Consider the following 48,242-nt stretch of genomic DNA (forward strand, 5'->3'; position numbering starts at 1 on the left):
GCGAGTTGGTCCCACCCCTTCCCATCCCGAACAGGACCGTGAAACGACATCGCGCCGATGATAGTGCTGCAACCAGTGTGAAAGTAGGTAATCGTCAGGCTAGTTCTACCGCATCAGCCCTGCCTCCATCCGGACGCAGGGCTGTTTGCTTTGTGCCGACGGAAAGCGCGGCACATGCCCGAAGAAACTCGGGATTATCCATGGCAGCATCGGGCTGTCGCTATTTCAAGCGGACCGGTCCAGGCAAATATGCGATACTTACCGATTGGAAAAAATTTGAGCTGGGTTGTCCTGCTCGAATCTGAACGGTAGACATTCATATCAGCCTGGCACCCCAGTCGCATGGAATTGACTTCGACAATTGAACGCAGAAGATCCGTGCGGATACCCTTCGTTGTGCCCGCAAAGATATTGCTTCCCGAGCTGCCGGTGATTCCAGTGCGGACGGTGGAAATTTCCCTTGGAGGTATTGGCATCGTCAGCGATAAGTCGATCGCTCCAGATAGCGCATGCGCAGTTGCGTTTGAACTTCAGACTTTGCAGGAGCAAAGACGAATCAATATTTGGGGCATGGTCACCCATACCTCCAAACTGGATTCAAATCTGTATCGCAGCGGGATCGCAATAGTCGACACCGATCCGGTCAGCCGGCATTTTCTTCGCATGTTCATCGAGGAACTGGTCGCATTCGACTAGTCGCCTTCCTTTCATTCATGCAAGGGAAGGCGGCGCAAAAGTGAATGGCAGATCGCGGCGGCAGACATCGGCAGGCAGCCCTGGCTTGTCACCGGCGCTTGAGCATCAAAGCAGTCCCAAGCCGCCCAGCAGCGCGCCGAAGCCCAATAGAACCAGCAGATGTATCCTGGTCCTCCAGATGAGAACGGCGGACAGGATCGAAATCAGCCACAATTTCCATTCCCCCCCGACGGCGCCATGCGCGTTGGTATTGGCAAGCACCCAACTCGTCGCAAGCAGCAGGGCAATCACGATAGGACCCATGCCAACCTTGAAAGCGCGTACGGCGCGCAGTTCCCGATTGCGGTGTCCCCATTGTGCGGCGAGATAGGTGAGCGTCGTGCTCGGGAGCAGGATTCCTACCATGGTGACCAGCATGCCCAGGAACGCGAGCGGCATGCCGCCGGCGTTCATGCCCACATTCCATCCCATCAGCGCAACGAAGAGCACATTCGGACCGGGTGCCGCCTGTGCAATTGCGATCGACGCATTGAACTGACTGGCAGTGAGCCAATGGTGTTCCTCGACGAGGTAGCGATGCATTTCACTGGTCGTCGAAATGGCTCCGCCGATGGACAGCATCGAAAGCAGGAGATAGTGTCCGAACAGGCTGAGCCAGTCGGTCCATTGAAGGTTGAGTACGAGTCCGCCGCTCATGATTTGATCTTGTGATAGGTCAGGAAGCAGGACAGGCCTCCGAATACTGGCAGCACCACATAGAGCGGCCAGCGAAAAGCGGCGATCACGATCAGGGTCAAAACGCAAAACACGATGGCGAGGACGTGGCCCAGAGGATGGGTTTTGAGGGTGCTGGCCAGCCTCAGGCCGCTTGCTCCTATCAGTCCGGCGGCCACGGCGCCCATGCCGCGCAGTGCACCTGCGATTCCGGGGTGATCCGCCACGTGGGCATAGATGATTGCCAGCAGGAGGAGGAGCATCAACGGCACGATCAGCATTCCCGCAAGCGCGGCAAGCGCACCCCGCAGGCCGAAATAGCGGCCGCCGATTACAAGCGCCAGGTTGACGACATTCGGGCCCGGCATGATCTGGGCGACCGCCCACTCCTCCACAAATTCCTCCCTGGTCAGCCACTTCTTTTTTTCCACCAGGTTCTGCTGAACGACTGCAAGAACACCTCCGAATCCCTGCAGCGCAAGAAGCGTGAACGAGATAAAGAGATCCGCCAACGAACGTGGCTGGGGGCGCGGTTGCGCGGTGCTGGTATTCATGGATGACGCATGTGGCTTGCGGTGGCAGACCGGCTATTTTACTCAATCGCCGGCGAGCAGGTTGCCCGACAAGTCCACAGGCGTTTCCAATTGCTTGACGGCGGCACCGTCAGCCTGTGCGGTGAATCCACCGGACCGAGCTAATCAAGACATGCGTCCCGGGTTCATCGCCTTGCTTGCGTAATGCGGCGAAGGCGCTCTCGGCGCGGCAGGTGCTGCAGGAGTAATGGATGATAGTTGGGATATGGCTGCGGCATCAGAATCTTGCGTCGAATACAGCCAGCCGAAGAAGCAAGTGGAAGCGAGGCCTCCGCAAAATTGAGCAAATACAAAGCCCGGTACGTCGCTTAGCCGAATGCCAACGGCAGACGCGGTAGCGGCTTTGGCAAGAGTAATGGCAGGGTTGGTAAATGCCGAGGAAGGCGTGAACCAGAAAGCTGCAATGACATAGCACGCCACCGCAAACGGGCCGATGCCGGTTCTTTGCCGGGTGCTTCCGATGCAGACGCCGATCAAACCAAATGTCGCAATGAACTCGCTTGCCCACTGCGTGGTATCGGAGCGTGCAATCGCCGCCGCTTCAAAAAGCGCCGCACCGAACATCACATGGGCTGCCGCCACGCCCGCAAAGGCGCCAATGCACTGGACGCCGACATAAGCCGCTGCCAGCGAAGGAGAAATGTTCCCTTGGCATGATTCAGACAAGGTGAGTACAGGGTTGAAGTGAGCGCCCGAAACCTTTCCGAAACAGGAGATCAGTGCGAACAGCCCGAAGCCGCAGGCAAGCGCGCTGGATAAAAGCGCCGCAGAGGGGCTGCTGCCCAGGCGCTGGGACATCATGCATGAACCGATCGACATTGCCGCCAATAGCGCGGTTCCCACTCCCTCGGCTGCAAGTTGCCTTTGTATCGTCATTTCCGTCCTGATCCGATGCGATGCACTTGCGCATCTCCATCCCGTGAAAATGCGCTGCGGCACAGATGCTAATCGCTAAGGCAGGTCTTGATAAGTTGAACGGCGATCTTTTCAGCCGGTACTTCAGGTATCGAAGCCAACGGCAGGGCATCATCTCGGCAGGCGGTTCAGGGCGATTGTTCCGGCGCTGATGCATGGCAGCAGGAGCCGGAAGCAGCCGCTGGCTTGCGCAGCGGGTCGGCATCGTAACGGTCGTGATGGCGGAACCAGTCCATCGCATGGACCGGATTATGTTCGTCGCGGCCTTTGGGCGTCAGGTCCAGCAGCTGGTACGTACCCATCATCACTTCCACACTGCGTCCATAGGTCGAATAGGTATGAAAGACTGTACCTGCCTCGTCCTTGACAAACAGGCTGATCCCGGGAGCTTCCTCGCTGGGGAAAGGCTGCATGCGGTAGTTGTAGGGCAACTGACCCCTCGCTCGCTCCTCGTCTGTAAAGCTGACGCCGAAGTCGTAGTTGAAGTCGCTGCCATGCGATGACACCCATTGGAAACGCCAGCCCATGCGATGGCGAAAGCGTTCGATTCCGGGTAACGTCGCTCTCGATACAACGACCAGCGTGACATCGCGCTGCGGCAGGTGCATGTTCATGCCATCGATATGGTCGGCCATGTAGGAGCAGCTGGGGCAGCCCTGTTCCCATCCCGGCCCGAACATGAAGTGCTGCATCAGCAGCTGGCTGCGCCCGTCAAACAAACCGGGGAGCATGCGCCGGCCTTCGGGGCCCTCGAAGGCATAGCGCTTGTCGATGCGCACCCAGGGCAGGGCGCGGCGCTCCCTGGCGATCTCGTCATGCAGGCGCGTCAGCTCCTTCTCGCGCGCCAGCAGCCTCTTGCGTTCGGCCAGCCACCTGTCCGGCGATACGACTTCGTGGCCGATCCCGGTAATATCAGTCATCGTGGAATGCATGGAAAGCTCCCTGATTCGAAAGGCCGTGCGTGCGCCATGCGCCGCCCCCTGCGTATCGGATGCGGACGAGCGGTTTTCAGGTCGGTTGGACGGCGGTGGACGTCAGGTGGGCAAATTTTGTGCTTCGGGTGAAGGACCCAAGTCACCTTTGGGACGCCGCACCGCGCGAACTCTTCCGCTTGCACCGCCGCCGCATTAGAAGAGATCGCCGCCGTCCGACTCGAGGCCGCTGACGCCGGTATCGCGCGGCATTTCAAGCCGTTCGAGCACGGTCCCGTTCTGCGGATCGATTCGGCGTATATCGCTTTCCTCGCCTTCCCAGGTTCCGTGCCAAAGCTCGCCATCGACCCATGTTACCCCGGTGACAAAGCGGCTGGATTCGATGGTTCGCCGGATGGCGCCTGTATCGGGATCGATCTGGTGGATCTTGCGGTCGCGATATTGGCCCACCCACAGGCTTCCCTCCGCCCAGGTCAGTCCGGAATCGTTTCCCTGGCCGGGAGCCGGAATCGATGCCACCACGGCACCCGTACGGGGATCAATCTTGTCGATGCGTGTTTCAGCGATCTGATAGAGGTAGGTGCCGTCGAACGCGGTGCCGGCGTCGCAGGCACAGTCGAGGGTACGCGCGGGTTCGCCGCTTGCGGGATCGAAGGCAACCAGCCTGGTCCCGGTTGCGGCCCACACACGGCGGCCATCGTGAGTGACGCCGTGTATGCTGGCGGCGCCGTCGAAGGGACCGTACTCGCGCACGATTTCGGCTTGTTTCGTCGTTGCCTGCTGATGGTTTCTTCCGGTCTTGCTGATGATCGTTCCTCCTTGGAGCGCGCCTCAAATTGGCGTCGCAAGGCAACTTTAACCAATCGGCAGACCAGGAGGGAGTAACAATATCGTCGTGAATCCAGCCAGCGGCGGCGCCAGCCACCGGCGCGCTCTCGCCTGTCCCACCGCGCGAACCCGGCCGTCGGCCTCCAGCGCCGCAAGTGCGCGCTGGACGGTACGCTGGCTTTCGCCCAAGGCCAGCGCCAGGGCGGATGTCGACCAGGCGGTGCCATCGGCCAGCAGCGCCAGCAAAGAGGCCTGGTCGTCATCGACGGGCGGAGCCAGCAGGACGATCGTGCGGTCGTCCTGGGCTTTCAGCGCGAATCCCCGAGGCGTCGCTTCGATGCTTGCGAGACCGGTGACGAGCGAGCGCAGGCGGCCGATCTCGACTCGCAGGCGCGCACGGTGAGATTCGTCGGGATGCTGCGTACGGAAGGCGGATGCAATCAACGCGTCGCGGCCGGCATCGCCTGGCCATGCTTGGGCAAGCGCCCGTGCCAGCGAGAACAGGACCGGGCGGCGTGCCAGCGCCAGCCACGCGGCGCCGGTGCCCAGCCTGTGGCGGCAGGCATCGACTACCAGTGCGCCGGAGCCGAGAAGCGCCGAGACTTCGTCCAGGCGAAGCACCTGTTCCTCGCCGGCCTTGATGCGCCGCGCCGCAGGACGTTCGAGAGCCGCTTCGACCTCTGCAACTTCGGCCAGAAGCGCTGGTATGCCGGCACGGACGGCCGCTTCGCGCGCGCGTGCAAGGGAATTGCGTGCCTGATCGATGTACAGCGAACGCAGCGACAGTTCCGCCCAAAGAAGTTCGGCCACTGCCGCAAACAACGGCCGCAGCTTCCGTGTTTCCAGGCGCGCCAGCATGGTCGCTGCATCGCCAAGACGTCCGAACAGCAGGAGGCGGCGTACCGCAATGAGATGCGCATGCAGCGCGTTGGACTGGTCGGCATGCGCTTCAAGCGTGGCAGCCGCCGCCGACAGCGCACGCGGCGAACCGCCGAAGTCGCGCATGGCCAGCGCCACCTCGGCATCCGCAACGACGCATCGCGCACGCGCCAGCTCCTCATGGCTGCCGAAGCCGCGGGCGGCACGCCGGAGAAGTTCGCGGGCACGCGCATGTTCGCCCAGCTGAGCCATGGCGATGCCGCGCAGGGCGATCCGCTTGAGCGCGCCGAGCGGATCGCCGACAGTGAGTGCCCGCGCGGAGGCGGTAATCAGGGAATCCATGGCGACAGCTTACACCGCCGGCCCGGTCAGGTCAGGTCAGGTCAGGTCAGGGTCGGGTTTGCGGCCTCGAGCTTTGCAACGTCGCGTGCCAGCATGGAATGCGCAGCTGCATGCGTTATTGCTCGCAATCGAAATCAGACTTTCATGCCCGGCAGATTGAGCGATGCGGTGTTGCCGCCGTCGACCGGCAAGGCTTGGCCGGTGACATAGCTGGCGTCATCGCTGGCAAGAAAGGCGATCACGGCGGCGACTTCTTCCGGCCGGCCGTAGCGCCGCAGTTCGCAGCGCGATCCCAGCTTGTCTTCCTTCTGCGCGGCGCGGGCGCGTTCGAATACCGGCGCCGTCATGCCGGTCTCGATCAGGCCGGGACAGACGGCATTGACGCGTACGTTCGCCGCGCCGAGATCACAGGCGCTGGTCATGGTGAGATTGATGATGGCTGCCTTGGATGCGCTGTAAGCGTTGCCGCCGGCACCGGAACGGATGCCTGCCACCGAAGCGGTATTGACAACGGCGCCGCTGCCCTGATCGCGCATGATGCGCGCCGCATGCTTCGTGAAATGCACGGCGCCCATGATATTGACCGCAATGATCTGCTGCCAGACGGCGGTGTTGGTCTCCGTGATCGGAGAGTAGTCGCCGCCGGAGATGCCCGCGTTGTTGCACAGGGCATCGATGCGGCCGAAGCGCTTGAACACCTCGCCAACGCAGTGCTCGACCTGCGCCTCGTCCGCGATGTCAAGAGCGCTGAACCAGACCCTGGAAGCATCGCCGAGCTGTTCCGCCACTTGGGCGAGGGCTTCCTGATTGCGATCCACCAGGGCCACGGCCGCCCCTTCGCTGAAAAGCCGCTGCGCCGTCGCCCTGCCGATGCCGCTTGCGGCGCCGGTGATGATCGCTACCTTGCTGTCGAATCGCATGCTGTCTCCACCTTCTGCTGTTGTTGTTCGGATCTGCGCCCGTTGATCGGCAATGCCCGCCTTGCCATTGCAGGCTTTCCAGGCACGCTAAGCGGCGTTTTCCTTTTCCTGCAGTTCCCGCCACTGGATTTTTCCGGTCGGGGACTTCGGCAGGCTGTCGACGAACTGCACGATGCGCGGGCTCTTGTAGGCAGCCATGTTCTGGTGCGCCCAGTCGATGATTTCCTGCTCGGTCACCTTGCCGCGCGAAGCTTCCTTCAACACCACCATGGCCTTGACCGTTTCGCCGCGCTTGGCGTCTTTTGAAGCAATGATGCAGGCTTCCTGGATGGCGGGATGCTGATACATGAGCGCCTCCACCTCCGCCGGCCAGACCTTGAAGCCGGAGGCATTGATCATGCGCTTGAGCCGGTCGACCATGAAGAAGTAGCCGTCTTCATCGGTGGTGGCGAGGTCGCCGGTGCGCAGGAAGCGCTTGCCGTCGAGTTCGATGAAGGCCTCGCGCGTGGCCTCGGGATGATTCCAGTAGCCCTGCATGACGTTCGGCGCATGCACCACGATCTCGCCGACTTCGCCGGGCGGCAGCTCATGGAAGTCCGAAGGATCGACGACGCGCGCATCGACGTCATAGATGGGAACACCCAGGCATTGCCGCTTGGGGCGGTGGGGCGGATTGATATGCGTGGCCGCGATGGTTTCCGACATGCCGTAGCCTTCGACATAGGGAAGTCCGACCAGGTCGTCGAGTTTCTTCGCCACCGCGGCGGGCATGGCGGCACCGCCGCCGCGTATGCCGCGCAGGCTGGAAAGATCGTAGTCGCCGATGCGCGGATTGGCCAGCATGTCAACTACCATGGTGGAGATGACTTGAAGCGACGTGACGCGGTAGCGCTGTATGCATTCGCTCGCCACCTCCCTGTCCCAGCGCGAGAGGATGACGATGGTGCTGCCGAGATAAAGCGGACCGCTCATGCTGCCCTGCATGCCGGTCACATGGAAGAAGGGGAGCACCGACAGCATCACCGCATCCTGATGCGACGCGAACCACTGCATGCTGGCCACCAGGCTGTACATCACGCTTCGGTGCGTATGCATGCAGCCCTTGGGATGGCCGGTGGTGCCCGAGGTATAGGGCATCACGCAAAGGTCGTCCGGACCCGCGGTCATCGGGCCGGGGCGCAGATTGCGTGCAAGCATGTCGGTCCAGAGCGTGACGCCCTTGCCGCTGATGCTTTCACGCGGCGCGCTGACGAAATCGGGCATGCGCAGGTCCGTCGGCTGGTTCAGATAATCGGAATAGGCCGCAACCAGAATATGCTCGAGTCCGTCGCCGAGCAGGGGTTCCATCTGCTGGTACAGGTCCTGCGGCACGATGGCCGTTTTTGCGCCCGTATCCTGCACATAGTGGCGCAATTCGGTGGTTCGGTTCATCGGGTTGACCGGAACGACGACGGCATCGGCACGAAGGATTCCGTAGTACGCAAGAATGAACTGCGGGCTGTTCTGCAGATAGAGCAGAACGCGGTCGCCTTTCCTGACGCCGCATTCCTGCTGCAGATAGCCGGCAATGCGCTCGGCTTCGTCGCGAAACTGCGCATAGCTGAGCGGCGTGCCGTAATAGATGAGGTAAGGCTTGTCGGGGAAACGGGTCGCCGACACCTCGACGTTATAAAACAGGTGGGTATGCGGCACGGTGAGATGCCGCGGTTGGGATGCCGGCCAGAAGGCCAGATGGCGATCAGACATGTTTTCCTTCTCAAGCATTAATGCCATGCACCGGAAAATCGGTTTGCTCCGATCCGGCTGCCGTTGGACCAAGGTTTTGCTATCGCGGCTCTTCGTTCTGCATAGCGAAACATCATTCCAGAAAAAACGATTTATCCTAACAGCCGCAGCAGTCTGATGTAAAGATGAAAATTTTTTGGTCTTTGGATATATAAAGAATGGACGAGAGGAAGTCTTCTCAATAACGGGTTGTTTGCGCTCTTGATCCTATATGAGCCAAACTAGTCGGCTCTGCGTTCCAAAATATATAATATTGTTTTGCATGGTGGAACTAAGGCTGAAAACCAATCCAAATGCGAATGGTTAGGCTTGCTCCGCCAAAAAGAAGAGCGCCTGCATCGCAGGCGCTCGTTGCACACGCTCGGAAAGACAAGGGCGCCGAATCAGGCGACAGCCGGCTCAGAGTATGCGGTTGAACCAGAGCATCGACAGCAAGGCGGACAGGAGCGCAAGCAGTGCTGCACCTGCCGCGAAGAAAGCGGTGATTTCCGTTTCCTTGCGTTCGAGCGTCAGCTTGGAGTTGAGCATCTTGTACACCTGCGTCAATTCGGTAGCGGTGCCGGCATAGAAATACTGAGCACCCGTCACGCCTGCAATCTTTTTCAGCGATTCTTCATCCAGCCGCACATGCATCGACCAGCCTTCGCCGGCTACGACCTCGCCTTCCGGTGTGCCGATGCCGACGGTAAAGACCCGCACTCCACGTTCCGCTGCCATCTGCGACGATTCAACCGGATCGGGCCCGGTGGTGGTCTGGCCGTCGGTCAGCAGGATGATGGCGGCCGATGTATAAGAGCCTGGCGGAACCGGCTTGAGTTCGGGTTTCTTTTCCGCAGTCGGCTCGTTGATCGAGCGCCCGCCCGATCCGCTGCGCGAGTCCTTCGGACGGGGATCGCTTGAATTCAGGTCGAACTCCACCTCCGGGAAAATGGCTTTCAGGGATACCAGAATGCCGCTGCCCACCGCCGTTGCGCGCTGCAGCTGGATGCGGTTGATGGCGGCAAGAATATCCTCACGGTTTTCGGTCGGTGCCTGGGTTACAGCAGCCGTGCCGGCAAACGTGACGACGCCGATGCGGGTATGGCGCGGCTGCTTTTCAACAAAGCCGCGCACCGCTTCCTGGGCGGCGGCGATCCGTGTCGGCTGCACATCGCTGGCCCGCATGCTGCCGGACACGTCGATCGCAAGAATCACAGTCTCATACTGCGAGGGCAGGGTAACCAGCGCTGCCGGCCTTGCCATGGCCAGCAGCATGGCGGTGAATGCCAGCAGGAACAGGACCGGGGGAATATGGCGACGCCAGTGCTGGGACGGGCCCATCGCTTCCTTGACGATGGACAGCGCGGCATAGCGCACGGCAAACTTCTTCCTGCGGCGCAGCAGGAAGATGTAAAGACCGATCAGCAAGGGTACGCAGATCAGTGCCCAGAGCAATTCAGGCCAGAGGAAAGTCATCGTCTCTCCAGATGCGGTGGCAGGGTCCCGCCCGCGTGCAGCCGGCTGCGTCCTTTGCGCAAGTCCGAAAATCGGAGCAATGCATCGAGGACGCTGTCTTCGGTCGACAATTCGAGAACGTCCACGCCGGCGTAATTGAATGCGGCATGCAGTTCATCCTCGCGCCGGGTCACGGCGGCTGCAAAGCGGCTGCGGAAACCGCGATCGGTCGTATCGACCAGCAGCTGTTCGGCGGTTTCCGCGTCCTGCATCGTCAGCAGGCCGAGATCGGGCAACTCCAGCTCCAGCGGATCATAGAGGCGCAGGGCAACGATGTCGTGACGCTGGCCGAGCAGGGCAAGGGGTTTTTCCCAGCCGGGTTGGGTAATGAAATCGGATACGACGAACACGAGCGAACGGCGCTTCATGACCTGCGCCGCAGTCTGCAGCAGATCGTGCAGCCGGGTGGCATCGGATTGCTGGCTTTTCTGCCGCGCCATCATCCGGTGCAGGATCTGCAGCACATGCCGCCGCCCGTTGCCGGCCGGAATGACGGTATCGACATTCGAGCCGTAAAACAGCGCACCGACGCGATTGGCATGGCGGCTCAGTACGCTGGCCAGTACGGCGACCGCTTCCGCCGCCTGCGAGCGCTTGGTGACTTCTCCCGAGCCGAAATCCTCGGAGGAACTGAGGTCGAGAAGGAACCATGCAGTCAGGTCGCGTTCTTCGTAGAACTCGCGTATGTAGGGTGTCTGCAGCCGTGCGGTCACGTTCCAGTCGATGTGCCGGACATCGTCGTGATACTGGTATTCGCGCAGGTCGGCCAGATCCAGACCGTGGCCGCGGAAGAGCGAGTGATAGTCGCCGTGCAGCAGGCCGTCGAGCTGGCGGATGAGCGTCAGCTCGATGCGTCGGAGCAGGGATTCAGGCGTTCGCGTTAAGTCGGACATGGGTTTCAAGCAGCCTTTCCGGTGCAGGGATGTGCTTCATGATGCGATGGACGATCTGGTCGGGCGTGATGGCGTCGGCCAGCGCTTCATAGGTCAGCGACAGGCGGTGCCGCAGCACGTCTGGAACGAGGTCCGTGACGTCCTCCGGGCGCACATGATGGCGTCCGCGCAGCAGAGCCAGTGCGCGCGCGCCTTCGATCAGGTGAATGGAGGCGCGCGGGCTGGCGCCGCAATTGAGGTAATGCGCGAGATTGGGAACGTTGTAGCGGTCCGGATTGCGGGTGGCAGCCACCAGGCGCACCGCGTAGTGCACCAGCGACGGATCGACATAGCATTCCCGGCACTGCTGCTGCAATTGCGCAAGCTGCATCGTCGAGGTCACCGCGCCGAGATCGGGCGTTTCGCCGGTGACCCGGTTGACGATGACGAATTCCTCTTCCTCGGTTGGATAGTCGACCAGGACCTTCATCATGAAACGGTCGACCTGCGCTTCCGGCAGCGGATAGGTGCCTTCGGTTTCGATCGGATTCTGCGTGGCCATCACGAGAAACGGCTTGGGCACCAGGTGAGTTTCGCCGGCAATGGTCACCTGGCATTCCTGCATGACTTCGAGCAATGCGCTCTGCACCTTGGCCGGGGCGCGGTTGATCTCGTCGGCGAGAATCAGATTGGCAAAGACCGGGCCGAGGGTGGTGGTGAATTCGCCGGTTTTCTGATTGTAGATGCGGGTGCCGACCAGATCGGCCGGCACAAGATCCGGCGTAAACTGGATGCGCCGGAAACTCCCCTGTATGGTCTTTGCAAGCGTCTTGACGGTCAGCGTCTTGGCCAGGCCCGGTACGCCTTCCACCAGCAGATGGCCACGGGCAAGAATGGCTACCAGCACGCGTTCCAGAAAGTGGTCCTGTCCCACGACCACACGCTTGACTTCGTACAGCACCTGTTCCATCTGGCGCGATACTTCATTGCTTTTCTCTCTGTCTTCCATGGACCTCTGCCTGGTTGATGCTGCGTTTTAGAAGGGTGCCTCTCCCGCAGCTGCGGCTGCGGTCTCGATCGGCACGGCAAAGCCGATTCCGATAAAAGAACCTTGCGGATTGGGACTGAGGATGGCGGTCACGATGCCGACCACCTCGCCGCTCATGGTGATCAGCGGCCCGCCGGAGTTGCCGGGGTTGGCGGCCGCATCGAACTGGATCAGGTTGGCCAGCACGCGCTTCTCGTCCTCCGACTGGTAATTGCGCTTGAGGCCGGACACGATGCCCGATGAGGCCGACGGCCCGATGTTGAAAGGAAAGCCTACAGCCATCACCTTTTCCCCGATGGCAAGCCCGTTGGTCGAACGCAGCGTCGCCGGAATCAAATCGTCAGGCACTTTGCTTGCCTGCAATACCGCAAGATCGTTCTCGGGCTGCTGGCCGATGACGACCGCCTCGGATTTCGTTCCGTCGGCAAAGTCGATCTGCAGTTTTTCCGCGCCGGCCACCACGTGCAGATTGGTAAGAATGACGCCCTTGTCCACCACGACCACGCCGGTACCCACGCCGAGGGTCTTGCCTTCCGACGGTGTCTTGTCGCCGCCGATCTGCGTGATGCGTACGACGGACGGCCTGATCCGCTCGAAGGCCTTGACTTCAGGTGACGGGAGCGTCTTGTTCTCCAGGGTATGCAGGACGGCGGCATCAATATCCTTCTGGGTCAGCTTGCGCTCCTTGGGGATGGTGCCGAGATAGACGAAGGCCAGCAGCAGGCTCAGCGCAACGGAAGAAATGACGAGAAAGAACTTTTCATGACGTGAGGCAAAGGCACGGGCCCTTGCAAACCGTTTTCGCTTCGCGGAAGGCGTCGATGCATTGCCTGGTGCTGCCGCTCCCGTCGTTGCTACGGCTGCAGATCCTGCCGCTGTTGCGGGTGCCTCTGAGGAAGAGGACGATTGCGGCGGCTGCGAATGATGCTGGAACTGATCCGGGGAACGTGCGTTGTCGTCGGTGGCGGAGGACTCCCTGCGACGCGGGCGCACCGATTTGCTGTAGAGGGATTGCTTTTTCATCTGGCGCCCATCGCGTTAGGCTACCTTCTCCTGAGCTGGCATGTCCTCCGCAAGGTCGACGGAAAACGCGGGCATGTCAGTAGCCGTTTCTGCGTAGACGCGCGCAGGACAGTATTTGTTTCCGGCGTTCGTCCTTATGAAGAACTTTATATCGAGCCATTCGAATTTATTTGTGGCAGCGCAAACACGCGGCCGCAAAGAATGACGGTACGCAATTGTGGCGTCTGCTGAAGGCCGCAGGCCCTGTGCAGATTCTCATGTTCTTACATGCTTGCGATATTTTTCTGAATATGTCCAGAGTTTTGGCAGGGGCGATAGAGATGAATCAAGTCATTGGCATGTAAATCGGATAGAAAGCCCGCAACGCTGGCACGGCATGGCAATTCATAGTTCAGCGACAGGAGGAATCGTCGGGCAAGCCGTCATAATCCCTATCGCGTATCAAGCAACGCAATGCATGCTTGTGCAATAGATGCCCGCTGCGCCGATGCGTCCGATTGACATCGAATGGAGGGCTCCTTACATTGTTCCGGTCTCCGCATTATTGTCTGCGCAAGGTATGAGTATGGCGAAACTGTTTTCCTTTCCGCGTCGGCACTCAGGTTTATCGATGTCATGCCGCGCCGCTGATACGGTCCCGATCAAAACGCTGGAATATGCATGGCCAGGCTCGGGTTCGGAACCGCCGCCGTTTCCTGCGGGAGGGTATCGATGACGCGAAGCGATGCCGTCAATATTCTCATCGTGGATGACGAGCCGGCCAACCTGCTGGCGCTGGAAGCCGTGCTCGATCGTCTTGGCGAACATATCGTGCGCGCCCGCTCGGGCGAAGAAGCGTTGAGCATGGTCGAGCAGATGGATTTCGCAGTGATTCTGCTGGATGTGAGGATGCCGACCATCAGCGGCTTTGAAACCGCAAGGCGGATACGCCAGCGCCCGGCATCGAGCCGTACTCCGATTCTGTTCCAGACTGCCGCCATGGATGTGCATTTTCCTATCGAAGAGGCGTATGCCCTGGGCGCGGTCGATTACCTGACCAAACCGCTGGTACCTTCCGTGCTGCGCGCAAAGGTCTCGTTCTTCGTCGAACTCTACCGCAAGAATGCAGAGCTGGCCTGGATTCAGCAGGAACGGCATCGCGCCGCCCTGAATGCCAAGGATCAACGCATACGGCTCATTCTGGATAACAGCAAGGATTATGCATTCGTCGTCACCGACCCGAACGGCATCGTGACGGAATGGGAGGGCGGCGCGGAAGCCATTACCGGATGGCGTGCCGAGGAAGCGATCGGTTGTTCCGCCTCCATCATCTTCACCCCTGAAGATAGGGCGGCGGGACGCCCTGCATTTGAAATGCGCATGGCGATGGAGACGGGACGCAGCGAAAACAAGCGCTGGCACCTCTGCAAGGACGGCACCCGCTTCTTCGCGGACGGCGTGATGGTGTCCTTGAATGACGCGGCCGGAAAGCTGCAGGGTTATGCAAAGATATTCCGCAATGCGACTGCGGAGCAGCTTGCATCCGAAGAGATCCTTGCCAGCAATGACAGGCTCGCCGCAAGCGAGGCGCGGGTCAGGCTGGCGACCGAGGCCGCGGATCTCGGCATCTGGATCTGGAATCCCGAGTCGGGTCAGGTGCACTGCGAAAACGAGCGGGCCCTTCAGATTTTCGATGCCGGCGCGGACAGCATCGGCGCGGAAGATTTCTCTGGAATGCGGGAGCCGGCACGGCGTCTGGAAGATGTCTTGCACCATGACGATTTCCCGGTGTTCCAGCGCCAGGCCATCATGACCGTCACGACCGGAGAGCGCTTTTCCTTCCAGGGCCGTTTCGTCCGCAATGACGGCAGCCTGCGCTGGGTGGAGATGACCGGACGCCTGCAGCATGCCGCTGACGGAACGCCGCACATTCTTGGCATGGTCGCAGACATCAACGATCGAAAGCGGGCGGAGGAGCGTGAACGCCAGGCCGCGCGCGAAGCGACCGCCGCAGCAGAAATCAATGCAAAATTCCGCACCTTCTTCGAACAGGGATCTTACTTCGCCGGCGTCATGACGACTGACGGCACGATGATCGAGGCCAATCGTTTATGCATCGAAATGACCGGAGTGGAACGCAAGGAACTCATCGGCAGAAAGTTCTGGGAATGCGGATGGTGGAGCCGTTCGCCGGAACTCATGGAGACGGTAAAACAGGGCGCGAGGGACGCGGCAAGCGGCAACACCTTTCGCAAGGAGCTGCCATATACCGCCGCCGACGGCAGCACGAGAATCGTTGACCTGATCCTCGCACCGGTGACCGATCAGAACGGCGACATCCTGTTCGTAGCGCCGACGGGAACAGACATCACCAGCCGCAAGGAGGCGGAAGACCGCTTGCGCAGGCTGGCGGCGGACCTCGCGGAAATGGACCGCCGCAAGACGGAATTCCTGGCGACGCTGGCGCATGAACTGAGAAATCCGCTGGCGCCTCTGCGCAACGGACTGCACATCCTGCAGCTGGCCGGCAACGATACTGAAATGGCCGGGAAGACGCGCGACATGATGGAACGGCAGCTGCTGCATCTGGTTCATCTGGTCGACGACCTTCTTGATGTCGCACGCATTACGCGCGGCCAGATCGAACTCAAGAGCAAGCGTGTGAAGCTGTGTTCCATTATCGAGAGTGCAATCGACACCTGCATGCCGGTGATTCAGGCCAGCGGCCATTGTTTCAATGTCACCTTGCCGGATGAAGCGCTCGTGGTCGATGTCGATCCGACACGGATTGCACAAGTCGTCAGCAATCTGCTCAATAATGCAGCCAAGTACACGCCCCAGGGCGGTGCTATCGATCTATCCGTGAATCGGGAAGGGAGTCATGTCACGATCGCCGTGACCGACAACGGGCTTGGCATTCCGGAAGATGCGCTCGACGGCGTGTTCGAGATGTTTTCCCAGGTCGCGTGCAATATGAAACGCTCGCAAGGCGGATTGGGAATTGGCCTCACTTTGGTAAGGCAGCTGGTTGAACTGCACGGCGGCAGCGTTACGGTATCCAGTCCGGGCTCCAACCAGGGCAGTACATTCAAAGTCAGGCTCCCGGTCGTTGAAGGCATGGAAAATGACGGAAATTCTGTAGTTTCCGCAGATTGCGAGCCCAGCAGTCCAAAAGTGCAGGGGATGCGTGTCCTCGTTGTCGACGACAACGAGGATATCGCCGACAGCATGTCGGCCCTGCTGAGTATGGACGGCTATACGACGCGGGTCGCCAATGATGGAATGCGCGCCTTGCAGATCGCGCATGAATTCAAGCCGGATGCGGTTTTCCTCGACATCGGCATGCCAGGCATGGATGGATATGCGGTCGCAAAAGCCATGCGGGAGCTGCCCGATATGCAGTCCGTGATGCTGGTGGCATTGACCGGCTGGGGCGCGGAGAGCGATCGCGTCCGTTCCAGGGAGGCCGGCTTCAATGAACACCTTACCAAGCCGGCCGGCTTGCCAGCGATTTCCGGAGTACTGGCGAAGATCGACCACGCCAGGCTTTCATCAAGCAAGGCCTGAATTCAACCTGCAAACTGCGGCCTCAAGGACCAGGTTGAATAGCGGCGTGGCCTGAAACCGGACAAGGAGGAGATTTGATGTTGATGCAACGTGTTGACTTCCCTGGCAGCGAGGGACAGAAGCTGGCCGCCCGGCTCGACCTCCCGGATCAGCCGCCGCGCGCCTATGCCTTGTTTGCGCATTGTTTTACCTGCGGCAAAGACATTTTCGCTGCAAGCCGGATTGCAGCGGCGCTGACGGCGCACGGCATCGCGGTGCTGCGATTCGATTTCACAGGGCTCGGTGCAAGCGAAGGCGAATTCGCAAATACCAATTTCTCGTCCAATCTTGAAGACTTGATCGCTGCGGCAAACCATCTGCGTAGCACGCATGCTGCCCCGTCTCTATTGATAGGACATAGCCTCGGCGGAGCGGCAGTGCTGGCCGCCGCCCGGCATGTTCCGGAGACGCTGGCTGTCGCAACGATTGCAGCACCCAGCGACCCGGCGCATGTGGTTGCACAATTTGCCGCACATGTCGGCCAGATTCAACAGGAAGGCGAGGCCCTGGTACAGCTGGCTGGCCGGCCATTCAAAATCAAAAAGCAGTTTCTCGACGATGTGGCGGAGCAGCGGCTTTTGAAGGATATCGCCGGGTTGGAGCCGGCTTTGCTGGTCATGCATTCGCCGCACGACCAGACAGTCGAGATTGGGAGCGCCACTCGTATCTTTGCGTCAGCGAAGCATCCCAAGAGTTTCGTATCCCTTGATGATGCCGACCACTTGCTCACTCGCCGCAGCGATGCCGGATACGTGGCCGATATCATCGCCGCATGGAGCAGCCGGTATATCGACAAAGCCGATTCGCAACGTTGAGCCGGACCGCGGCACCGCATGCGACAGCCGGCCCATATTCCGCCGCAGCCATGCCCACGCCGGTTTCGGCTGCGGCCAGCAAGAGCCTGTCATGCACTCCATGAGAGGCCTGGATGCCGTCGGAACGGGCCGTGTGCTGCGTTGCGACGCCTTGCCGTAACTCGTTACTGCCGCGTCGTCGCGGCTTGCATCCAGTTCGTTCCGCCGTCCCCAGTCACCCTTGCAGATTGCATGACAGGCTCTGGTGGTGCGTGTTAAAAATTTGTTGGTCAAATGGTGGACGAGAATCGTGCCGATACCGCGTCAACAATGTCCACATTGCGCGCAAGGCCTCGGCCCTGCTGTGCTTGTTTCCTTGTCTCCATTCGATTTCGCCAATTTGCCTTCAACAAATTTCCAACTCACCCCGCTAGAGGTTGATTCCGCGCTCGGCAGATTCGTCATCCGGAAGGTTGATCATGTTCGAGGCCCCGGTTCCTTCGGGTGTGACATGAGCAAGAATTCCCCGCTTTGCCTGCCGCTGCAGTTCCGAGAAGGGGCTGGAGCGCTTGAGCGAGACACCTACCGCCAGCATGTCGACCAGAATCAGCAGCAATATCCGGGACACCATCGGGATGAGCGAAGGATTGGCTTCGTTATGTTCGAACGGGATGACAATGTGTGCCCGCCTTGCAAGCTGCGAGTTGGCAGGCGCTAACGCAATGATCGTTGCTCCGGAATTGGCTGCCGCTTCGACAGTCGGCGCGAGATGGCGCAGTCGCCCGGAATTTGAAATGACGACGGCAACATCTGTTGGCTTGAGCAGTGAAGCGGACAATTCCTGCAACTGCGGATCGATATAAGATGAAGCCGGAATTCCAAGCCGGAAGAACTTCTGACGCGCGTCTTCAGCAACCAGACCGCAAGTGCCGAATCCGTAGAATTCGATCTTGCTTGCCTGTGCCAGTATGTCGACCGTACGGTCCAGCAGTTCGGCGTTGAGGTTGTCGCGTACCTGCAGCATCGCCGATACGGTATTGTCGACGACCTTGACGCCAACGTCGATCGATGAATCGCCGATGTGCACCTGGCTATGGGCGACAGGGATCGTACCGGTCACTCCGGAGGCCAGCTTGATTTTGAAATCCGCGAGGCCGAGGCAACCAAGGCTGCGGCAGAAGCGGATCACGGTGGGCTGGCTGACATCGGAGCGCCGCGCAATGTCCGAAATGGGGTCATTCATGACCGATCGCGGGTGGCTCAGAATAAGACTGCCCACCTTTTGTTCGGCCGGAGACAGCTGGGGCATGACCTTGCGTATGCGTTCCAGAATCGGGACCGAGTTGCCACCGCCCAGATGCTCGGAAAGAATGGCGGCGACGCCGACAAATGCAGGATAAGGCGCCGTGATGACAAAGGTAGGAATCTCCGCGAGATACTCCGAGAAGCGTCCCTTCTGCTCGAAGCGCGCCCGGAACGGAGACTTCGCGAAGTATTCGCCGAGTCGGGGAACGACGCCGCCGCCGATGTACATGCCGCCCAGCGTCCCGAGCGTGACGGCCACGTTGGACGCCATGGTGCCAAGCATCGCGCAGAAGCATTCGACCGCTTCCATGCACAAGGGATCGGAACCGTCCAGTGCACGCTTCACGATGTCCGGTGTTCCGAGGTGCTGTGCCGTCTTGCCGTGGATGGATGCAAGCGCTTCATGAATCAGCTCGATGCCGGGGCCCGAGGCCAGCCGCTCCGCGGACAGATGTTCATGCTTCTTCCAGCAGTATTGCAGGATGGCGACTTCCCGCTCATCGCCCGGCGAGAAGGAAACGTGTCCGCCCTCGCTGCCCAGTGCGATCCAGCGTCCTTCAGTCGAGATCAGGCCTCCGACACCAAGACCGGTACCCGCCCCGATCAGACCGATGACGCTGTTCGGCCGCGATTTGCCGCCGCCGATCTTCTGGTAGTGTTCCGCTTCGAGATGCGGCAGCGACATGGCCAGCGCCGTGAAATCGTTGACGACAACCAGCGTATCGAGCAGCAGCTGGCGACGCGTCGCTTCGATCGAGAATGCCCAGTGATGATTGGTCATCCTGATTTCATCGCCGTTGACAGGCGTGGCGATATCGACCGCCGCGTGCCTTACGGGCGGCGAGTTCGCTTTCTCGAGATAGGCCTCGGCCGCGGCGGCGAAGGTTGGAAAGTCGGAACAGCGCAGTACTTCGATCGTATCGATCTGGCCGGGCGCACGCTCGAGCCCGAAGCGCGCATAGGTACCGCCGACATCGGCCAGCATGCGCGGGCCGTCGAGATATTCCTGACCTTCAGTGAAGTGTCTATTTACTATGGAAGACATGGAGATTCACTTTCGAATGAGCAATTAACATGGCAAGAGGTCCTGCCTTGGACAAGGTTTCGAGGCTGCTGCGTCCCGATGCATAGGCATCGGCGGCGGCTTTCACGGACATCAGCGTGTCGAACTTGGCGCTCCCGCCAGACCACAGGTAGCAGCTGGATTGACTGATCAGGGCGTGAAGCGTAAGACTGACGCGTGCATGCGGAGCAACCGCAGGCTGCAATGCGATGTAACGATCCGTGCTGTTACACGCGTCGGGCCATTGAGGGGCGTCGGCGAAGAGCGAGGCGGTATGACCGTCGGTTCCCATGCCCAGCACGATGCAGCAGGGATCCTGCAATTCAGGCCGAAGATTGGCTGCCCTTGCAGCCTGCACCGCCGTCTCCCAGCGGTCTTCGCCGGCGGGTTCGTCAGCGAAGTCGTTTAGCAGTGCAACCCAGCGTGCGTGCTGCAGCCGCCCCGACATCAGGTAGCGCCGCACGAGCAGCGTATTGGAGTCCTCATGGCCAGCGGGCACGGCTCTTTCATCGACCAGGGATACATCGACGCGGCTCCATGGAACGCGATCCAGTTCTTCGCCGGGCGAGGTGCTCAGCGCGGAAAACAGCGGTAACGGGCTACGACCGCCGGAGACAAGCAGCAGCGCTCTTTCCGACATCGCCAGCCTGTTCGCCATATTTCCCGCGATACGTGCGGCAAGCGCCTGTGCGCATTCGTCGACACTGTCGAATTCATGGATATCAAGGCTCATTACCGCTCCTCATGCCAGGCGTATCCGGCGCGCGAGAGAAGTGCGCTCGACGCCGCGGGTCCCCAGGTGCCGGCGGTATAGAATTTCGGTGCAAACGGCGTGGTGCGGCACATTTCGAGTATCGGCTCGACCCAATGCCAGGCGGCTTCCTGTTCGTCACGTCGAACGAACAAGGCGAGATTGCCGCGAATGGCATCCAGCAGCAGCCGCTCGTAGGCGTCCTCGCGACGTTCCCCGAACGCCTTGTCCAATGCCAGGTCCAGCACCACCGGTTGGAGCTTCATGCCGTCGCCCGGCTGTTTTGCGAGGCAGTGCATCTTGATTGACTCTTCCGGCTGCAAACGGATGACAAGACGATTCGAGACTTCGCCTGCAAGCCCGGCGGGTAGAGGCAGAATCGGATAAGGCACCGGTTTGAATGTGATGACGATTTCCGCCATGCGCTGCTGCAGACGTTTTCCCGTTCGCAGGAAGAACGGCACGCCGGCCCATCGCCAGTTGTTGATTTCCGCATGCAGGGCGATGAAGGTTTCGGTGTGCGATCCCGAAACAATGTTCGCCTCCTCCTGATAACCGGGCACCGCCTTTCCGCGTATCGCTCCTGCCGTGTATTGGCCTCTTACGACGTTGCGTTCCAGTTCATGTGCGCTCAGCGGCTTGAGCGCACGCAGTACGCGCAGCTTTTCATCCCGGATGGCGTCTGCATTCAGTGAAGTTGGCGGCTCCATGGCCACCATGCAGAGCAGCTGCAGCAGATGATTCTGTACCATGTCGCGCAGGGCGCCGGTGGCGTCATAAAACTCGCCGCGCCGCTCGACTCCCAGTTCCTCCGAGATCGTGAGCTGGACATGGGAAATGGCTTCGCGCCGCCATAGAGGTTCGAACAGGGAATTGCCGAAGCGAAGAGCCAACAGGTTTTGTACGGATTCCTTGCCAAGATAATGGTCGATCCGGTAGATCTGATTTTCGTTGAATACACGGGCCACCGCATCATTGATGGTGCGTGATGAAACCAGATCGTTCCCGAGCGGCTTCTCCAGTACCACCCGGGCGTTTGCCAGATCGACATGGGCCGCCAGATTCCGGCAGATTGGTTCGAACAGGCTGGGCGCAGTTGCCAGATAACAGACCTTTACCCGGCCATCCTGCGGCAGGCGTTCTGCAAGTGCAGCGTAATGATCCTGCCTGGTCGCATCCAGCGTCACATAGTCGATACGACTCAAGAAGCTGGCTGCATTCTCCGAGTTATGGCGGCCCGGCGCCGCCCAATCGGCAAGCTGTTCACCCACCATTTTCCGGAACGCCGCAACGCTGATGTCCTGGTTCGAGACGCACAGAATACCGCCTTCACTGTGAAGGCTGGCGCCAAGATGGGCGGAGTAAAGCGCAGGCAAGATCTTGCGCATGGACAAGTCGCCCGTGGCACCGAAAAGGACAAAAGTGAAGCAGGGAGTGGACATGATGAAATTGACCTGCGCTAAATTCGTTGCGGTAATATTAATGTACTTATACTACACAAACAGGGGTTCGCAAGAATTTATTTACTTAAAATACTTATATATTGTTTATTATTTGTAGTTCAATGAATTTCGTGGCGAGAAATTGGCGCAGAGTAGTGACTGAATATGGAAAGCCGGAGCATCGGAAAATGCGGCACCGGGTCAGGTCTGGAGGGCACCGGCGTACGCAGCAGCACGGAAGGCAACACTAAGGTTGGAGATGAAAGATAGTAAATTTACTACGCACATCCCTTTGAAAAATTATGCCGACCGTGATTTAATGGTGTGTTTTTGAAAAATTACTACAATATGAAACTGTTGGCCATTTCGCATGCTTGCGGCGTGTAACGTCCGACTTGCATGCCTGGCCTCGGCAATTTCAATCCTCAGTCAAACGCCATGCAAATCTTTGATCAAGACAAGGACTCCCTGCTCCAGGAAGACATCAGGCAGTTGGGCCGCATCCTGGGCGATACCATTCGCGCGCAACACGGTACGGAAGTATTCGACCTGATTGAAAACATACGGCAGCGCTCCATCCGGTTCAGGCGAGACCTCGACACCGACGCCCGCCAGCAACTTGAAGAAACGCTGTTGTCGCTGTCGCCTGAGAAGACGGTGCAGGTCATCCGGGCCTTCAGCTATTTTTCCCTGCTTGCCAATATTGCTGAGGACCAGCATCACATCCGCCGTACGCGCGCCCATCTGGTCGCTGGTTCACCGCCGAGAAAGGGCAGCCTGGCGCATGCGGTGCAGAGCCTGTTCGATGTCGGATTTACGGAGCAGGATCTGGGCGAGTTCTTCAAGCATGCGCTGGTCAGCCCCGTGCTGACGGCCCACCCCACCGAAGTGCAGCGCAAGAGTGTGCTGAATTGCCAAATGGTGGTTGCCCGCCTGCTTGACGAGCGCGACCGGATGCAGCTCACCGCAGACGAGGCCGCGGAAAACGAGGAAGCGCTGCGACGGGCCATTCTCACGCTGTGGCAGACCCGCATGCTGCGCAGTTCCAAACTGTCGGTGCTGGACGAAGTGGAGAACGGCCTGTCCTACTTCGACTATACGATGCTGCGCGAACTGCCTCATCTCTACGCTGGCCTCGAGGATATTCTGGCTACACGTGCAGAAAGCAAGGATCCTATCGCGTTGCCGAGTTTCATGAAGGTGGGAAGCTGGATCGGCGGCGATCGCGACGGCAATCCCTTCGTGACGGCGGATGTGCTCGAACAGGCACTGCATATGCAGGCGCGGCGCGCTTTTGACTTCTATTTCGCCGAATTGCGCATCCTGTCATCGCAGCTCTCACTCGCGAAGGGACTGGTCAATTGTTCTACCCAGCTTGACGAGCTGGCAGCGCGTTCGCCGGATCAGTCGCCGCACAGGGCAGATGAGCCTTACCGACGCGCGATTGCTGCAATCATCGCCAGGCTCGATGCCGCCTGCGACAGGCTGGATGCCGATCAGGCGCCTGCAGCGGCTGGCGGCTATGCGTCGGCTGAAGAATTCCTCGACGATCTCAACATCATTCATCGTTCTCTGGCCAGCAACGGCTCCGCCGCATTGACGCGGGGCCGCTTGCGCCACCTGCGTCGTGCTGTCGATGTATTTGGTTTCAGCCTGGCTCCCATCGATCTGCGGCAAAACTCCGACGTGCATGAACGAGTGTTGGCGGATCTGTTCGAAACGGCAGTGCCCGGCACCCGCTATCTCGAAATGAACGAGGACGCGCGGATCGAAATCCTGCTGCAGGAACTGAAGTCGTGCCGGCCGCTCGCATCGCCGCATGTGCGTTATTCGGATGAAACGCGTTCCGAACTTGCAATCTTTACTGCAGCGAGGCGGGCACATCTGCGGTACGGCAAGACTGCCATCCGCAATTGCATCATCTCCAAGGCCAACGGCGTCTCCGATGTGCTGGAAGTCGCGGTCCTGCTTAAGGAGGTTGGACTGCTGCGTCCCGCGGAACAGGCGCTCGACGTTAACATTGTTCCGCTGTTCGAGACCATTGATGACTTGCGCCGGAGTGCCGCCGTCATGCAGCGGTTGTTTTGCATCAGCGAATACAAGCTGTTGCTCGCATCGCGCGACGATACCCAGGAAGTCATGCCGGGTTATTCGGACAGCAACAAGGATGGCGGATTCCTGACTTCGGGCTGGGAACTGTACAAGGCCGAAACCGAGCTGGTGGAAGTGTTCAGGGAGCATGCACTGCGCATACGCTTGTTTCATGGGCGCGGAGGTTCAGTCGGCCGCGGCGGCGGGCCCAGCTATGAAGCGATTCTCGCTCAGCCCGCCGGTGCGGTGCAGGGGCAGCTGCGGCTTACCGAACAGGGCGAGGTCATCACCGCGAAATATGCAAACCCGGAAGTCGGGCGCCGCAACCTTGAAGTGCTGGCTGCGGCAACGCTGGAAGCCAGCCTGCTGGAGCATCCGGAAAAGGCGCCGGATCCCGTCTTCCTTGATGCAATGGAAAAGCTTTCGCATGAGGCGTTCAAGGCTTATCGCGGTCTTGTCTACGAGACGGACGGCTTCGAAACCTATTTCTGGGAATCGACCGTCATCTCCGAAATTGCGGGGCTGAATATCGGCAGCCGGCCGGCATCGAGAAAGAACAGCCGTTCGATCGAAGATCTTCGGGCCATTCCCTGGGTGTTCAGCTGGGCGCAGTGCCGCCTGATGCTGCCGGGCTGGTTCGGCTTCGGCTCCGCCGTGCAGGCATTCCTGTCTGCCGACAAAAAAAATGGTCTTGCGCTTCTGCAGCGCATGCATCGGGAATGGCCGTTTTTCAGTACCTTGCTATCCAATATGGATATGGTGCTTGCAAAGAGCGACATTGCGATTGCCAGCCGCTACGCGGACCTTGTTGAAGATGCCGCATTGCGCGAGCGGATCTTCACCCGTATCAGGACGGAACACGCGGCAGCAATCGATGCGCTGAAATCGATTACCGGACAAAGCGAGCTGCAGGAAGGCAATCCCCTGCTCAAGCGCTCCATTCGGAACCGCTTCCCCTATCTTGATCCCTTGAATCACGTTCAGGTGGAACTGCTGCGCCAGTACCGGGAAGGGCGGCAGGACGAGCGCGTGCGTACGGGCATTCACCTGTCGATCAACGGTATCGCGGCAGGCTTGCGTAACAGCGGTTGAGGCGAGCGGCGGTTGCCGTGCTTGCCTTGGTTGAAGCCGCTGCAGCAAGGGCTGCAGCGGCTTCAACCTCCGCACCGATGACACCGAGCCAGGGAACGTAAAAACAGTTATTGCGCGCGTTCCAGTATCGACATGGTGATGCGCGATACGCAGGCAAGTCGCTGCGAGCTGTCGTAGATCATGATCTGCCAGACGTGGCTGGAGCGGCCGAGATGAATCGGTGTCGCCTTGCCGTGCACGTAACCTTCCCGCACGGAGCGGACATGATTGGCATTGATGTCCATGCCGACTGCATAGTGGGTTTCCACATCGACTGCGAGATTCGAGGCAGCACTCCCTAACGTTTCGGCAAGCAATACCGAGGCGCCGCCGTGCAAAATGCCGAATGGCTGCACCGTGCGTTTGTCTACCGGCATTCTCGCTTCTATCCAGTTGTCGCCGAAGTCGGTGAACTCGATACCCAAGTGTTCAACTGCCGTGCCTTTATGCATGCGGCTCAGGCTTGGAAGGTCGAAAGGCGTCTTCCAAATTGTCATTAATGCATCCTTTCAAAACGCAATGTAGGTACAGTGCCGGAACAGCATGCAAGATGCAAGCCGGAGCCGGCTGACAACCGTTACCCATCATAACAAAAAGGATGATGATGCGATGTTGCGTTATTCCAATATGGCTTCATGAAATGACACATGAAGCCGGACCGGGTTACGCGTCACGTGCGGACGGAATCCTTGTCGAAGCCTGCGAGGCGTTTGTAGCGCATCGAAATCGATTCCAGCGTTTCCTGGGGAATAACGTCATTGACGTGCTTGAAACCATCGGGCGCACGTTCCTCCGCCAGCTGCATGACCTGCTCAGGGCCGTTCATGCGGTTGCGCAGGACGATTCCCGCTGTCCGCGGCAGACGTTCCGCCTCGTATTCGCGCAATGCGTAAGAGATATTGCTGTCGCCGGTAAGGCAGTCGCAAAGATAGCGTGCATCAAGAATCGCCTGCGCGCTGCCGTTCGAACCGATCGGATACATCGGATGCGCGGCGTCGCCCAGAAGCGTGACGCGTTCGAAGGTCCAGCGCGGCAGGATGTCGCGGTCAACCAGCGGGAATTCATAGATTTCGGTGGCGCCGTTGATGATCGATGGAATATCGATCCAGTCCCATTTCCAGCTTTGGAAGGGTTGCTCGAAGACGGACTTGTCGACCTTCCGGTTCCAGTCGGTCTTGGGCAATGCGCCGTTCGGCACGCGCAATTCCGCAATCCAGTTGATCAGAGAGCGGCCCTCCTTGCGCAGCGGCTCCGAGATCGGATAGCAGACAAACTTCTGATCCTGATGCCCGGCCATGAACATGCTGCGGCCATCCATATAAGGCTCGGCCTCGGTGACCGCGCGCCACAGCATGCGGCCCGAAAAGCGCGGCTCGTCACCGGCAGGATACAGAAAGCGCCGTACTGCGGAATGGATGCCGTCAGCTCCGACCAGAATGTCGGACTCGACTTCGACATCGCTGCCGTCGGCGCGGCGGGTGAAACGCGACACGACCTTGTCGGCGACCTGCTCGAAGGAGGCGAAAGCATGTCCCGCGTGAATACGGTCGGCGCCGATGCGCTCGATCGCAATCTGCAAAAGGGTCATCTGCAATTCGCCGCGATGGATGGAAAACTGGGGATAGGGATAGCCGGCTGCGCGTCCACGCGGTTCGCGCCAGATTTCCTGTCCAAATTTATTGAAATAGGCAAGGGTGGAGGTTTCAATTCCTTTTCCCGCCAGCAGCTGTTCAAGGCCAAGCTGGCACAATTGCTGACTGGCATGCGGCAGCAGGTTGATGCCTACGCCAAGCGGCTTGATTTCATTGACCGCCTCGAATATTTCCACTTCGACGCCGCGCTCGTGCAGCATCAATCCCAGGGTGAGTCCGCCGATGCCGGCGCCCGCAATTGCAACCTTCATGTCTGTCTCCTCGAATGACGAATTGTCCGCCTGCATCCATTGTAAGCGCCCGGCGGGGAGGCGCCTGTATTGTTCTACTATATAACAGTTATGTAGATGAACACAAGAATCAGAATTAAAGGAATGCGAGTTAAAGGGAGCGTCTGCCGCCGTACCGTATCATTGGGATTTGACGGACTGAAGCGATACAATGCCGACTAAGCGCCATCTGCATGCGGACAGTCCGAATCAAGACAGCTCGATTCAGGGCAGGCTGCTGCGGAACAGAACGAAGCAGGCGAATTGCCGCGCATGAGTCAATAGGGGGTTGATTTGTCCAGAAGTGAAAAGCCGGAATCCAAAGAGAATGCATTTTTCTTCAACGCCAGAATCGAAGGCATCGAATATGACATTCTCGATGACCTGATCGGATATGCAGTCCGCCGGGCCCAGATCAGCATCTATGAAGACTTTTCGGCTTCCCTGGCTGACGAAGGCATTACGCCCCAGCGGTTTTCCTCCCTCGTCATCATCGAGAACAATCCGGGAATTTCTCAGACGCGTCTGTCCGAGGTCATGGGGATTGCGCGCTCCGGTGTCGTCGCTATCATCGACAAGTTCGAGGATGCCGGGCTGGTTGAACGGCAGGCGTCCGGCGACAGGCGTTCCTACAATCTGCGCCTGACGAAAGACGGCCAAAAACAGGTGCGGCGCTACAAGAAGGCCGTGCAGGAGCATGACAACCGCATCGCGGGTGCCTTGACTACGGCGGAAAAGGAGCAGCTACGCAAGCTGCTGAGCAAAATTTGCATGCGCAGTCAGTGAGATATCTTCGCGCCGCAGGGAGGACGCGGATATTCTCAATGCGGACTTGCATAAGCAGTCCACACTAATTATAGTGAGGAACTGTTACGTATCATAACAATAACAGGAGCCTGCAACGTGCGTCACTTCAATCGCACAACGGCTTCGGTAGCGAATTCATTACCCGCTTTTTCAAGGAGACACGATGAAAACAGGCTTCAAACCCCTTTTCGCCGCAGTGCTGGCAGCGCTCGCTGCGGGCTATGCGCATGCCGACATTACCATCGGCGTCAGCCTGCCGCTGACCGGACCTGCATCCGGACTCGGCATTCCGACCAAGAACGGCATTTCGCTCTGGCCCGACACCATCGGCGGAGAAAAGGTCAAGCTTGTGATGCTCGATGATGCTTCCGACACCACGCAATCTGCGAAGAACGGAAGACGGCTGATCACCGAAGAAAAGGTGGACGTCATCGTCGGCTCCACCGCTACCCCGGCATCGGTCGCGCTGGCGGACATCGCCGCGGAAGGCGGGACGGTCCAGATTTCCACCTCGCCGGTCGACCTTCCCGAAGGCAAGGGCGCATGGACCTTCCGGGTCGCGCAATCCACCCCGCTGATGGCCGGCGCGATCATCGATCACATGAAAAAGGCGGGCGTCAAGACCTATGCTTACCTCGGCTATTCCGATGCTTACGGTGAAACCTGGCTGCGTTCCTTTACGGCCCTCGCCGACAAGGCCGGCCTGAAATCGGTGGCGACCGAGCGCTTCGCGCGTGCCGACACCAGCGTCACAGCGCAGGCGCTCAAGATCGTATCGGCCAAGCCGGATGCCATCCTTCTCGGCGCGTCCGGCAGCGGTGCCGCCATGCCGCACAAGGCAATGATCGAGCGCGGTTACAAGGGCAAGATCTATCAGACTCATGGCGCAGCTTCCCGCGACCTGATCAGGCTCGGCGGCAAGGATGTGGAGGGCTCCTTCGTCGTGGCCGGATTGGCCGTCATGCCGGAAGGGCTGCCGGACAGCCATCCGTCGAAGAAACTGGCAACCGAGTTCGTCGAGCGCTATGAAAAGCAGTTCGGTGCAGGCAGCCGCAACCAGTTCGCCGCGCACGGCTATGATGCGCATCTGCTGCTGCAAGCCATCGTGCCTCAGGCGCTGAAGAAGGCGAAGCCCGGTACGCCGGAGTTTCGTGCCGCGTTGAAGGATGCATTGGAATCCACCAAGGGCATACCGATCACGCAGGGCGTCGTTCGCTATACGTCGAAAGACCATTTCGGACTGGAAGACAATGCGCGCGTGATGCTCACCGTCGAAAACGGCAACTGGAAGCTCGTTCCCTAAGCACGTACGCAGGGCGCTGAAGGCGGTATGCTTTCAGCGCTTCCCTTCCCATGCTTTTCTTGCTGGCGCTCCGGAATCGCCTTCAGTGCGGTCGTTAGCCATCGGTCATTCGTCTTTGATAGACTGACCCGCGTTGCCACAATGCCAAAGGAAAAGCCATGCCGGAAGACATCCTGATTCGCCGGGGAGAAGCGCGCGATGCCGATGCGATTGCTGCCTTCAATTGTGCAATGGCGCTAGAAACCGAAGGAAAGGAGCTTCTGCCGGAAGTCATTGCCGCCGGGGTCAGGGGATTGATCGGCAATCCCGGACTGGGTTTCTATCTGATTGCGGAATCCAGCGGACGCGTTGTCGCCTCCTTGATGATCACGACCGAATGGAGCGACTGGCGCAATGGCGTCTTCTGGTGGATACAAAGCGTGTATGTTCAACCGGAATGGCGGCGCAAGGGTATCTATTCCCGTCTGTACAGCTTCGTCAAGGAAGCGGCTGCAGACAAGGGCATCTGCGGCTTCCGGCTTTATGTCGAGAAAGATAACAGGACCGCTCAGAGTACCTACCGTTCTCTCGGCATGAAGGAAACCGACTATCTGATGTTTGAAGAAATGAAGCCCGGCATCCGTTACTGCCGATAGGGCGGCTTCCTGATGCCACAAGCCTTGTGGCATTCAAGCTGAACAAGCGTTAAAGCCGCTACCGGCATCGAAGTTTTGTCCCAAGGGCGTGAGCCTCACCGGTCCTCGGCCGCTTGCTCCTCTCGACGGTAATGGCTCTCACACACCTCACGCGTCTCCGACCGTTTCGATCACAATGCCGCTGCCGCCGCAGTTTGCGCACTTTGCCTGATCAGGCATGCGTCCGCTGCCGCCGCAGACCGGGCAGGTATTTTCACCGGTTTGCTCCGTTCCAGGCGCGGCCTGATCACCGGGGTTTTTTGTCGATGCCGCCGGCATGTCGGGGGAAGTAGGTTTGCTCATGAAATCTCCTGGTTCATGCTGCCTGTTGATTCGCTGGCCGGCATCCAATGCCGGCATGAGTGAACGCAGAAATTGGATTGCGTTGCCGGGACGAGGTTCTTGCCGAAGGAATCGGCAGGGCGTGGCAGAACAGCGGCCTCATTTGCCCGGATTGTCGCTATACTTTCGGGCGGCAATCGGGCCGGCGGAAATGAATCGGATTGCCATTGCATCATCTTCCTGCCATGGCGGCTGTGGTGCCGTCGGCGGGAAAGGCGTCCGAACAACCGAATAAATCGACAAATCAACAATTGAAGGAACCGGCTGGACACTGTTTTCAGATGCATATGAATACCTTAATACGTTGCCGACAATTCGCTTATTCATGGGTTGCCTTGTGCTGCCTCGGCCTGTCAGCCTGTACTTCGGTGCCATCGCTGCACGCCCAGCATGCGGCACATGCCCAGCCTGAGGAATTTTTGTCTTCCGCTGCCTATACCCAGAGCTTTCCCGGCACGGAACGCCAGACCTGTGAAGCAGCCCGTCGGGCCTTGCTGAGCCAGGGTTATGTCATCGGCGAATCCGGCGGTGCGACGGTCAAGGGGCGCAAATACTTCCAGCCGGAAGCCGATATGCACGTGCAGATAGAATTTCATGTCACTTGCGCGCCGAATAATCTGGGCAGCAACAGCGCAACCGCCTTTGCAAACGCAGTGCGGGACCGGTACACGCTCCGGAAGAGCAGCAATTCCGCCAGTCTGGGCGTGGGTGCACTGGGTTCGATATCCTTGCCTTTCGGCAGCTCGGACGACGCACTTGTAAAAGTCGCAAGCGAGACGATTCCAAACAAGCAGTTTTACAGCCAGTTTTTTGAATTGCTGGAGCGCTATCTTGATCCGACCGCCGCCGCGGCCCAGGCCGAAGCCGACAAGCCGAATTAATCCGCCAACCTGCCGGAACCCATAGCAGGTGTTTGTATCCAAGACCTTCCCGGACGCAAGTCTTGGTAATGTTTAACTTTTGTAGGAGTTCGGATGGCCGACGAAGCAGATGTAGCAAGCGAAAATGAACAAAAAATGCTTGAAGCGATTATTGCCAAAGGCCGCCAAGGTGCCGGAACGCAGATTGCGGCGCGCGCCGATGGCGGCTGCTTCAATGACTGCGGTGATCCTGCCATGCCCAATGCCGCCTTTTGCAGCAAGGAGTGTGCGGAGGATGTGGAAAAACGCATGAAGCTGGCCGGGCTGGTCGGCTCCTTTTCGAGAGCCACCGAGCAGGCCACCTGACAGCCCGCCTCCTTCAGGGGGCGGCACGCATTGCCGATGGCATGTCAGGCGCAGTGCATGACTGACACCTGGTGAAACCCGGCTGCTTCACATCACTCAATGACCAAGGCCAACCGCAATACCGGTTGGCTTTTTCATTTCTCTTGACGGCTTGTTTCTGCCGGTTCCTGTCCCTGTCCTGCGGCTGCCGAGCCTCCTGCGGACTGTCCCGACGCGGCACCGGCATTTCCCCGAGATCCTGCCGAGGGCGCATTCGCTGTCGCAGCCCGTTCACGGCCCGCGCGCCTAAGAATTTCCTCGCGCAAGCTCGCGAATTGTTCGCGTGTGCGTCCTGCGATGATGTTGGGACCGAGGCCCGGCGGCACCCAGGTGTTGGGTACGGATTCGCTGTGATAAAGGATGCGAGTCGTATTGCCTTCCGACACCAGCTGCGTAATCGCCTCTCCCTGCTTGACGGTGCCGCCTACGGCTTTCGAAATGACTTTAGAGTAAGGCGTCAGCACGATGTCTCGCACCGATTCGAAAGGAAATGACAGAGGGCCGTAGGCAACCTTGCCAGTCTGCTCGATACGCAACCTGTTGCCTTGCTGCTCCAAGATCTTGCTCGAATTCAGATTGGGAAAGAAATCGGCCATGTGGTCATAGTCGGTCAATACTTCCCATGCGCTGCGCAGGCTCGCCTTGACCGGCATGCCGACATCGATGACGACGGTCGATCCAAGCTTGCGTACCGTGACCTCGATGTCGTCCGCCCGGCTTTCTCCTTCCTCACTCCATGCCGCGACCGGGGCAAGCAGCATTGCGGACAGTATCGGTAGCAGCGCGATGGCTTTGATCCGTCGTTGCATCTTGGTGTGTTCCTGAGGTTTCAAAAATGCCCTGGACCGTCTTAAAGATGGTACGTCCGGCAGTCAACGTCAAAGGTGCCTTATTGGACAGAACAATCGCTGAAATATTCCCGAACCGCAGGTCCCTCAACCGTATCAGCAACATGCGACCGGTCATTTATCGAGGTAGCATTCGGCCTTGGCCATTTCGGCACGGTCATTTGCAGTTGGGAAAACATGCCATGCATGTTGCTGCAAGCTGCTGTGCATTCAATCTGGCGGCGCCAGTCAATACATATATCCGTAGGGAGAATTCAATGAAAGTCGACATGGATGTGAACAGGCTCGATGAGATGCTGGACATGTGGAAAAAGTCCGTCGATCTGCAATTGCCGATGATGGATGATTTCAAGATCCGCATGATGCAGAACCGGCGCCCCATACTTGAAAATCTCGTGCAGACCGGCACCGGCTGGACCTTGATGCTCAGCTGCATGGAAGCGGAAGAAGAAAGCGGGGAACTTGCGGCGCTCAAGGACCGCGTGAAGCAGTTCGTTGCCTGGGCGGCTGCCGAGATCGACACCCTTGATGCCATCCGATAGTTGACTGGAGATGATCGGCAGCGCCGTTCGCCGTTCGTCAACGCCGGCGGCGCCGATCAAGGAATCGTCCGCCACCGGCGTTGTGCTTGCCTGTGTCTACTCGAGCCAGTTCATTCCTTCGCGCGCTAGCAGCGCGGCCGAGGCATCCGGTCCCCAGCTGCCGGCAGTATAAGGAAGCGGGCGTTCGCCGAGTTCCTGCCATCCTTCCAGGATAGGGTCGGCCCAGGACCATGCGGCTTCCAATTCGTCGCGCCGCATGAAGTGCGTCAGGCGTCCGCGCACGACATCGATCAAAAGACGTTCATAGGCTTCGGCGCGCCGCTGTGAAAATGCTGACTGCAGATCCAGATTCAGGCTGACCGGAAGCATTTGCATGCCGCTGCCGGGCTGCTTGGCCATCAGTTGCAGCTGTATCGATTCTTCGGGCTGAAGATGGATCACCAGGCGATTGGCGGTGGTGCGCGGCGCATCAGGAAAAATGGAAAACGGCGGATTGGCGAACTCGATCACGATCTGCGACAGGCGCTTCTGCATGCGCTTGCCGGTGCGCAGGAAGAACGGCACATTGGCCCAGCGCCAGGTATCGACATAAGTGCGCAGCGCCACGAAGGTTTCCGTGCGGCTGTCCGTCGGCACATCGGCCTCGTCGCGATAGGCTTTCACGGCTTCGCCGTTGACCGCGCCCGAGGAATATTGCCCGCGCACGGTGTCGCGCGCGATATCGCCAAGGCGCATGCGCCGCAGCGAACGCAGCACTTTCAGTTTCTCGTCACGCACCGCATCGGGATCGAGCGAGACCGGAGGCTCCATGGCAATGATGCACAGCAGCTGCAGAAGATGGTTCTGCACCATGTCGCGCAAGGCGCCGGTGCCGTCGTAGAAGCCCGCACGGCTGCCGACGCCTACCGTTTCCGCCACCGTGATCTGCACGCTGCGGATGTTCGGCGCACGCCACAAGGGTTCCAGGATGCCGTTGCCGAAGCGCAGCACCATCAGGTTCTGCACGGTTTCCTTGCCGAGGTAATGGTCGATCCGGTAGATCTGCGACTCTTCGAAGTACTTGCCCACGGCGAGATTGATCTCGCGCGCCGAGTCCAGATCATGGCCTAGCGGCTTCTCCAGCACGACGCGGCTTTGCTTGTCGACCAGGCCGTTGGCCGCGAGGTTTTCGCAGATGTTCATGAAGATCGTGGGCGCGGTGGCAAGATAGAACACCCGCTCCACGCCCGGGCGAGAAGCTCGCGCCAGTTCGGCGTAGGTTGCGCCGTTGGTTGCATCCAGGGGCACATAGTGCAGCAGGCCGAGAAATTCCTGCCAGGCTTTGGTTTCCAGGTTTTTTGCCTCGATGAATGACTGGGAGCGCTCCTGGACGAATTCGATATAGCCGGCCCGGTCATAGGCATGTCGGCCCACGGCGATGATACGCGTCGATGCCGGCAGGTTGCCATGCAGGTGCGCCATGTACAGCGCCGGAAGCAGCTTGCGCACGGCGAGGTCGCCGCCTCCGCCGAAGATGATCATGTCAAGGGGTTGCAGCGGTTCTGTCGAAGTGGTTGATGTCGCCATGATGAAGAATTCGGTTTGTTGGTCGGTGATGCGGTGACTCAAAAGGCGGCCGGAACATGCCTGCGGTGCAGGCATGTTCCGGAAACGGCTTGCAAGATTCAAGCCTCTTGCAGAAACGCAGCAGTGAAATCCGTTTGGATTTCCTGCTTTTTTACAGGAACCACCTCGTTGCAGATTTCTCTATATCGCTGACGCGTTATCGCGGTGCGATTGTATTTGCGAATGTTCCGAAGCGCCGCCGTAAATGGCCAAAGCGTCGATTGTATTAAAAAAATTGAATTTTATACAAGTCGGCTGCCGGCCTTCGGATTCCGTATTCCCTGAGAAAGCGACCATGAAAGGAACTCTGTCTTGAGCAGCGATCGTCCTATTCTGACCACCCGCCAGGGTCATCCTGTGAGTGACAACCAGTCATTGCGTTCCGTCGGCGAGCGCGGACCGGCAACGCTGGAAAATTATCAGTTCATCGAAAAGATCACCCACTTCGACCGCGAGCGCATCCCCGAACGAGTCGTCCATGCCCGCGGAACGGGCGCGCACGGCTATTTCGAGGCCTACGGCAAGATCGGCAACGAACCCGCGCAAAAATATACCCGTGCCAAGGTGCTGACCCAGACCGGCGTGCGCACCCCGGTGTTCGTACGCTTTTCCACCGTCATCGGCGGCAAGGATTCGCCCGAGACTGCGCGCGATCCGCGCGGGTTTGCGGTCAAGCTGAAGACGGTAGACGGCAACTGGGACCTGGTAGGCAATAACCTGAAGATCTTCTTCATCCGCGATGCGATCAAGTTTCCCGACATGATCCATGCGTTCAAGCCCGATCCGGTAACGAACCGTCAGGAGCCATGGCGCTTCTACGATTTCGTCTCGCAATCGCCCGAGGCGCTGCACATGATCACCTGGGTCAAGAGCCCTTGGGGCATTCCGGCAAACTATCGGGAAATGGAAGGCGCCGGCGTCAATACCTACAAGCTGGTCAACGACGAGGGCGTGGCCCACCTGGTGAAGTTCCACTGGCAGCCGAAGCAGGGCGTGCGCAATCTCACGGCGGCGCAGGCGGCGGAAATCCAGGCGCAGGATGTAGGCCATGCGACCCAGGATCTGTACGCCGCCATCGAGCGCGGGGATTTCCCGGAGTGGGAATTCTGCGTGCAGATCATGTCCGACGACGATCATCCGGAACTGGATTTTGATCCGCTCGACGACACCAAGCGCTGGCCGGAAGACAAATTCCCCTTGCTGCCGGTCGGCCGCATGGTGCTCGACCGCAATCCGGACAATGTCTTCGCCGAGACCGAGCAGTCCGCTTTCGGGACGGGCGTCCTGGTCGACGGCGTCGATTTTTCGGACGACAAGATGCTGCAGGGGCGTACCTTGTCCTACTCGGACACGCAGCGCTACAGGGTAGGGCCCAATTACCTGCAGCTGCCGATCAATGCGCCGCAGGAGCAGGCACGTGCAAGGACCAACCAGCGCGATGCGCAGATGGCGTACTACGTGGACGACAGCGGCGTCAACAAGCACATCAATTACGAGCCTAGTTCGCTGGGCGGACTGCAGGAGTCGCCGAAGCCCGCGAAGGAATATCACCAGTGGGTGGAGGGCCATCTCGGCCGGTACCAGACCACCCGGACGTCCGACGATTACAGGCAGGCCGGCGAACGCTACCGGACCTTCGAAGACTGGGAGCGCGAGGAACTGGTATCGAACATCGGCGGCGACCTGAAGCAGTGCCCGGAGCCGATCCAGCTGCGCATGGTATGGCACCTCTGGCATTGCGACGAGGACTACGGCCGCCGGGTGGCCGAAATCGCCGGCGTCGATCTGAAGCGCGCCAAGGCATTGCCGCCGCTGCCCGGCAAGCCGGCTCCGCATGAGCGGCGATCGGGTTCGACCTATACCAGCGGGAAGAAGGAAGCCGCTGCGAAGACACAGGAAACGGCGCCCGCGAAATAGATCGGGAGCGGGGCGCGGCGCGGCAGTGCCGTGTCGATTGGCTGCGTACGCCAACGTGAAGCGACAGGCAGAGACAGTCAGAGACAGATAGCGACAGCGAAAGGAAAATCCATGCAGGACAATGCAGGTGGCATTCGGCGGGATCTCCCAAAGGGAATGGACCGCGAAACGCTGGAGTTTGCCCAGCAGGTCTTCGAACTTGTCCGCAGCGGATATGCCGACCGGCTGAAGCCGCTGCTGGAACACGGCCTGCCAGCCAACTTGCGCAACCAGCGCGGCGACAGCCTGCTCATGCTGGCCAGTTACCATGGACACTTCGATGTGGCCGAGGCGCTGCTGTGCCACGGCGGCGATACCGAACTGCGCAACGACATGGGGCAAACGCCGCTTGCCGGCGCCGCTTACAAGGGCGATCTCGCCATGGTGAGGCTGCTTCTGGAACATGGCGCGAATGTGGAAGGCGCCTCTCCCGACGGGAAAACGGCCCTGATGATGGCTGCCATGTTCAACCGGGCGGAGGTGGTGAAACTGCTGCTTGCTCATGGCGCCGATGCGCATGCGCGAGACGACCGGGGCATGTCGCCGCTTGACGCCGCCCGCGCCATGGGCGCATCCGATACGGCGGCATTGCTGGAGGACTTGAGCTGGCGCGCTGAGGCGCTTTCAGTATCCGAAACAAGCGGGACGGCCCAATAATCTTCGGTGGCCGCCATGTGCGGCCAAACAATTTCATGACATCACTATTTCGTATATCTCCTATCACGAATCGAAAGCAGACCGGCAAGATTCCTGGTAGTAGTATGCGCGTGTCTCCTCCAACTCTTCTTGAATTGGATTTGCCCGCAGCCGATCGGCTGTCGGGCTTTTTTTTGCGGTACTACCGCATCACCTTGCCGGTCACCCCGGCTACGCAACCGCGGGTAAGTTCCGCACCGGCGCAGGCATGCGCAGGCAGAGAGGCGTTCTTGAATATTTACCGTGGCCTTATGGTCGACAGTCGGCGCAGTCAATCGAGGTACTTCAACCGGAAACAGCATCGGCGCGGAAAATATTTTTTGCTGGAAGGCGTTGGCGTCTTGAAGATCAACCTGTGCACCCTCAACTTGTCGGCTACAGTTTTTAACGGATGCAGCTATGAGCAGTGATATTTGCGAGAAAGTGGATGTATCACGGATCTTTATCCATCGTTTGAACGGACTGGCTTCCGAAGCGCGTGTTTCTTCCGTCGAGGCGGCGAACACGGTGCTCGAAGGCTGGGCCGCGGAATCCTCGCAGGAGGATGAAGACCAGTGCGAGTTCAAGATCGTCTTTGAAGACGGTTTCTGGTACCACGGCAAGATGCCGATTACTCCTACCGGCAAACGGGTTTCGCTGGCCCGCTATGTCAGGAAGCAGCTCGCCGCGCTGGCGGGTACGGAAGGCAAGAGGCGCTCTTTGCCGAAGGATGACAGCCCCGAACTGGCTCCGCTGGGTGCTGATGTCGCCGAATCCGCCAAGATGGCGCTCGACTACTACAATATCTGACTCTCCCTTCCGGAGCTCCGGATGCACGTGCCGTCTTCCCTGGCGGCACGCAAAGCCTTGGTCGGCCTGATCCTTCCAAAGTGCATGGTCGGTCAAAATCTCCGGTCAGTCGATGCCGAATAAGGCATTTCCGGCATCGACTTTCACTTCTAGCCGCGACGGCTGCCTGACGAAGGCAGCGCGCTCAGTGGCCCTGAGCCTGCGCGGCTCATGATATTGCGCCTTCCTCCCGCAACCAATGCACGAGTTGCTGCAAGCCGTGCGGGCTGATACCGATCGAGCTCGATGTCGAGCTGCTGCCTTCCGTGTTCTGCCTGATCTGGATCTGTACCGGCGCCTTGCTGTCCGGTTGCAGCGTCACGATCAGCTGTTCATTGCCAATGTCAGTGGAATTCTGCAGCACTGCTTTTCCCAGTTCCAGTTCATGGAATGTTGATTTCATATCATCCTCAATAGGAATGCGCCGCGCCTGCTTCTGGCGGCACGGCGGCTGTTGAAAAATGTCCAACCCCGAGGCCGGACCGTCTTCACAGTTTGTTTTGAATTCGGCGAATTTCAAGCATTCGTTACGCCCGGTCACGTAAGCAACTGCATTGCGATAAAAACCCTTTTCCACGGTAAAGATCAAAACACCATTGTCGCGGTTCTGGTATTTATGACAATAGTTCGTCAGGAGGCTGCGCAGTGGCTCAACAGTGGATCAAAGGCAACAAATTCACCTTGCTCGAAAACGGAGAAGAATTTTTTCCGCGCGTGTTTGAAGTCATAGCCAACGCGCGCAGGGAAGTCGTTCTCGAAACATTCATTCTTTATGAGGACAAGGTAGGTCTTGCCTTGCGGGAAGCCTTGCTTGCGGCGGCACGCCGCGGGGCGAAGGTCGATATCACCATCGATGGTTTCGGCTCGCCCGACCTGTCGGACGAATTCATTTCCGGCCTGACGGAGGCCGGAGTGCGCGTCCATGTCTTCGATCCCGGCATGCGGCTGTTCGGACAGCGCACGAATGTATTCCGGCGCATGCACCGCAAGATCGTCGTGGTGGATTGCGAACGGGCTTTTATCGGAGGCATCAATTATTCCGCGGACCATCTGCTCGATTTCGGACCCGAAGCCAAGCAGGATTATTCGGTCGAGATCGAAGGGCCGATCGTTGCCTATATCCGGCGTTTCGCCTACGCGGCCATGACCGTGGACAAGTCCGGCTGGCGATGGCCCCGCTTCAGGAAAGCGCCGGCGCCGGAGCGGCTGCCAGTTTCCGGACAGGCGGAGGCGCTCTTCCTCTGGCGCGACAATCACCGGCACCGCGACGACATCGAGCGCCAGTACCGCCTCGGCATTCGCCTTGCGAAGAAGCGGGTCATCATCGCCAACGCGTATTTCTTTCCGGGCTATCGGCTGCTCAAGGAATTGCGCAAGGCGTCCCGGCGCGGCGTCGAAGTGGTGCTGATCCTGCAGGGCATGCCGGACATGGCCATCGTCAAGTTCGGGGCCAGCATGCTGTATTCGCACCTGCTGCGCGCTCGCGTGCGCATCTACGAATACTGCGCGCGGCCTCTGCATGGCAAGGTGGCGCTGGTCGACGACGAATGGGCCACCGTCGGCTCCAGCAATCTCGATCCGCTCAGCCTCGCGCTCAACCTCGAAGCCAATGTCTTCATCCATGACCGCGAATTCAATCATCAGCTTTACGAGAAGCTGAGCTATCTGATGCAGCACAGCTGCAAAGAGATACAAGCAGAGGAATTGCAGGAATCCAGCTGGTGGCGCCGCGTGCGAGGCTTCTTCCTGTACCACATCCTGCGCCGTTATCCCAGCTGGGCCGGCTGGCTGCCGGCACATGCGCCCCGGCTTACCGTGCTGGCTTCCGGTGCCAGCTCGACCGCGCAGCACAAGGATACCGAGCGCGTTACCGAAACGGCGCGCACATGAGGCCCGCGCAACAGGATCAAGTCCGGCCTGCGGGTGCCGTGGCGAAGCAGTCTTCGCAAGGTCTGGCCGGCAAGGCATGGTGGCAGTGGCTCAAGCGAATCGCCAAGATTGCCTTCTTTGCGGCAGTCGCCTATCTGCTGTTCACGCAGGCGCGCTCCATCGAATGGGACAAGGTGCTGGCGGCCTTGAAGGATCGCCCGCTGCAGGGTTTGATGATCGCGGCGGTGCTGGCGGCGTGCAGCCATCTGCTGTACAGCTGCTTCGACCTGTTCGGCCGGCAGGCCACCGGCCACGGCCTGCCGGTTCCCAAGGTCATGACCGTCAACTTCATCAGTTATGCATTCAACCTCAACTTCGGGTCGCTGATCGGCGGCGTGGCGTTCCGCTATCGGCTCTATTCCCGCCTGGGACTCGATACCGAGGTGATCACCCGCGTCCTGTTCATGAGCATGATCACCAACTGGCTGGGATACCTTCTGCTGGCCGGATTGTCGTTCTGGCTGAATCCCATCGATGTGCCCAAGGACTGGAAAATCGATCAGCAGGCCTTGCGCATTCTGGGTTTCGTCCTGTTTCTGGGAGCGGCCGCCTACGTGGCGCTCTGCGCCTTCTCGAAGCGGCGAAGCTGGACGATACGCGGCAAGGAGGTTACCTTGCCGCCCCTGCGCATGGCGCTGCTGCAGTTGGGCATATCCTCGCTTAACTGGATGCTGATCGGTGGAACCATCTACTTTCTGCTCGAACAGAAACTCGATTATCCCGCAGTGCTCGCCGTACTTCTCGTTGCGGCGGTTGCGGGCGTGATCACGCATGTGCCGGCGGGACTGGGCGTGCTGGAAGCGGTCTTCATTGCACTGCTGACCGGCGAACTGTCGCGCAACGACATGCTCGCCGGATTGCTGGCCTACCGGGCGATTTACTACCTGCTGCCGTTGACGATCGCGCTTGTACTGTATCTGGTGACCGAGGCGCGAGCGAAGAATACCGCTGCGGCAGGATAAGAAGCAGACAACACAGATATTCAAGTCCTCAATCGGACTTGTGCCCGCGCTCCTGTATCGCCTCGGTCCAGCTTTCCGCATCTTCGGCCGTCATGGTGCCGGGCGGCAGCAGGCGCGCGTCACGGTATCCCCAGCGCTCGATATCCGGCAGATACTGGGCGCGCGAGAGCAGCGTGCCCTGGCAGACATGATCGGCCGCCGGAGCCGTTTCCATTTCTCCGCGCAGCCTGTCGATCAGCGTATCCATCAGCCAGCGCGGCACGAGGTTGTGATGGTCGGGGTAGACAAAGCCGAACAGCACCAGGTGGCTGAACAGCAGGCGCCAGTGAGGATTGAATCTTTCCAGCAGGCGCTGCCAATCCATGGCGCCGCTGCCGGTGCGGATCAGGTGAGCAATGTCGGCGCCGTCGAACCGCTCCCTTTCCATGATGAAGGCCTTCGACCAGATGGTTTCCTCGACCGGACAGATCAGGACCGGCTGGCCCAGCACTTCGCCTTCCACCGCATGTTCGAACCAGGCGTCATCGACTTCCGCAATGCCGTTTCCGGAATTGAAGATCAGGTCCACGAAATGTTCGCCGCAGTGAATCTTCCCGAGCCAGTGCGGATAAGTCAGTTCGGTGGCATAGCCGTGCGGCTTCAACGCCTCGGTCAGCCGCTCGAAGTCCTTGCGCAGGATAAAGAGATCGAGGTCTTTCGTGGGGCGGGTGATTCCGGTGAACTGCGAGAACGCATAAGCGCCGCCCACCATGAACGGAATCCTGGCTGCGGCCATGCTTCGCAGCACATCCTGATAGAAGACGGATGCATGGTCGCCGTTATCCACGGCCTTGATGAGGGTGTTCTGCATGTTCGGGATGAAAGCAGTTAAATGATGAAGGTTCAGCAAAACTTATGCCACGGATTTGCGGTCACTCCGTTGTGTGCAGCATGCTTCCTGCAAGCGGGTTGGGGAACGTCTGCCGGCCGTTTGCATCGATCCACATGATCAAGTTCGAATGAGGAGTGATATGAGTTCTCCAGAGAAAGTCCGGGTGGCTGCAGTCGGCGACTTGCACTGCACCAAGACATCCGGCGGTACCTTGCGCAGTTTCTTTTCCGAGATATCGGATGCGGCCGACGTGCTTCTGCTGTGCGGGGATCTCACCGATTACGGCCTGCCGGAAGAAGCTCACGTCCTGGTAGAAGAACTATCCGGCGCAAAGATGCCCATCATCGCGGTGCTGGGAAACCATGACGTCGAATCCGGACAGCAGGATGAGGTGCAGCGCATTCTCACCAGCGGCGGAGTCAAGATCCTCGACGGTGATGCCTGCGAGGTGCATGGCATCGGCATCGCCGGTACCAAGGGCTTCGCAGGCGGTTACGGACGGGGCGCCCTCGGTCCTTGGGGAGAGTCGGTCATCAAGGCCTTCGTCAATGAAGCCATACAGGAAGCCTTGAAACTCGAAACCGCGTTGGCCAAGCTGCGCACGCCCTATCGCATTGCGATGCTGCACTATTCGCCGATCGAAGCCACGGTGCGCGGCGAACCTGTCGAAATCTTTCCTTTCCTTGGCACAAGCCGTCTGGAAGATCCCCTGATCCATTATCCGGTCCAGGCGGTCTTCCACGGCCATGCGCACCGCGGCACGCCCGAGGGCGCAACCGTGAACGGCATCCCGGTGTATAACGTCGCGCGGCCGCTGCTGCAGCGTACCTACCCCGACAGGCCGCCGTTCCGCCTGATCGAAATTGAAAAAGAGGAGCGCGTCGCCGTGTAAATTCGACAGAACGGCGTACTGTCGAGGACGGGCTCAGGCATGGTCGCCGGATGCGATTTCAACGCGGTTGCGGCCATTGCGCTTGGCGCGGTAGAGCGCCTGGTCTGCCGCAACGAAGAGTTCGGCAGCATTCGCGGTGCGGCTGTCCTTGCCGAATTGCGCAAGACCTACCGAGAAGGTGGCGCTGAACTCGCTGTCATTGCTCTTGTGCCTGATGGCCTGGAACGCCATTCGGATTTCATCGAGCACGCGCGCGGCCGCGCTGGCATCGGTAACGGGCAGGAGAACGGCGAATTCCTCGCCGCCATAGCGACCGACCACATCGCCGTTGCGAAGCCTTCGCTGCAGCAGCCGCGCGGCCGCGCGCAGCACCTGGTCGCCCACCGGATGGCCGTAGGTATCGTTGATGCGCTTGAAGTCATCGAGATCGATCATGGCCAGCGTCAGCGCTTCTCCGCGCCGCATGCTACGGGTGAGCTCGCGTTCGGCCTGTTCCTGCAGCGCCGCATGGTTGTACAGTCCGGTCAGGCCGTCGCGCATGATGAGGGTGTGCAGGGCACGGTAGCGTTCGATGCGGACCGATACCGCCTGAATCAGTTCGCCGTGCGCCATCGAGCGCGGAAAGAGGTCGTCGGCGCCGCAGCGAATCGCATCGCGCCATGCCTGCTGCGTTGCCTGCGAACTCAGCAGGACGATGGGGAGATCGAGGAATGTCTTGCTTTGCCTGATCAGCGCAGTCAGGTCCACACCGCCGCAGCCGGGCGTTTCCACATCCATCACGACCAGCTCGGGCCGGCTGTCGCCGAGCGCGCTGAACATGTCGAGCGGCTTCAGAATCAGTGTCACCTCCATGCCTGCGGCATGGAAGGCGTCGGCATAGGCGGCCGACCGCTGCCGGTCGTTGCCGATCAGGAGCAGCCGGTAAGGAGCCTGCTCCTGATGCGGGCTCAGCGCATCGAGATAATCCGCCAGGGCCTGGATATCCAGCGGTTTGAGGAAGAAGGCGTCGATGCCGGCGTGCGCCGCCTTCAGGCGCAATTCCATATGCGCATGAGACGACAGCAGCACCATGGGCGGCTTGTTCTGGCAAAGCGTGCGGATTTTCCCAAACTCGCCCAGCATCCACTCATCGAGGCCGCGGCAGCCCGCATCGATCAGTACCGGATTGACGGGAACGGCGGGAAGATGCTCCGCCAGGCTCGCCATGCTGTCGAGCGTTACCACGCGATAGCCGCAGGCGGACAGTTGCAGCGCGGCATCCTTGGCCAGCAGCGGATTGTGGTTGATCAGATAAACCATCTTGGTGGAATGCTCCGGCAGGAAGCTGGCTAGCCGTCGTCCGCACTCTTCAACCGCAGGATGCGCCAGCGCGAGGTCAGGGTTATTGGGTACTACGGCATATGTATGTTGTTGGTTCATTCTGTCTCTGTGCGAATGCTTTCAGCGAGTTGGGTAATACCTGTCAGACCTCCGGCTTCGTGTCGGCCACGCCGGCAGACGCCGCCATGCATGCAGCCAACCGGCTCTGAGCAGGACGAGGCCTGCGCTCCAGGCCCATACCTTCCTCCGGTGATTGCCGTTCCACCCTCCCGGAAAGGCAATCGCTACATCCTTATGTGGCATGCCGTGTAAAAAGTTCCAGCTGCCGGGACGGCAGTCCTACAAATGCAGACCGCGAACGCGACTGCCGCATAAGGAGGCGTGATGTGAAAAATAAGAATTTGCGATTGGCCATACCGAAGCGAGATCTTTATAGTCGGCCTCGCTTTCGAAGGAAAGCGGAAGCCATCGGGCCTGGGCATGTCTGCATGGTGGAATAAAAAATGAATGTCCATGGAACAGAATGCCCGCCATTGCCACATATCTGCAATGAGACGAGGCTGGAAGGCCGGCTCTCATGCGTATCGCGACAGCGATTGGGAGCGGGCCCACCGGAACGGGAAAGGGAAAAGCATGCAGGATGACTGGGTCGGCAGACGCAGGAGACAGACCGGGATCATGGCGACGCTGGGCACTTCCAGCAGCCATCCCGACGTCATCGCCGAGTTGCACGATGCCGGCACGGATGTCTTTCGACTCGACTTCAGCCATGGCTCGCTCGCAGCGCACCGCGATCGCTGCCGGACGATACGTGCGCTTGACCATCAATCGTCCCGTCCCGCAGCCATAATGGCAGACCTGCAGGGTGCACAATTCCGGCTTGGGCCGATTGTAGGCGGCTTTGCCAGCCTGAGCGCCGGGCAGATGCTGCGCCTGGACCTCGATGCTTCTCCGGGCAACCGCCGGCGTCTTTCCGTACCTCATCCCGAATTCTTTGCAATGGCGAGGTCGGGCGACGAACTTTTCATCGACGGCGGACGGGTGCGCCTGTTGGTCATGTCGGCCGCGCAAAGCCATATCGACGCCATCGTGCTGACCGGCGGCTATGTTGCAGATGCCAAGCGCATTTCCATTCCCGATAGCACGGGGCCTGTCGGTTTGACCGAAAAGGATCGCGCCGACGCAAGTCATGCAGCAGCAATGGGCGTGGACTGGCTGGCTTTGCCTGCAAGCTGCGGCAGCGAGGGCTTTGACGAGGCAAGGCATCTGGCCGGCGCAGAAGTCCGCTTGATGGTCAGGCTGGATAATCCGGCCGCACTGGCGCATATCAATGAAACGCTTGCCATGGCGGACGGGATCATGCTTGCACGCCAGGATCTCGCCATGAGCATGAATAGAAAGCAGATATGCAGTCTGCAGAAACGCTTGTTCGCAGACTGCGACGCTGCGGGAAAGATAATGGTCGCCGCAATACAGGCATTGGCGGACTGCGAGCGCGATGCCAATGATTGCTATCTTTCCGTCGGAGCGTTGACTGACGCGGTCCATCAAGGGGCTCATGTATTGATGCTGTCGGCCGGCTCCGCTACGGGCGCCTTCCCGGTCGAAAGCGTAATCATGATGGAACGACTCATCCGTACCGCGGAATGCGGATTATGTCCGGAGGGTTTCATGGATGCTGATCGCGCACCAGCCGAGATGCAAGTCATTGACGAGCCGGAATCTCACTGGCATCAACCGCCTCGCATCGAGATGCGGAAACGTTCAAGAGATCCTCGCATGCCGGACGATAGTCATATGCCGGCTCCTCAATAAATGAGAACCAAGACGGGGCGCTCCGCAGGTCCATTCGTTCGCCGGTTATCATGTGACGACGCCTCTCTGCCTGAATGCGAAGCATATATAGTGTTCGTGGCATGTACAGGACCAATGGGATCAGTGGTCTCTCACTCAACAAGGCTGAAGTGATGCGTCGGGATGCGTAACGCAGCAATGAACAATGGCAGCAATGAACAATGAGCGCAGCGCCGGGAAACGCGAAACGGTGCAATCTCAAGTCATGAAGTGCTGCGGGAGCAGCAGTAATCGCTGCGCTTTAAAGTCTCCACAGGAGAAGGGCGATGAAAGTCCGGCTTTTGCGGAATACTTTTAGCGGTGCAGCTGAAAACGCCCTCAGATCAGTTCTGGCAAACCCTCTCCTTTAATTCGCGGGGCGGCCATGCCCTCCGGGTTGGCAACCCTTGCCCACAACCGTTCGTCCGGTCGATAGTGCAATCTGATCCGCGAACGTGACGATGCCAATGCATGGAGTTTCCGGGGATTGACGCTTATTGTGCGCCGTCAGCAAGGTTCCAGGTATTGCGCAGGACGGCAAGCATGCCCACGATCATGGGTTCGATTTCCATGTCGGCCCGATAGACGAAGGATAGCTGCGTACCTATGGTGGCATGGCCCCAGATAACGACGTCGCCTCGGGCAGCGGCAGCGAGGGCAAGGTCCTCTCTCAGCAGAGTAAATCCGAGCCCCGCGCGCACCAGGCTGTGCGGCGAATTCAATTCGTCGGTTTCCATCACGATATTCGGCTGCAGGCCGTGCTGCCCGAACAGCATGAGCAGCAGTTGATGGATATGGCTTTTCTCCGGCGCGCCGATCCAGGGCATGGCTGCCACATCACCCCAGCCGCAGCCCGGCAGGCGTTCGGCAAAGGCCGTCGGTGCAATGACACGATACCGGACGCTTCGCAGGGGAAGGCTGGCCAGTTCGGGGCTGCTGACGGTACCGATATGGAACCCGGCTGTCATTTTTTTCGTCGTTACGCCTTCCAGTACGGCGACGGCATGAGTTGACCTTGTTTTGATGTCCAGGAGCGGCAGCGATGTCATCAATCCGTTAAGAAAACTTCCAAGCCGAAGAAAATCCGGGTCGCTGACCGTACCGACGATGACGCGTCCGGTGATTTCACCCTTGATTTCCTTGGCCCGCACCAGGGTGGCATTGAATGCATGCAGTGTTTTTTCCACTTCCGGCAACAGGATTTCCCCTGCCTTGGTCAGAGAAATTCTTCCATGACTGCGTTCAAACAGCGCTATGCCGAGTTCCTGTTCGAGCGCCTTGATATGACCTGTGACAGCAGGCTGAGTGACATGCAGTGCATCTGCCGCCTTGGTGATGTGGCCAAGCTTGGCTACCGTCACGAAGGTGCGGAGTTGGTAAATTTCCATAAACGAGACTTCTCTCCAGTTACATCCATCCCGCCGCAAACCTGCGGTTACGGTTGATTTAGCGGACTGCGGCGACGTGCAGGCGCTTCATTTGTATCATTTCCTTCGAGGCGGCAGTTGCTTCATGACCTCGACCAATCCGCTATCCAGCACGCAAATCCGCCCGGCTGAACGACTCAGACGAGGCGCATGAAAAAAAGGCAGTCACCTCTGAGTGGCGGAACGCCGCTGGCAGTTCGCCCGCGGCAAAAATATTTTTCAAGCGAGCCGAGCCGTCATTTCAGCCTGGTCTCCAGCATCCAAGGGGCGGCAGAAATCCTGACCGCTCCAGTTAATCCAGTCGCATCCACATCCACGCCGTACTGGCATGACATCCGGCGTCCTCCTGCCGGGCGTGGGAAATGCCGGCACCATTCCAGCAGCGTCTTCCCGTCCTTCGGGTTTGCATTCCTGCTGCACGCATTCTTCCGTGCTGCCAACGAGGTGCCCTGGTTTCACTTATCACGACCTGCAGGCGCTATCCGAAGCACAATGTTCTGAATTTTTATCGGGGCTTCGCGCATGTCTCCATTAAGGAAGGCGCTTCGGGATCGCAAGCAGAATCCCTTACGAAGCCTTATCCCAGTGCTCCGGCAGGCGATCGACCAATCAGCCCGAAGCAGCCGATGGCCACGGCCATGCAAATCATCGTCTCCTTGTTCGGCTCATGAAAAACCCAACGAGACTATAAAAGTCTATGCCGGCAATTACCAATAATAAAACGTTATAAAGATGAAAATTTTAATTTATCAGGCAACGCTTAAGCCAGACAGGATAATGGCCAAAGGTGAAATGTAATCAACTACTTTTTCATTGTGTTGTGTAAAATCTTCTTGGTTGAAGATGACTGTCGGATGTTCGACTTCCGGTGTGGGAATCTCAACGGAAGGATTTAAGGCTACGATGAACAACCCATCGGTTTTGAAATGTTCTTCGACACGATCGGGTTGATTCAACAATCAGCGACGTATTGCGCCTCGTTTAGTGCCCTAACGGGCTGTATGTAGGGCGCTCTCGC

43 protein-coding genes and 1 rRNA gene are annotated in these 48,242 nt (G+C 59.2%); 19 read left to right on the forward strand and 25 right to left on the reverse strand.

Going from position 1 to position 48,242, the window contains the following annotated elements:
* Together rrf and IGW03_RS28515 are read left to right on the forward strand one after the other, a co-directional pair.
* A 5S ribosomal RNA gene (gene rrf / locus IGW03_RS39320) occupies positions 1 to 100 on the forward strand; the annotation flags it as partial.
* Positions 101 to 342: 242 nt separating this feature from the next.
* Positions 343 to 696 (forward strand): PilZ domain-containing protein, encoded by a 354-nt coding sequence (locus IGW03_RS28515; RefSeq protein WP_194725915.1) that lies wholly within the window; start codon positions 343 to 345, stop codon positions 694 to 696.
* Between the two features lie 105 nt (positions 697 to 801).
* Here IGW03_RS28515 and IGW03_RS28520 read toward each other — a convergent pair whose 3' ends face one another.
* The 12 genes from IGW03_RS28520 to IGW03_RS28575 form a co-directional block, all read right to left on the reverse strand.
* Positions 802 to 1,392: a chromate transporter gene (locus IGW03_RS28520; RefSeq protein ID WP_194725916.1), complete on the reverse strand. Its 591-nt coding sequence runs from the start codon at positions 1,390 to 1,392 to the stop codon at positions 802 to 804.
* The gene (locus IGW03_RS28525; RefSeq protein WP_194725917.1) at positions 1,389 to 1,964 is read right to left on the reverse strand and encodes a chromate transporter; all 576 of its coding nucleotides are present in this window, start codon (positions 1,962 to 1,964) and stop codon (positions 1,389 to 1,391) included. Before IGW03_RS28525 ends, IGW03_RS28520 begins: the two co-directional genes overlap by 4 nt.
* Before the next feature lie 144 nt (positions 1,965 to 2,108).
* Positions 2,109 to 2,879: an aquaporin gene (locus tag IGW03_RS28530; RefSeq protein WP_228536158.1), complete on the reverse strand. Its 771-nt coding sequence runs from the start codon at positions 2,877 to 2,879 to the stop codon at positions 2,109 to 2,111.
* A 167-nt stretch (positions 2,880 to 3,046) separates the two neighbouring features.
* The gene (locus IGW03_RS28535) at positions 3,047 to 3,838 is read right to left on the reverse strand and encodes a DUF899 domain-containing protein (protein WP_438943681.1); all 792 of its coding nucleotides are present in this window, start codon (positions 3,836 to 3,838) and stop codon (positions 3,047 to 3,049) included.
* A gap of 207 nt (positions 3,839 to 4,045) precedes the next feature.
* A complete protein-coding gene (locus IGW03_RS28540; protein WP_194725953.1) occupies positions 4,046 to 4,660 on the reverse strand; it encodes an NHL repeat-containing protein in 615 nt (204 codons plus the stop codon).
* A gap of 45 nt (positions 4,661 to 4,705) precedes the next feature.
* Entirely contained in the window at positions 4,706 to 5,899 is a 1,194-nt protein-coding gene (locus IGW03_RS28545) for a helix-turn-helix domain-containing protein (protein WP_194725920.1), read from the reverse strand.
* Positions 5,900 to 6,033: 134 nt separating this feature from the next.
* Complete coding sequence (locus tag IGW03_RS28550) at positions 6,034 to 6,819, reverse strand: SDR family NAD(P)-dependent oxidoreductase (RefSeq protein ID WP_194725921.1); 786 nt, start codon at positions 6,817 to 6,819, stop codon at positions 6,034 to 6,036.
* Positions 6,820 to 6,906: 87 nt separating this feature from the next.
* Positions 6,907 to 8,565 (reverse strand): long-chain fatty acid--CoA ligase, encoded by a 1,659-nt coding sequence (locus IGW03_RS28555; RefSeq protein ID WP_194725922.1) that lies wholly within the window; start codon positions 8,563 to 8,565, stop codon positions 6,907 to 6,909.
* Between the two features lie 438 nt (positions 8,566 to 9,003).
* Entirely contained in the window at positions 9,004 to 10,059 is a 1,056-nt protein-coding gene (locus IGW03_RS28560; RefSeq protein WP_194725923.1) for a VWA domain-containing protein, read from the reverse strand.
* A complete protein-coding gene (locus IGW03_RS28565; RefSeq protein ID WP_194725924.1) occupies positions 10,056 to 10,991 on the reverse strand; it encodes a DUF58 domain-containing protein in 936 nt (311 codons plus the stop codon). The genes IGW03_RS28560 and IGW03_RS28565 overlap by 4 nt, the downstream gene beginning before the upstream one ends.
* A complete protein-coding gene (locus tag IGW03_RS28570) occupies positions 10,966 to 11,979 on the reverse strand; it encodes an AAA family ATPase (RefSeq protein ID WP_228536155.1) in 1,014 nt (337 codons plus the stop codon). Before IGW03_RS28570 ends, IGW03_RS28565 begins: the two co-directional genes overlap by 26 nt.
* A 27-nt stretch (positions 11,980 to 12,006) precedes the next feature.
* On the reverse strand, positions 12,007 to 13,041 hold the full coding sequence (locus tag IGW03_RS28575; RefSeq protein ID WP_194725925.1) for a S1C family serine protease: 1,035 nt from the start codon (positions 13,039 to 13,041) through the stop codon (positions 12,007 to 12,009).
* Positions 13,042 to 13,701: 660 nt separating this feature from the next.
* Here IGW03_RS28575 and IGW03_RS28580 point away from each other — a divergent pair.
* Positions 13,702 to 16,587, forward strand: a complete 2,886-nt coding sequence (locus IGW03_RS28580; protein ID WP_194725926.1) for a response regulator — start codon at positions 13,702 to 13,704, stop codon at positions 16,585 to 16,587.
* An 83-nt stretch (positions 16,588 to 16,670) separates the two neighbouring features.
* Positions 16,671 to 17,441, forward strand: coding sequence for an alpha/beta hydrolase family protein (locus IGW03_RS28585; protein ID WP_323745039.1), 771 nt, complete (start codon positions 16,671 to 16,673; stop codon positions 17,439 to 17,441).
* 409 nt (positions 17,442 to 17,850) lie between these two features.
* Here IGW03_RS28585 and IGW03_RS28590 read toward each other — a convergent pair whose 3' ends face one another.
* From IGW03_RS28590 to zwf (IGW03_RS28600), 3 genes are read right to left on the reverse strand one after another with little or no spacing between them, the layout of a single operon-like run.
* Positions 17,851 to 19,770, reverse strand: coding sequence for a glucokinase (locus IGW03_RS28590; protein WP_194725928.1), 1,920 nt, complete (start codon positions 19,768 to 19,770; stop codon positions 17,851 to 17,853).
* Complete coding sequence (gene pgl / locus IGW03_RS28595; protein WP_194725929.1) at positions 19,751 to 20,521, reverse strand: 6-phosphogluconolactonase; 771 nt, start codon at positions 20,519 to 20,521, stop codon at positions 19,751 to 19,753. The genes IGW03_RS28590 and pgl overlap by 20 nt, the downstream gene beginning before the upstream one ends.
* Positions 20,521 to 21,981, reverse strand: coding sequence for a glucose-6-phosphate dehydrogenase (gene zwf, locus IGW03_RS28600; protein WP_194725930.1), 1,461 nt, complete (start codon positions 21,979 to 21,981; stop codon positions 20,521 to 20,523). Before zwf (IGW03_RS28600) ends, pgl begins: the two co-directional genes overlap by 1 nt.
* Positions 21,982 to 22,419: 438 nt before the next feature.
* On the opposite strand from zwf (IGW03_RS28600), the gene ppc reads away from it, so the two are divergent.
* Positions 22,420 to 25,164, forward strand: a complete 2,745-nt coding sequence (ppc, locus tag IGW03_RS28605; protein ID WP_194725931.1) for a phosphoenolpyruvate carboxylase — start codon at positions 22,420 to 22,422, stop codon at positions 25,162 to 25,164.
* 107 nt (positions 25,165 to 25,271) lie between these two features.
* Here the strand turns inward: ppc and IGW03_RS28610 are convergent, their stop codons facing one another.
* Together IGW03_RS28610 and IGW03_RS28615 are read right to left on the reverse strand one after the other, a co-directional pair.
* Positions 25,272 to 25,700, reverse strand: a complete 429-nt coding sequence (locus IGW03_RS28610) for a hotdog fold thioesterase (RefSeq protein ID WP_194725932.1) — start codon at positions 25,698 to 25,700, stop codon at positions 25,272 to 25,274.
* 173 nt (positions 25,701 to 25,873) lie between these two features.
* Complete coding sequence (locus tag IGW03_RS28615) at positions 25,874 to 27,106, reverse strand: flavin-dependent oxidoreductase (protein ID WP_194725933.1); 1,233 nt, start codon at positions 27,104 to 27,106, stop codon at positions 25,874 to 25,876.
* A 312-nt stretch (positions 27,107 to 27,418) separates the two neighbouring features.
* On the opposite strand from IGW03_RS28615, the gene IGW03_RS28620 reads away from it, so the two are divergent.
* From IGW03_RS28620 to IGW03_RS28630, 3 genes are all read left to right on the forward strand, one after another.
* On the forward strand, positions 27,419 to 27,910 hold the full coding sequence (locus IGW03_RS28620; protein ID WP_194725934.1) for a MarR family winged helix-turn-helix transcriptional regulator: 492 nt from the start codon (positions 27,419 to 27,421) through the stop codon (positions 27,908 to 27,910).
* A 184-nt stretch (positions 27,911 to 28,094) separates the two neighbouring features.
* On the forward strand, positions 28,095 to 29,234 hold the full coding sequence (locus IGW03_RS28625; RefSeq protein WP_194725935.1) for an ABC transporter substrate-binding protein: 1,140 nt from the start codon (positions 28,095 to 28,097) through the stop codon (positions 29,232 to 29,234).
* 158 nt (positions 29,235 to 29,392) lie between these two features.
* Positions 29,393 to 29,869, forward strand: a complete 477-nt coding sequence (locus IGW03_RS28630; RefSeq protein WP_194725936.1) for a GNAT family N-acetyltransferase — start codon at positions 29,393 to 29,395, stop codon at positions 29,867 to 29,869.
* Between the two features lie 147 nt (positions 29,870 to 30,016).
* On the opposite strand, the gene IGW03_RS28635 is transcribed toward IGW03_RS28630, so the two are convergent.
* Positions 30,017 to 30,211 (reverse strand): hypothetical protein, encoded by a 195-nt coding sequence (locus IGW03_RS28635; RefSeq protein ID WP_194725957.1) that lies wholly within the window; start codon positions 30,209 to 30,211, stop codon positions 30,017 to 30,019.
* Positions 30,212 to 30,417: 206 nt separating this feature from the next.
* Here IGW03_RS28635 and IGW03_RS28640 point away from each other — a divergent pair, with 206 nt between their 5' ends.
* Positions 30,418 to 31,131, forward strand: a complete 714-nt coding sequence (locus IGW03_RS28640) for a DUF2242 domain-containing protein (protein WP_228536156.1) — start codon at positions 30,418 to 30,420, stop codon at positions 31,129 to 31,131.
* Between the two features lie 93 nt (positions 31,132 to 31,224).
* Positions 31,225 to 31,476 (forward strand): hypothetical protein, encoded by a 252-nt coding sequence (locus IGW03_RS28645; RefSeq protein WP_194725937.1) that lies wholly within the window; start codon positions 31,225 to 31,227, stop codon positions 31,474 to 31,476.
* Between the two features lie 134 nt (positions 31,477 to 31,610).
* On the opposite strand, the gene IGW03_RS28650 is transcribed toward IGW03_RS28645, so the two are convergent.
* Positions 31,611 to 32,324: an SRPBCC family protein gene (locus IGW03_RS28650; RefSeq protein ID WP_194725938.1), complete on the reverse strand. Its 714-nt coding sequence runs from the start codon at positions 32,322 to 32,324 to the stop codon at positions 31,611 to 31,613.
* A 26-nt stretch (positions 32,325 to 32,350) separates the two neighbouring features.
* On the opposite strand from IGW03_RS28650, the gene IGW03_RS28655 reads away from it, so the two are divergent.
* On the forward strand, positions 32,351 to 32,905 hold the full coding sequence (locus IGW03_RS28655; protein ID WP_194725939.1) for a hypothetical protein: 555 nt from the start codon (positions 32,351 to 32,353) through the stop codon (positions 32,903 to 32,905).
* Between the two features lie 96 nt (positions 32,906 to 33,001).
* Here the strand turns inward: IGW03_RS28655 and zwf (IGW03_RS28660) are convergent, their stop codons facing one another.
* Positions 33,002 to 34,471 (reverse strand): glucose-6-phosphate dehydrogenase, encoded by a 1,470-nt coding sequence (gene zwf, locus IGW03_RS28660; protein WP_194725940.1) that lies wholly within the window; start codon positions 34,469 to 34,471, stop codon positions 33,002 to 33,004.
* Between the two features lie 351 nt (positions 34,472 to 34,822).
* Between zwf (IGW03_RS28660) and IGW03_RS28665 the strand changes: the two genes are divergently transcribed.
* The 4 genes from IGW03_RS28665 (at position 34,823) to IGW03_RS28680 (ending at position 37,951) form a co-directional block, all read left to right on the forward strand.
* Positions 34,823 to 36,427: a catalase gene (locus IGW03_RS28665; RefSeq protein WP_194725941.1), complete on the forward strand. Its 1,605-nt coding sequence runs from the start codon at positions 34,823 to 34,825 to the stop codon at positions 36,425 to 36,427.
* A gap of 111 nt (positions 36,428 to 36,538) precedes the next feature.
* Positions 36,539 to 37,123: an ankyrin repeat domain-containing protein gene (locus tag IGW03_RS28670; RefSeq protein ID WP_228536157.1), complete on the forward strand. Its 585-nt coding sequence runs from the start codon at positions 36,539 to 36,541 to the stop codon at positions 37,121 to 37,123.
* 35 nt (positions 37,124 to 37,158) lie between these two features.
* Positions 37,159 to 37,572 carry a hypothetical protein gene (locus tag IGW03_RS28675; RefSeq protein ID WP_194725942.1) on the forward strand — a complete coding sequence of 138 codons (414 nt, stop codon included), beginning with the start codon at positions 37,159 to 37,161 and terminating at the stop codon, positions 37,570 to 37,572.
* Positions 37,562 to 37,951 (forward strand): hypothetical protein, encoded by a 390-nt coding sequence (locus IGW03_RS28680; RefSeq protein ID WP_194725943.1) that lies wholly within the window; start codon positions 37,562 to 37,564, stop codon positions 37,949 to 37,951. The genes IGW03_RS28675 and IGW03_RS28680 overlap by 11 nt, the downstream gene beginning before the upstream one ends.
* Before the next feature lie 208 nt (positions 37,952 to 38,159).
* On the opposite strand, the gene IGW03_RS28685 is transcribed toward IGW03_RS28680, so the two are convergent.
* Entirely contained in the window at positions 38,160 to 38,567 is a 408-nt protein-coding gene (locus IGW03_RS28685) for a hypothetical protein (protein ID WP_194725944.1), read from the reverse strand.
* A 68-nt stretch (positions 38,568 to 38,635) separates the two neighbouring features.
* On the opposite strand from IGW03_RS28685, the gene clsB reads away from it, so the two are divergent.
* Together clsB and IGW03_RS28695 are read left to right on the forward strand one after the other, a co-directional pair.
* Positions 38,636 to 39,880, forward strand: coding sequence for a cardiolipin synthase ClsB (gene clsB, locus IGW03_RS28690; protein ID WP_194725945.1), 1,245 nt, complete (start codon positions 38,636 to 38,638; stop codon positions 39,878 to 39,880).
* Positions 39,877 to 40,881, forward strand: coding sequence for a lysylphosphatidylglycerol synthase domain-containing protein (locus IGW03_RS28695; protein WP_194725946.1), 1,005 nt, complete (start codon positions 39,877 to 39,879; stop codon positions 40,879 to 40,881). Before clsB ends, IGW03_RS28695 begins: the two co-directional genes overlap by 4 nt.
* Positions 40,882 to 40,909: 28 nt before the next feature.
* On the opposite strand, the gene IGW03_RS28700 is transcribed toward IGW03_RS28695, so the two are convergent.
* Complete coding sequence (locus IGW03_RS28700) at positions 40,910 to 41,731, reverse strand: nucleotidyltransferase family protein (RefSeq protein ID WP_194725947.1); 822 nt, start codon at positions 41,729 to 41,731, stop codon at positions 40,910 to 40,912.
* A gap of 160 nt (positions 41,732 to 41,891) precedes the next feature.
* Between IGW03_RS28700 and IGW03_RS28705 the strand changes: the two genes are divergently transcribed.
* The gene (locus IGW03_RS28705) at positions 41,892 to 42,644 is read left to right on the forward strand and encodes a metallophosphoesterase family protein (RefSeq protein WP_194725948.1); all 753 of its coding nucleotides are present in this window, start codon (positions 41,892 to 41,894) and stop codon (positions 42,642 to 42,644) included.
* A 33-nt stretch (positions 42,645 to 42,677) separates the two neighbouring features.
* Here IGW03_RS28705 and IGW03_RS28710 read toward each other — a convergent pair whose 3' ends face one another.
* A complete protein-coding gene (locus IGW03_RS28710; RefSeq protein ID WP_194725949.1) occupies positions 42,678 to 44,063 on the reverse strand; it encodes a diguanylate cyclase in 1,386 nt (461 codons plus the stop codon).
* 534 nt (positions 44,064 to 44,597) lie between these two features.
* Between IGW03_RS28710 and IGW03_RS28715 the strand changes: the two genes are divergently transcribed.
* Positions 44,598 to 45,779, forward strand: coding sequence for a pyruvate kinase (locus IGW03_RS28715; protein WP_194725950.1), 1,182 nt, complete (start codon positions 44,598 to 44,600; stop codon positions 45,777 to 45,779).
* 512 nt (positions 45,780 to 46,291) lie between these two features.
* On the opposite strand, the gene IGW03_RS28720 is transcribed toward IGW03_RS28715, so the two are convergent.
* Both IGW03_RS28720 and IGW03_RS28725 read right to left on the reverse strand, forming a co-directional pair.
* Entirely contained in the window at positions 46,292 to 47,185 is an 894-nt protein-coding gene (locus IGW03_RS28720; protein WP_194725951.1) for a LysR family transcriptional regulator, read from the reverse strand.
* A gap of 788 nt (positions 47,186 to 47,973) precedes the next feature.
* A complete protein-coding gene (locus tag IGW03_RS28725; protein ID WP_194725952.1) occupies positions 47,974 to 48,180 on the reverse strand; it encodes a hypothetical protein in 207 nt (68 codons plus the stop codon).
* Positions 48,181 to 48,242 lie beyond the last annotated feature (62 nt).

This window comes from Noviherbaspirillum malthae, from assembly GCF_015352985.1.
GTDB lineage: Bacteria > Pseudomonadota > Gammaproteobacteria > Burkholderiales > Burkholderiaceae_D > Noviherbaspirillum > Noviherbaspirillum malthae.

Excerpts from the sequence above, each read along its gene's own strand:
- IGW03_RS28535 (WP_438943681.1), bottom strand. The coding sequence starts at position 3,838 with ATGACTGATATTACCGGGATCGGCCACGAAGTCGTATCGCCGGACAGG.
- IGW03_RS28610 (WP_194725932.1), bottom strand. The coding sequence starts at position 25,700 with ATGACAATTTGGAAGACGCCTTTCGACCTTCCAAGCCTGAGCCGCATG.
- IGW03_RS28515 (WP_194725915.1), top strand. The coding sequence starts at position 343 with ATGGAATTGACTTCGACAATTGAACGCAGAAGATCCGTGCGGATACCC.
- IGW03_RS28560 (WP_194725923.1), bottom strand. The coding sequence starts at position 10,059 with ATGACTTTCCTCTGGCCTGAATTGCTCTGGGCACTGATCTGCGTACCC.
- IGW03_RS28590 (WP_194725928.1), bottom strand. The coding sequence starts at position 19,770 with ATGTCTTCCATAGTAAATAGACACTTCACTGAAGGTCAGGAATATCTC.
- IGW03_RS28700 (WP_194725947.1), bottom strand. The coding sequence starts at position 41,731 with ATGCAGAACACCCTCATCAAGGCCGTGGATAACGGCGACCATGCATCC.
- IGW03_RS28630 (WP_194725936.1), top strand. The coding sequence starts at position 29,393 with ATGCCGGAAGACATCCTGATTCGCCGGGGAGAAGCGCGCGATGCCGAT.
- IGW03_RS28585 (WP_323745039.1), top strand. The coding sequence starts at position 16,671 with ATGCAACGTGTTGACTTCCCTGGCAGCGAGGGACAGAAGCTGGCCGCC.
- ppc (WP_194725931.1), top strand. The coding sequence starts at position 22,420 with ATGCAAATCTTTGATCAAGACAAGGACTCCCTGCTCCAGGAAGACATC.
- IGW03_RS28550 (WP_194725921.1), bottom strand. The coding sequence starts at position 6,819 with ATGCGATTCGACAGCAAGGTAGCGATCATCACCGGCGCCGCAAGCGGC.
- IGW03_RS28705 (WP_194725948.1), top strand. The coding sequence starts at position 41,892 with ATGAGTTCTCCAGAGAAAGTCCGGGTGGCTGCAGTCGGCGACTTGCAC.
- IGW03_RS28580 (WP_194725926.1), top strand. The coding sequence starts at position 13,702 with ATGGCCAGGCTCGGGTTCGGAACCGCCGCCGTTTCCTGCGGGAGGGTA.
- IGW03_RS28575 (WP_194725925.1), bottom strand. The coding sequence starts at position 13,041 with ATGAAAAAGCAATCCCTCTACAGCAAATCGGTGCGCCCGCGTCGCAGG.
- IGW03_RS28570 (WP_228536155.1), bottom strand. The coding sequence starts at position 11,979 with ATGGAAGACAGAGAGAAAAGCAATGAAGTATCGCGCCAGATGGAACAG.
- IGW03_RS28675 (WP_194725942.1), top strand. The coding sequence starts at position 37,159 with ATGACATCACTATTTCGTATATCTCCTATCACGAATCGAAAGCAGACC.
- IGW03_RS28645 (WP_194725937.1), top strand. The coding sequence starts at position 31,225 with ATGGCCGACGAAGCAGATGTAGCAAGCGAAAATGAACAAAAAATGCTT.
- IGW03_RS28525 (WP_194725917.1), bottom strand. The coding sequence starts at position 1,964 with ATGAATACCAGCACCGCGCAACCGCGCCCCCAGCCACGTTCGTTGGCG.
- IGW03_RS28670 (WP_228536157.1), top strand. The coding sequence starts at position 36,539 with ATGCAGGACAATGCAGGTGGCATTCGGCGGGATCTCCCAAAGGGAATG.
- IGW03_RS28545 (WP_194725920.1), bottom strand. The coding sequence starts at position 5,899 with ATGGATTCCCTGATTACCGCCTCCGCGCGGGCACTCACTGTCGGCGAT.
- IGW03_RS28555 (WP_194725922.1), bottom strand. The coding sequence starts at position 8,565 with ATGTCTGATCGCCATCTGGCCTTCTGGCCGGCATCCCAACCGCGGCAT.
- IGW03_RS28565 (WP_194725924.1), bottom strand. The coding sequence starts at position 10,991 with ATGTCCGACTTAACGCGAACGCCTGAATCCCTGCTCCGACGCATCGAG.
- pgl (WP_194725929.1), bottom strand. The coding sequence starts at position 20,521 with ATGAGCCTTGATATCCATGAATTCGACAGTGTCGACGAATGCGCACAG.
- IGW03_RS28625 (WP_194725935.1), top strand. The coding sequence starts at position 28,095 with ATGAAAACAGGCTTCAAACCCCTTTTCGCCGCAGTGCTGGCAGCGCTC.
- zwf (WP_194725940.1), bottom strand. The coding sequence starts at position 34,471 with ATGGCGACATCAACCACTTCGACAGAACCGCTGCAACCCCTTGACATG.
- IGW03_RS28720 (WP_194725951.1), bottom strand. The coding sequence starts at position 47,185 with ATGGAAATTTACCAACTCCGCACCTTCGTGACGGTAGCCAAGCTTGGC.
- IGW03_RS28530 (WP_228536158.1), bottom strand. The coding sequence starts at position 2,879 with ATGACGATACAAAGGCAACTTGCAGCCGAGGGAGTGGGAACCGCGCTA.
- IGW03_RS28650 (WP_194725938.1), bottom strand. The coding sequence starts at position 32,324 with ATGCAACGACGGATCAAAGCCATCGCGCTGCTACCGATACTGTCCGCA.
- zwf (WP_194725930.1), bottom strand. The coding sequence starts at position 21,981 with ATGTCCACTCCCTGCTTCACTTTTGTCCTTTTCGGTGCCACGGGCGAC.
- IGW03_RS28715 (WP_194725950.1), top strand. The coding sequence starts at position 44,598 with ATGCAGGATGACTGGGTCGGCAGACGCAGGAGACAGACCGGGATCATG.
- IGW03_RS28710 (WP_194725949.1), bottom strand. The coding sequence starts at position 44,063 with ATGAACCAACAACATACATATGCCGTAGTACCCAATAACCCTGACCTC.
- IGW03_RS28635 (WP_194725957.1), bottom strand. The coding sequence starts at position 30,211 with ATGAGCAAACCTACTTCCCCCGACATGCCGGCGGCATCGACAAAAAAC.
- IGW03_RS28680 (WP_194725943.1), top strand. The coding sequence starts at position 37,562 with ATGAGCAGTGATATTTGCGAGAAAGTGGATGTATCACGGATCTTTATC.
- IGW03_RS28655 (WP_194725939.1), top strand. The coding sequence starts at position 32,351 with ATGCCCTGGACCGTCTTAAAGATGGTACGTCCGGCAGTCAACGTCAAA.
- IGW03_RS28520 (WP_194725916.1), bottom strand. The coding sequence starts at position 1,392 with ATGAGCGGCGGACTCGTACTCAACCTTCAATGGACCGACTGGCTCAGC.
- IGW03_RS28695 (WP_194725946.1), top strand. The coding sequence starts at position 39,877 with ATGAGGCCCGCGCAACAGGATCAAGTCCGGCCTGCGGGTGCCGTGGCG.
- IGW03_RS28615 (WP_194725933.1), bottom strand. The coding sequence starts at position 27,106 with ATGAAGGTTGCAATTGCGGGCGCCGGCATCGGCGGACTCACCCTGGGA.